52 protein-coding genes and 1 pseudogene (1 of these 53 running past the window's edge) are annotated in these 55,863 nt (G+C 62.3%); 20 read left to right on the forward strand and 33 right to left on the reverse strand.

Features of this window, described 5'->3' with window-relative positions; all coding sequences use genetic code 11:
* The first annotated feature begins 496 nt into the window (after nucleotides 1–496).
* The 5 genes from CGZ66_RS32415 to CGZ66_RS32435 all read left to right on the forward strand — a co-directional run bounded on the left by CGZ66_RS32415 (nucleotide 497) and on the right by CGZ66_RS32435 (nucleotide 7,526).
* Nucleotides 497–2,059 carry an ABC transporter substrate-binding protein gene (locus CGZ66_RS32415; protein ID WP_143748927.1) on the forward strand — a complete coding sequence of 521 codons (1,563 nt, stop codon included), beginning with the start codon at nucleotides 497–499 and terminating at the stop codon, nucleotides 2,057–2,059.
* A 20-nt stretch (nucleotides 2,060–2,079) separates the two neighbouring features.
* Nucleotides 2,080–3,090: an ABC transporter permease gene (locus CGZ66_RS32420; RefSeq protein ID WP_095090775.1), complete on the forward strand. Its 1,011-nt coding sequence runs from the start codon at nucleotides 2,080–2,082 to the stop codon at nucleotides 3,088–3,090.
* 64 nt (nucleotides 3,091–3,154) lie between these two features.
* Nucleotides 3,155–3,910: an ABC transporter permease gene (locus CGZ66_RS32425; protein ID WP_245331336.1), complete on the forward strand. Its 756-nt coding sequence runs from the start codon at nucleotides 3,155–3,157 to the stop codon at nucleotides 3,908–3,910.
* The gene (locus tag CGZ66_RS32430) at nucleotides 3,910–5,775 is read left to right on the forward strand and encodes a dipeptide ABC transporter ATP-binding protein (protein ID WP_095090777.1); all 1,866 of its coding nucleotides are present in this window, start codon (nucleotides 3,910–3,912) and stop codon (nucleotides 5,773–5,775) included. The genes CGZ66_RS32425 and CGZ66_RS32430 overlap by 1 nt, the downstream gene beginning before the upstream one ends.
* 368 nt (nucleotides 5,776–6,143) lie before the next feature.
* Nucleotides 6,144–7,526: a serine hydrolase domain-containing protein gene (locus CGZ66_RS32435; RefSeq protein ID WP_167392340.1), complete on the forward strand. Its 1,383-nt coding sequence runs from the start codon at nucleotides 6,144–6,146 to the stop codon at nucleotides 7,524–7,526.
* A gap of 180 nt (nucleotides 7,527–7,706) precedes the next feature.
* Here the strand turns inward: CGZ66_RS32435 and CGZ66_RS32440 are convergent, their stop codons facing one another.
* The 4 genes and pseudogenes from CGZ66_RS32440 to CGZ66_RS41915 form a co-directional block, all read right to left on the reverse strand.
* Nucleotides 7,707–8,549: an aspartyl/asparaginyl beta-hydroxylase domain-containing protein gene (locus CGZ66_RS32440; protein WP_095090779.1), complete on the reverse strand. Its 843-nt coding sequence runs from the start codon at nucleotides 8,547–8,549 to the stop codon at nucleotides 7,707–7,709.
* Between the two features lie 53 nt (nucleotides 8,550–8,602).
* Nucleotides 8,603–11,242, reverse strand: a complete 2,640-nt coding sequence (locus CGZ66_RS32445; protein ID WP_245331337.1) for an AMP-binding protein — start codon at nucleotides 11,240–11,242, stop codon at nucleotides 8,603–8,605.
* A gap of 546 nt (nucleotides 11,243–11,788) precedes the next feature.
* The gene (locus CGZ66_RS41175) at nucleotides 11,789–12,007 is read right to left on the reverse strand and encodes a hypothetical protein (RefSeq protein WP_245331338.1); all 219 of its coding nucleotides are present in this window, start codon (nucleotides 12,005–12,007) and stop codon (nucleotides 11,789–11,791) included.
* Between the two features lie 115 nt (nucleotides 12,008–12,122).
* Nucleotides 12,123–12,656, reverse strand: a pseudogene (locus CGZ66_RS41915) (acyl-CoA dehydrogenase family protein); the annotation flags it as partial.
* Nucleotides 12,657–13,372: 716 nt separating this feature from the next.
* On the opposite strand from CGZ66_RS41915, the gene istA reads away from it, so the two are divergent.
* Genes istA through CGZ66_RS32465 form a run of 3 tightly spaced genes read left to right on the forward strand, consistent with a single transcriptional unit; the run spans nucleotide 13,373 to nucleotide 15,856 of the window.
* Complete coding sequence (gene istA, locus CGZ66_RS32455) at nucleotides 13,373–14,872, forward strand: IS21 family transposase (RefSeq protein ID WP_095090781.1); 1,500 nt, start codon at nucleotides 13,373–13,375, stop codon at nucleotides 14,870–14,872.
* A complete protein-coding gene (istB, locus tag CGZ66_RS32460; protein WP_206073656.1) occupies nucleotides 14,862–15,638 on the forward strand; it encodes an IS21-like element helper ATPase IstB in 777 nt (258 codons plus the stop codon). The genes istA and istB overlap by 11 nt, the downstream gene beginning before the upstream one ends.
* Entirely contained in the window at nucleotides 15,635–15,856 is a 222-nt protein-coding gene (locus CGZ66_RS32465) for a hypothetical protein (protein ID WP_095081500.1), read from the forward strand. The genes istB and CGZ66_RS32465 overlap by 4 nt, the downstream gene beginning before the upstream one ends.
* On the opposite strand, the gene CGZ66_RS32470 is transcribed toward CGZ66_RS32465, so the two are convergent.
* The 3 genes from CGZ66_RS32470 to CGZ66_RS32480 form a co-directional block, all read right to left on the reverse strand.
* Nucleotides 15,853–16,197, reverse strand: a complete 345-nt coding sequence (locus CGZ66_RS32470) for a hypothetical protein (protein WP_095081501.1) — start codon at nucleotides 16,195–16,197, stop codon at nucleotides 15,853–15,855. The genes CGZ66_RS32465 and CGZ66_RS32470 overlap by 4 nt on opposite strands.
* Entirely contained in the window at nucleotides 16,194–17,285 is a 1,092-nt protein-coding gene (locus tag CGZ66_RS32475) for an IS5 family transposase (RefSeq protein WP_095081504.1), read from the reverse strand. Before CGZ66_RS32475 ends, CGZ66_RS32470 begins: the two co-directional genes overlap by 4 nt.
* Nucleotides 17,286–17,468: 183 nt before the next feature.
* The gene (locus CGZ66_RS32480; protein WP_245331339.1) at nucleotides 17,469–17,786 is read right to left on the reverse strand and encodes a quinone oxidoreductase family protein; all 318 of its coding nucleotides are present in this window, start codon (nucleotides 17,784–17,786) and stop codon (nucleotides 17,469–17,471) included.
* Nucleotides 17,787–17,876: 90 nt separating this feature from the next.
* Between CGZ66_RS32480 and CGZ66_RS32485 the strand changes: the two genes are divergently transcribed.
* Nucleotides 17,877–18,275 carry a winged helix-turn-helix transcriptional regulator gene (locus tag CGZ66_RS32485; protein WP_095090782.1) on the forward strand — a complete coding sequence of 133 codons (399 nt, stop codon included), beginning with the start codon at nucleotides 17,877–17,879 and terminating at the stop codon, nucleotides 18,273–18,275.
* A 93-nt stretch (nucleotides 18,276–18,368) separates the two neighbouring features.
* On the opposite strand, the gene CGZ66_RS32490 is transcribed toward CGZ66_RS32485, so the two are convergent.
* Nucleotides 18,369–18,746 (reverse strand): flagellar export protein FliJ, encoded by a 378-nt coding sequence (locus CGZ66_RS32490; RefSeq protein ID WP_095090783.1) that lies wholly within the window; start codon nucleotides 18,744–18,746, stop codon nucleotides 18,369–18,371.
* A gap of 452 nt (nucleotides 18,747–19,198) precedes the next feature.
* On the opposite strand from CGZ66_RS32490, the gene ctrA reads away from it, so the two are divergent.
* Both ctrA and CGZ66_RS32500 read left to right on the forward strand, forming a co-directional pair.
* Nucleotides 19,199–19,894 carry a response regulator transcription factor CtrA gene (gene ctrA, locus CGZ66_RS32495; protein WP_006203583.1) on the forward strand — a complete coding sequence of 232 codons (696 nt, stop codon included), beginning with the start codon at nucleotides 19,199–19,201 and terminating at the stop codon, nucleotides 19,892–19,894.
* Nucleotides 19,895–20,112: 218 nt separating this feature from the next.
* Entirely contained in the window at nucleotides 20,113–21,624 is a 1,512-nt protein-coding gene (locus CGZ66_RS32500) for an IS66 family transposase (protein ID WP_206073779.1), read from the forward strand.
* 142 nt (nucleotides 21,625–21,766) lie between these two features.
* Here the strand turns inward: CGZ66_RS32500 and CGZ66_RS32505 are convergent, their stop codons facing one another.
* Nucleotides 21,767–22,135 (reverse strand): response regulator, encoded by a 369-nt coding sequence (locus CGZ66_RS32505; protein WP_095090784.1) that lies wholly within the window; start codon nucleotides 22,133–22,135, stop codon nucleotides 21,767–21,769.
* 244 nt (nucleotides 22,136–22,379) lie between these two features.
* On the reverse strand, nucleotides 22,380–23,009 hold the full coding sequence (gene chpT / locus CGZ66_RS32510) for a histidine phosphotransferase ChpT (RefSeq protein ID WP_095091686.1): 630 nt from the start codon (nucleotides 23,007–23,009) through the stop codon (nucleotides 22,380–22,382).
* A 341-nt stretch (nucleotides 23,010–23,350) separates the two neighbouring features.
* On the opposite strand from chpT, the gene CGZ66_RS32515 reads away from it, so the two are divergent.
* Nucleotides 23,351–23,986, forward strand: a complete 636-nt coding sequence (locus tag CGZ66_RS32515) for a DUF1134 domain-containing protein (protein ID WP_425352333.1) — start codon at nucleotides 23,351–23,353, stop codon at nucleotides 23,984–23,986.
* 107 nt (nucleotides 23,987–24,093) lie between these two features.
* Nucleotides 24,094–25,230, forward strand: coding sequence for a coiled-coil domain-containing protein (locus tag CGZ66_RS32520; protein ID WP_095090786.1), 1,137 nt, complete (start codon nucleotides 24,094–24,096; stop codon nucleotides 25,228–25,230).
* Nucleotides 25,231–25,232: 2 nt separating this feature from the next.
* On the opposite strand, the gene CGZ66_RS32525 is transcribed toward CGZ66_RS32520, so the two are convergent.
* The 6 genes from CGZ66_RS32525 to CGZ66_RS32550 all read right to left on the reverse strand — a co-directional run bounded on the left by CGZ66_RS32525 (nucleotide 25,233) and on the right by CGZ66_RS32550 (nucleotide 30,058).
* Complete coding sequence (locus tag CGZ66_RS32525; RefSeq protein ID WP_095090787.1) at nucleotides 25,233–26,036, reverse strand: TrmH family RNA methyltransferase; 804 nt, start codon at nucleotides 26,034–26,036, stop codon at nucleotides 25,233–25,235.
* A 168-nt stretch (nucleotides 26,037–26,204) separates the two neighbouring features.
* On the reverse strand, nucleotides 26,205–26,549 hold the full coding sequence (locus tag CGZ66_RS32530) for an ArsR/SmtB family transcription factor (RefSeq protein ID WP_095091687.1): 345 nt from the start codon (nucleotides 26,547–26,549) through the stop codon (nucleotides 26,205–26,207).
* A gap of 141 nt (nucleotides 26,550–26,690) precedes the next feature.
* A complete protein-coding gene (locus CGZ66_RS32535; RefSeq protein ID WP_167392342.1) occupies nucleotides 26,691–27,488 on the reverse strand; it encodes a HugZ family pyridoxamine 5'-phosphate oxidase in 798 nt (265 codons plus the stop codon).
* Between the two features lie 30 nt (nucleotides 27,489–27,518).
* Complete coding sequence (locus CGZ66_RS32540) at nucleotides 27,519–28,691, reverse strand: CaiB/BaiF CoA transferase family protein (protein ID WP_095090788.1); 1,173 nt, start codon at nucleotides 28,689–28,691, stop codon at nucleotides 27,519–27,521.
* A gap of 6 nt (nucleotides 28,692–28,697) precedes the next feature.
* A complete protein-coding gene (locus CGZ66_RS32545) occupies nucleotides 28,698–29,459 on the reverse strand; it encodes a 3-hydroxyacyl-CoA dehydrogenase (RefSeq protein ID WP_095090789.1) in 762 nt (253 codons plus the stop codon).
* 62 nt (nucleotides 29,460–29,521) lie between these two features.
* Entirely contained in the window at nucleotides 29,522–30,058 is a 537-nt protein-coding gene (locus CGZ66_RS32550; RefSeq protein ID WP_095091689.1) for a GNAT family N-acetyltransferase, read from the reverse strand.
* A 270-nt stretch (nucleotides 30,059–30,328) separates the two neighbouring features.
* Between CGZ66_RS32550 and CGZ66_RS32555 the strand changes: the two genes are divergently transcribed.
* Entirely contained in the window at nucleotides 30,329–31,318 is a 990-nt protein-coding gene (locus tag CGZ66_RS32555) for a glutathione S-transferase family protein (protein WP_095090790.1), read from the forward strand.
* Nucleotide 31,319: 1 nt separating this feature from the next.
* Here the strand turns inward: CGZ66_RS32555 and CGZ66_RS32560 are convergent, their stop codons facing one another.
* The gene (locus CGZ66_RS32560) at nucleotides 31,320–31,817 is read right to left on the reverse strand and encodes an NUDIX domain-containing protein (RefSeq protein ID WP_095090791.1); all 498 of its coding nucleotides are present in this window, start codon (nucleotides 31,815–31,817) and stop codon (nucleotides 31,320–31,322) included.
* A 52-nt stretch (nucleotides 31,818–31,869) separates the two neighbouring features.
* On the opposite strand from CGZ66_RS32560, the gene CGZ66_RS32565 reads away from it, so the two are divergent.
* Nucleotides 31,870–32,799 (forward strand): metallophosphoesterase family protein, encoded by a 930-nt coding sequence (locus tag CGZ66_RS32565; protein ID WP_095091690.1) that lies wholly within the window; start codon nucleotides 31,870–31,872, stop codon nucleotides 32,797–32,799.
* Here the strand turns inward: CGZ66_RS32565 and CGZ66_RS32570 are convergent.
* From CGZ66_RS32570 to leuA, 4 genes are all read right to left on the reverse strand, one after another.
* Nucleotides 32,783–33,400 carry a hypothetical protein gene (locus CGZ66_RS32570; protein WP_095090792.1) on the reverse strand — a complete coding sequence of 206 codons (618 nt, stop codon included), beginning with the start codon at nucleotides 33,398–33,400 and terminating at the stop codon, nucleotides 32,783–32,785. The two genes, CGZ66_RS32565 and CGZ66_RS32570, sit on opposite strands and share 17 nt — an antisense overlap.
* A 115-nt stretch (nucleotides 33,401–33,515) precedes the next feature.
* A complete protein-coding gene (locus tag CGZ66_RS32575; RefSeq protein ID WP_095090793.1) occupies nucleotides 33,516–34,319 on the reverse strand; it encodes an alpha/beta fold hydrolase in 804 nt (267 codons plus the stop codon).
* 146 nt (nucleotides 34,320–34,465) lie between these two features.
* Complete coding sequence (locus CGZ66_RS32580; protein ID WP_095090794.1) at nucleotides 34,466–36,232, reverse strand: tetratricopeptide repeat protein; 1,767 nt, start codon at nucleotides 36,230–36,232, stop codon at nucleotides 34,466–34,468.
* A gap of 184 nt (nucleotides 36,233–36,416) precedes the next feature.
* On the reverse strand, nucleotides 36,417–38,177 hold the full coding sequence (gene leuA, locus CGZ66_RS32585) for a 2-isopropylmalate synthase (RefSeq protein WP_095090795.1): 1,761 nt from the start codon (nucleotides 38,175–38,177) through the stop codon (nucleotides 36,417–36,419).
* A gap of 432 nt (nucleotides 38,178–38,609) precedes the next feature.
* Here leuA and CGZ66_RS32595 point away from each other — a divergent pair, with 432 nt between their 5' ends.
* Both CGZ66_RS32595 and CGZ66_RS32600 read left to right on the forward strand, forming a co-directional pair.
* On the forward strand, nucleotides 38,610–39,776 hold the full coding sequence (locus tag CGZ66_RS32595) for an ATP-grasp domain-containing protein (protein WP_095090796.1): 1,167 nt from the start codon (nucleotides 38,610–38,612) through the stop codon (nucleotides 39,774–39,776).
* Nucleotides 39,777–39,780: 4 nt separating this feature from the next.
* Nucleotides 39,781–40,557 carry an esterase family protein gene (locus CGZ66_RS32600; protein WP_095090797.1) on the forward strand — a complete coding sequence of 259 codons (777 nt, stop codon included), beginning with the start codon at nucleotides 39,781–39,783 and terminating at the stop codon, nucleotides 40,555–40,557.
* A gap of 113 nt (nucleotides 40,558–40,670) precedes the next feature.
* Here the strand turns inward: CGZ66_RS32600 and CGZ66_RS32605 are convergent, their stop codons facing one another.
* The 4 genes from CGZ66_RS32605 to CGZ66_RS32620 all read right to left on the reverse strand — a co-directional run bounded on the left by CGZ66_RS32605 (nucleotide 40,671) and on the right by CGZ66_RS32620 (nucleotide 43,485).
* Complete coding sequence (locus tag CGZ66_RS32605; protein WP_095090798.1) at nucleotides 40,671–41,756, reverse strand: AbrB family transcriptional regulator; 1,086 nt, start codon at nucleotides 41,754–41,756, stop codon at nucleotides 40,671–40,673.
* Nucleotides 41,757–41,826: 70 nt separating this feature from the next.
* Entirely contained in the window at nucleotides 41,827–42,141 is a 315-nt protein-coding gene (locus CGZ66_RS32610) for a putative quinol monooxygenase (protein ID WP_095091691.1), read from the reverse strand.
* Between the two features lie 62 nt (nucleotides 42,142–42,203).
* Complete coding sequence (locus CGZ66_RS32615) at nucleotides 42,204–42,986, reverse strand: SDR family NAD(P)-dependent oxidoreductase (protein ID WP_095090799.1); 783 nt, start codon at nucleotides 42,984–42,986, stop codon at nucleotides 42,204–42,206.
* A 61-nt stretch (nucleotides 42,987–43,047) separates the two neighbouring features.
* Nucleotides 43,048–43,485: a DsrE family protein gene (locus CGZ66_RS32620; RefSeq protein ID WP_095090800.1), complete on the reverse strand. Its 438-nt coding sequence runs from the start codon at nucleotides 43,483–43,485 to the stop codon at nucleotides 43,048–43,050.
* 102 nt (nucleotides 43,486–43,587) lie between these two features.
* Here CGZ66_RS32620 and CGZ66_RS32625 point away from each other — a divergent pair, with 102 nt between their 5' ends.
* Entirely contained in the window at nucleotides 43,588–44,679 is a 1,092-nt protein-coding gene (locus CGZ66_RS32625; protein WP_095090801.1) for a hypothetical protein, read from the forward strand.
* A gap of 7 nt (nucleotides 44,680–44,686) precedes the next feature.
* On the opposite strand, the gene CGZ66_RS32630 is transcribed toward CGZ66_RS32625, so the two are convergent.
* Nucleotides 44,687–45,634 (reverse strand): cation diffusion facilitator family transporter, encoded by a 948-nt coding sequence (locus CGZ66_RS32630; protein ID WP_095090802.1) that lies wholly within the window; start codon nucleotides 45,632–45,634, stop codon nucleotides 44,687–44,689.
* 5 nt (nucleotides 45,635–45,639) lie between these two features.
* Nucleotides 45,640–47,829 (reverse strand): anthranilate synthase, encoded by a 2,190-nt coding sequence (locus tag CGZ66_RS32635; RefSeq protein WP_095091692.1) that lies wholly within the window; start codon nucleotides 47,827–47,829, stop codon nucleotides 45,640–45,642.
* A gap of 318 nt (nucleotides 47,830–48,147) precedes the next feature.
* Between CGZ66_RS32635 and CGZ66_RS32640 the strand changes: the two genes are divergently transcribed.
* Nucleotides 48,148–48,918, forward strand: a complete 771-nt coding sequence (locus CGZ66_RS32640) for an isocitrate lyase/PEP mutase family protein (RefSeq protein WP_095090803.1) — start codon at nucleotides 48,148–48,150, stop codon at nucleotides 48,916–48,918.
* A gap of 1 nt (nucleotide 48,919) precedes the next feature.
* Here the strand turns inward: CGZ66_RS32640 and CGZ66_RS32645 are convergent, their stop codons facing one another.
* The 4 genes from CGZ66_RS32645 to CGZ66_RS32660 all read right to left on the reverse strand — a co-directional run bounded on the left by CGZ66_RS32645 (nucleotide 48,920) and on the right by CGZ66_RS32660 (nucleotide 53,197).
* Nucleotides 48,920–49,975: a succinylglutamate desuccinylase/aspartoacylase family protein gene (locus CGZ66_RS32645; protein WP_095090804.1), complete on the reverse strand. Its 1,056-nt coding sequence runs from the start codon at nucleotides 49,973–49,975 to the stop codon at nucleotides 48,920–48,922.
* Nucleotides 49,976–50,063: 88 nt separating this feature from the next.
* Nucleotides 50,064–51,242, reverse strand: coding sequence for an MFS transporter (locus tag CGZ66_RS32650; protein ID WP_095090805.1), 1,179 nt, complete (start codon nucleotides 51,240–51,242; stop codon nucleotides 50,064–50,066).
* 120 nt (nucleotides 51,243–51,362) lie between these two features.
* Entirely contained in the window at nucleotides 51,363–52,739 is a 1,377-nt protein-coding gene (locus CGZ66_RS32655; protein ID WP_095090806.1) for an FAD-containing oxidoreductase, read from the reverse strand.
* Nucleotides 52,736–53,197, reverse strand: a complete 462-nt coding sequence (locus CGZ66_RS32660) for a DUF4126 domain-containing protein (protein WP_095090807.1) — start codon at nucleotides 53,195–53,197, stop codon at nucleotides 52,736–52,738. Before CGZ66_RS32660 ends, CGZ66_RS32655 begins: the two co-directional genes overlap by 4 nt.
* Before the next feature lie 183 nt (nucleotides 53,198–53,380).
* Here CGZ66_RS32660 and CGZ66_RS32665 point away from each other — a divergent pair, with 183 nt between their 5' ends.
* A complete protein-coding gene (locus CGZ66_RS32665; protein ID WP_095090808.1) occupies nucleotides 53,381–53,938 on the forward strand; it encodes a sugar O-acetyltransferase in 558 nt (185 codons plus the stop codon).
* A 200-nt stretch (nucleotides 53,939–54,138) separates the two neighbouring features.
* Here CGZ66_RS32665 and CGZ66_RS32670 read toward each other — a convergent pair whose 3' ends face one another.
* On the reverse strand, nucleotides 54,139–55,473 hold the full coding sequence (locus CGZ66_RS32670) for an ATP-binding protein (RefSeq protein ID WP_095090809.1): 1,335 nt from the start codon (nucleotides 55,471–55,473) through the stop codon (nucleotides 54,139–54,141).
* On the reverse strand, nucleotides 55,470–55,863 hold the 3' portion of the coding sequence (locus CGZ66_RS32675) for a response regulator (RefSeq protein ID WP_095090810.1). Its footprint extends 266 nt past the window's final position; 394 of the gene's 660 nt are visible here — the last part of the coding sequence; its start codon lies beyond the right edge, outside the window; its stop codon occupies nucleotides 55,470–55,472. Before CGZ66_RS32675 ends, CGZ66_RS32670 begins: the two co-directional genes overlap by 4 nt.

Here is a 55,863-nt window from a genome sequence, read left to right on the forward strand (position 1 = left end):
GATGCTGCATAGCAGGGCATGACCGAGGAGCCTGTCCGCCATGCCGGCTCGCCCGCCGCCGTCTTTTGGCAATCCGCGGCACCGCGGCCAGGCACAGTGTCCATTCTCCCGCATCAGCCGGCCGACGCGACGGGGACCGTAGTGCGGTCCCTGCCCTTAAATCTGCGGTCGATCACGCCGAGCAGCATCGTCTTGTTGGGTGCGGGTGAGCCAGGCCGGAAGCGAAAGCGGGACACATTCAGCGTCGCACAGGCATACCACCGCCCAGATGTTCCGTTGCCTTGCAATGAAAGCAAAGCCAGACCGAACCGGCCTTCGTGAGCCAAAAGCTGCCGCGCAGCACCTTGCGGTGATCTTGCGGCCGGCGGTCGACGCTCGACCGGCTCCTCGCCAATATCCTGTATCCAATCTACAATAGCTTGACATTGTAGCTGCCGGGTGGTTCATCAACGAAGTATTGAGATTCACAGAAATCTTCCAAACAGGAGCTGGAACCGTGACGATTTCTCGCACACTGATCTGTCTCGGCGTGGTTTGCGCGTTTGCTCTCGCCGGCACTGGTACACAAAGCCAGACCATGCCGCCGCTGCGCGTGGGTTCGGCTTCGGTCTCGACGTTGAACTACGCCAGGAGCAACGCTGGATACTGGGGGTTGGGGAACCTCATTCTTGAACCACTGCTCGTCCTGACAAAGGACGGGAAGATGGGGTCTTGGCTGGCTGAATCCTGGACGCAGCCGAACCCGACGACATATGTCTACCAACTGCGAAAGGGCGTCCGATTTTCCAGCGGCAACGAGCTGACGGCCGCCGACGTGGCTTTCTCGTTGAACTTTTATCGGGAGCCCGGGTCCACCAATGCGTACAACTTCCCGGCAACGCTGAAGAGTATCACCGCTGTCGACCGCTACACGGTGCAGGTCTCCCTCAGCGAGCCGGACGCAGCTTGGGCAGTAGCGCCCGCGGGGCCGCAACTCGGCATTTTCGAGAAGGCGTTCTACGAGCAGCACGAGTCCTCTTTCGGCCAGCCCGAGACCGGTGTTGTCGGCACCGGACCGTGGCAGCTCAGCAGTTTCAACCCAACCAGCGGGGCAGAGTTGACAGTCAACCCGCACTACTGGGGCGGCCCCGTCCCGATCCAGAGCATTTCTTGGAAGTTCTTCTCCACTGAGAGTAGCGAGGCCCTCGCATTCCGCGCCGGTGAGCTGGATGTTGCCTTCCCTTTGGAAAGGCGTTCGTTCGCCGCGACGTCCGGCGTCGATCTCAAAACGGCACCAGGAGTGACAAACCAAGCGCAGTTCACGATGAACACGCTTGTCGCGCCGTGGGATGATGTGCACCTGCGCCGTGCGGTCGCCTACGCATTGGACAAGCCGGCGCTTATCAGCGCGTACGGCGGTTATGCGCAGCCGGTGAGCACCTTGATTCCGCCGACGATGCTGCTCCAGCTCGGGAGTCAGGAGGAGGTCGACGCGGCACTGGCCTCGGTACCTGACTACCCGCACGACTTTGGTAAGGCGAAGGAGGAGATGGCCAAGTCCGCGTATCCCAGCGGCGTGGATGTGACACTCACCGTGTACAACACCCCATCGTACATCAACGTGAGCCAGGCCATTGTTCCTCAGCTCGCCGCCATCGGCATCCGAGCTGAGCTCCAGGTCGTGCAGGACGCCGCCTGGGTGGCAGAGGCGACCGGCGACGACCGCAAGGCGATCCACGCCCAGTTCTGGACCAATGGTGCAGTCTCTCCCGACCCCGGTGGAGCCAACGATGCCATCATCGGCAGCAGAAACGCGACCGCTGGGAACTGGAACGTGAGCAACTGGAGCAGTCCTGAGGTCGATGATCTGATTGCTCAGGGGCGCTCCACCACGGATCCGGCAAAACGGCTGCGGATCTACCAACTGCTGCTGACTAAGTTCGCCGACAATGTGCCGTTCGTGCCACTCTTCCTTGCCGACGAGGCCGTCGCACTATCAAGCCATTACAGCTGGTCATCATTCGATAGCTACTGGAGCCAGCATGGTCCCTGGGCGCTCGGGCTTGAGATCAAACAGTGACGCAAGCGATCGATCCCTCAATGGGCGCCGGCGACGGAAGTGCGGTCGTCTGGGCTCGGCCCCGATGGGCAATCGGCGGTGCCAGTATTAGGGCCTACGTTGCAAGGCGCCTTGTCGTGCTGGCGGTGCTGCTCGTGGCAGTCTCCTTTGCCGTGTTCTGCCTGCTATACCTCGCGCCAGGCAATCCGATAGACATGCTGCTCGGCCAGCGGCCAAGGACGCCGGCCACGGTGAGCGCGCTGACTCGGCAGTATAATCTCGACAAGCCGTTTTTCGAGCAGTACTGGCTTTGGGCGTGGCGAGCACTGCACTTGGATTTCGGTACCTCAATCCAGACATCGTTGCCGGTCGCGACTGAAATCAAAGCGCGACTTCCGACTTCACTGTTCCTCGGTTGCTACGCCTTCGGTCTGGCCACGATGACAGGGATAGGCCTAGGCGTGCAGGCGGCGGTGCGACGGGGCACTTTGGTCGACCGCTTCGTTGTCAGTGCTGTCGTGATCGGGCTGTCAACGCCGGTCTTTGTGTCCGGCGTTGGGCTTCTTTACGTGTTTGCGATCCAACTGCACTGGTTGCCAGCCTTCGGTAAGGGCAACGGGTTCTTCGACGAGCTTTGGCACCTGACCTTGCCGGCGATCGCCCTAGCGGTGCCCAGCACAGCTTACATTCTAAAACATGCCCGCGCGGCTATGCTCGGCGTCCTTGAGCAGGACTACATCGTCTTTGCCAGAGCCCGTGGGCTATCGCCTTGGCGAATCCTTTTCAGCTACGCGCTGCGCAACGCGCTCATCCCCGTCGTCACGATGTGTGGACTCGTCCTTTCCTCGTTGATTGTCGGCGCCGTCCTCACCGAGATGACGTTCTCGGTCCAGGGCATCGGCCACCTGCTGGTCCAGTCAGCGCTCGCCAAGGACATTGCAGTAATTCAGTGTGTGTCGCTGCTGGTGGCGGTCTCCGTCATGGCCACCAACCTGCTGGCTGACGTGCTCTATCTACTTGTCGATCCACGGATCCGGCTCGGGAGGCGTTGACATGCATTCTGGCAGGACGGGACCGGTGATCGCGGCATGTTTGGCAGTGGTCCTCGGAGTGATAGTGCTCGCAACCTTCGGCCCGTTGCTCGCGCCTCTGGATCCGGCCGTGCAGAACCTCGCGAGCGTCAATGCGCCGCCGTCAGGCGCACACTGGCTTGGAACCGATGCACTGGGCCGTGACATTCTTTCCCGGATTATTGTCGGGGCCCGAACCGCATTCGTCGGCGCCTTTGTAATCGCGGCCACATCGTTCCTGTTTGGCAACCTGCTCGGGCTGCTGGCCGGCTACCGCGGCGGATGGATAGACGCCATCCTGATGCGGTGGGTCGATATGATGTGGTCGATCCCGACGCTACTGGTGCTCATCGTCTTCGCAGGCATAATCGGCGCCCAGTACTGGCCCTCTGTCGCGGTCCTTGTTGTGCTGACCGTGCCATTCGATCTTCGAGTGGTGCGCGGTGCGACGCTTGAGCAGGTACCTCGGCCTTATGTTGAGGCGGCCAAAACATTGGGCGTACCCGGGTGGCGGATAATGCTGCTCCACATTTGGCCGAATGTATCGGCGTCAGCGATCGCGAACGCATTCCTCGTCTTCGCCGACGCCCTGGTGGTCCTGTCCGGACTGTCGTTCCTCGGCCTGGGTGTGCCTCCAGGTACGCCCGACTGGGGACTCATGCTAGCCGAGAATGTACCGCTCCTGTTCGTGCATCCGGTGGCGTCCCTGGCGCCCGGTGCATTGATAGTACTCACTGCGACCTCGATGAATCTCATCGGAGACTGGCTCCAGGAGCAACTCGCTACCCGAGGTGAAAGATAATGAGTGCATCGGCCGCCGTAACCGCAAACCCACAAACCATGACCAGCCCGCTGTTAAGCGTCAAACGTTTGCGCATCGAACGCCGCACCGCCGAGGGCCTGCAGACACTCGTCTCTGGCGTTGAATTGACCGTGCAACCGGGTGAGACGATCGGCATTGTCGGAGAGTCTGGCAGCGGCAAATCGATTACCACGCGAGCGATCACCGGGTTGCTGCCGCCGGGCCTCACGGCGACCGGCGAGATCCGCTACGCGGGGCGTAGCCTGCTCGGACTGCGCGAGCGGGACTGGCGCACGGTGCGCGGTACTGAGCTCGGTTTGATTCTGCAGGACCCTTTCACGATGTTGAACCCGATCATGCGGTGCGAGCGCATCCTCGGCGAATCTCTGCGGAACGGCGGCACGTCGTGGTTTGCACGCCGTGAAGAAGCGATCCGGCGGCTGGCCGAAGTTGGGATCCACGATGCGTCGGTCATAGATCGCTACCCCTTCCAGCTCTCCGGGGGCATGCGGCAACGCGTAGCGATTGCGGCGGCGTTGGCTCGGGATCCGAGCCTGTTGATCGCCGACGAGCCGTCCACCGCTCTGGATGTCACTACCCAGCGCGAGATCCTGGCGTTGCTCAGGCGTATCCAGGTAGCGCGGGGCATGAGCCTTATCCTGATCACCCACGATCTGCGCGTGGCCTTCGCCATGTGCGACCGTATCTACGTGATGTATGCCGGGTCGCTGGTCGAAGTGGCCCCAGCCGATAAGCTTGATGCCGAGCCGTTGCATCCTTATAGCAACGCCCTGCTGCTCTCCGAGCCTCCGGTTGATCGGCGTGTAGCGGAATTGGTTGCCATCCCCGGCTCTGTCCCGTCCCCTGGCGAGGTCGCCAACAAGTGCGTCTTCGTTCCGCGTTGCCAATGGGCGCAGTCGGCGTGCCACCAGGGATCGCCGTTGCTGCGCGAAGTGATGCCGGGTCGTTTGTCTGCATGTATTCGCGTTGATGAGATTCGTGGGCAGATGACGGCGCTTCGCCGGCAGAGCGCCGAGGCCGTATTTCGTCCTGCTGACACCACCCCACGAAACCAGATCCTTCAAGCCCACGGGATTCAAAAGGTGTTTGGAGGTCAGCGACACCCCGTGGTCGCACTCGACAATGTGTTCTTGGAGGTTCGGGAGGGGGAGAGTGTCGGACTGGTGGGTGAATCCGGGTCGGGAAAGACCACACTATCAAGAGTGCTTGTGGGGCTGGAGCACGCCACGGCCGGCAACGTCACTGTCGGCGGCGTGAATGTTGCCGATTGGCGCAAGCTCAACCGTAAGGACCTCGCCACCATCCGCAGAACAGTGCAGGTCGTCTTCCAAGACCCGTACTCGACTCTCAATCCAATGCGGAGCATCGGCTGGACACTCGCCGAGGCAATCACCACCCACAAGCCAGACACAAGACAAGTCGACCGTGAGGTCGAAGGTCTGCTCGAAGCCGTCGGGCTGCCCACCTCATACGCGCAGCGGCGTCCGGCTGCGTTGTCGGGCGGCATGCGACAGCGGGTGGCAATCGCGCGCGCGTTGGCAGCGCGTCCCCGCGTCCTCATCTGCGACGAGCCCGTTTCCGCACTCGATGTCTCTGTACAGGCGCAGATTCTCAACCTGCTCAACCGGCTGCGTGCCGAGCGCGAGATCGCCTATCTGTTCATTACCCACGACCTTTCGATCGTCCGGCAGGTAACCGAACGGATTTATGTAATGCACCGTGGCCGGGTCGTTGAATCCGGCACCACTGACGATGTGCTCAATCATCCACAGGACCCATACACAGTCCGGCTACTTGCGTCCGCACCAACAGCGGAACGAGACTGGCTTGACGGCACAAGGTAACCGGACGGAGAGGCGGCGGTTCCATGAGGCTGACATGGGTCGAAGTGACCGAACGACTGGTATGAACGATGTTCAGTTGAGCTGTGAGACCCCATTTGCGGACGTCGCCTTGCACCTCCGCCCAGTTTAAACCCTCAGAAGGGATCTACTGATGACCGCAAAGTTGGATGAGACGAGTCGCATCGTGCTCCCTCAGATCACGGCGAAGGAGATCAACGACATCGCTCCCGTCGCTTGCTCCTAATGAGAGGCCGCCACCTGCCGCCGACTGGATTGAGCGACGGCTGTCGTTTGGCGGGACAACGAAAACGGAAAATGCGCCACGAAATCCAACATGCCTCGCACATACGAATTCAAGGAGAGTTAGTGTGCCGACCCAGACGACCAACGATCGAATGACAAATGTGAAAGCCCCTTTGTTGCCATCTCATCGCGTCGACCCCGCACTGCTCGACCAAGCACGGGTGGAAATGCACCGCGATGGAGTTCCGGGAATCGCACTCGGCGTCTACCATAACGGCTGCGCCGCGACCGCCGGCCTGGGTGTAACCAACGTGGTGCACCCGCAGCCGGTCAGCGGCGATACGTTGTTCCAGATCGCGTCAATCACCAAGACGTTCACCGCCACCGCCATCTTGCAGTTGGTAGAGGACGGGCGACTCAGCTTGGAAGACCCGGTCAGCGCCCACTTGCCGCAGTTCGCGGTCGCAGACGCAGATGTCTCAGCTGCCGTGACCATTCGCGATTGCTTGACGCACAGCTGCGGTTGGGAGGGAGACTTCTACGAGGACCCCGGCTGGGGAGATGACGCGCTAGCCGCCATGGTCGCCCGGATGAGAAAACTGGTCCAGGTGACGCCACTGGGTCGCATGTGGTCGTACAACAATGCTGCCTTTTACGTTCTCGGACGGATCCTGGAGGTGCTGCACGGTCGTTCCTTCGAAGACGTGCTCAAAGAAGCCCTGCTCACACCTCTCGGTATCGACGGCACCTGCTTCTTCGCGCATGATCTGATCCATCGCAACTTCGCCGTTGGACATGCCGAGTTCGAGGGGCGGACAGTGATCGCACAGCCATGGGCGATGCCTCGCTGCGGCAATCCGATCGGGGGCCTGATCGCCAGCGCCGACCACCTTATGCGCTACGCGCAGTTCCAGTTGGAGGGGGCGGCGGTGCTTAGCGACGCCATGCGGTTGGCCGCCTTTGAGCCAGCCGGCCCTTCGAGCGACACCCCTGCGATCGGGTTGGGCTGGTGGTTGGACGACACTACCGGAGAACGCGTCGTCAGCCACAGCGGTGGCGCCAACGGCCAACCCTGCTTTTTCGCGATGATCCCGTCACGGCGCTTTGCGTTGACCGTGCTGACCAACGGGAGCAACGGCCGGATCACAGCCCGGCGGCTCTTGAAGTGGGCGATGCGGACCTACTTCGGCCTCGCCTCGCCCGAGCCTCAAGCTCAGGCGGACCCCGATACGGACTCCTGGCTGGGGACCTACGAGGCCCGCCTAGAACGCCGCGTGCTGCGCCGCGACGGAGAGCGGCTTGTGCTCGATCTAACGGACGAGGAGTGGCTCGATGGTATGAATCCGCCTGCCATTTCGCAGCGCGGTCTGGAGGTCCAGCCGACTGGTCGCGACACGATGCTTATCCAGCCAGGCAAGCGCGCGGAGCAGGCCGGAAACTTCTTGCGCGATGCATATGGCGAGATCCGCTGGATGCGCATCGCCCGCCGGGCCGCACTACGCAAGTGAACCCTAGGCACGCCTCGGCGCTCCCTCTACTGCGAGCCCGACATCATATCGCGACCGTTCAGGGTCAAAGAGGCCTATGCTTTTGAGAAGCGCACAACATCGACGAGTAGAAGTGCATCTTCGCAAGTCGCGGGAAAAACGAACTATTGGTCCCATGATGGACTACCCAATCATACCCGATCAATAAGTCATGACCTCGCCAGCAGCACGATCAATGAGATAAAATCGCTCGAGCGAGTTGGCTTTTTCTATGAGCGCTGGGTCGCCACGACGACGGCAGATTTCCTTCAGCCAGCCATACATATCCCCGCAGTGGACCTTGTGGAAGAAGTGAAGCTTCGCCAAAATCGCGACGATCTCTCGATAATTGGCCTCGCTGATAATCTCCGAAAATCCCAGAATGGATTCGAGTGCTTTATTGGTCCACTCCTTGCGGGTATCCACCTGGGGATTTATTGCCGATGACAGTTTGACATTCTGCGCAACCTCATCCAGGGAACGAGTCCCCTCGATGTCGACCACAAGATGTGAGCGTGGCGTTGCTGAGAAACATCCCGCGCTGTGCGTCAAGCTTGCATCGAGAAACCAGATCTCACCTCGTCCCATGTGGAATATATTATTCTCTTCGGTATTGGCACACTTTTCATTCGTGTCTAGAACTAAGTGCACTCTGACAAATTTCCCGCCTAGTTCCAAGTAATCACGGTGGGGTATTATACACGCGTTTTCTGATATACGGATGATCCGCGCGTAGCGTATAGAGTCCCTATCAAAGTGATTTTCCAACAATTCATTGAGATAGGGCAAGGATTGGCCCAGAGGTGTTGCCACTGCTGGGGTCTTGTGAACGACCACTCTCTGTTCCTCCTGCTTCCCCGACTGATTGCGGAGCATGCAGAATTCCCACCGCCCACACGCGAAATCCGAATATTCGCTCGAGAACGTGGACTTTGCCAAGACGGCCAAGTCGCCTGCCAGTCGCCCTTGGTCAAGCTGGACCACACCCAATATCCGCGTTGTCATTGTCTAGCCTCCGTATTAGTTCACTTCGAAAATCAGGCGGCTCTCTGCGCGACTTATCCCGTGGGATATGCGCGTTGTGCCTCATTCCTGCCCTCTTCCCTAAGGAAGCCATATGGCTCATTCCGCATGGCGCGAACCAAAATGGACTCCATGTCTTTCACGTTGACTAGCCTTGCGTAGGTTCCACCCAGCGCGAAGTCACGCATGACGTCCTTCAATTCATAGTCGTCGCGAGCGACATCACGCGCAAGAAACCTATACTCGGGCCTTCCCACGACATCGCGAACATAGATTGGTGATGAGGCGTCTAGCGGCCCGGTCCCGAAATCAACGATACCCTCGATATCGGTCGTCTTCATGTACGGCACCTGCGCCAACAATTCGCAGCGGTGCACATGAGTAACAACCGGTGTACCCAGGCGCATGACAAAACCTCCGAGCTGGCTGATCGATCCAAAAATCGAGTCGTCACCGAACGGACTGCATTTCCACCAATCGATTTCGCATAATTCCTGCGCTCTCGGGCCAGTCACGACCATCGAATAAGCGGGATGTTTGGTGCGCCCAGCAGGGAGCTCTCGCATCACAAGATCTGCCAAAACCCCTGCTTCGGATCTGGTTTCCGTCCAATGAAAGCGCTGCGTAGTGCAGTAGCTCAACGTGAACGCTGGGAGAATAACGGTAGACGACGCGGAGACGCGCTCTATCCCTTCAAGAAGAATGGTTGTTACCTCCTGGGCGGTCACATTCCTTAAAGCTACAAGCGATGAGTGCAGTACAACCGTGCTGGGGGCCCTATTTTCAATGTATTCGATAATTTGCGCCAACTCGCCCCTAAATTCGGCACCCTGCCCGCTCTTGCCTGTGGTGCTCGCATAAGATTGGCTGCGACCCACCGGTTGAATTCTCTTTGCCCACTCCTCGAGCGACAGGTCTTGCTCTTGATAGACGTCCTCGCCAAACATGAGCCCGGCTTCGGCCAACTTGAGTTGGATATCGAGGAAGTTCAGTGAATCTATGTCGCACTCCCGAGCTGTTAAGCTGGGAAATACCCATCTCCCCTTTGCTGCGTGTACCGCTTCCAGCAAGTGATCTAACGGTGACCCCGCCGAATGTTCCTTCTGAGATGTGGCATGGTTCATGTTCGCCCTGATCGCCTCCTTGGCAATTCTCTGGAGGGCGTGCTGGTCGAGTTTTCCATTGGCTGTGAAAGGAAGCCCGACAAGAGGCACAACGAGCCTCGGAACGCGATCATTCGGCAGGACATCCGTCAGTCGCCGATGAACTTTTTCCACGTCAGCGTCCGCGGGCGTCACCATGCAGACCAGATCCTGGCCCTTGTCGTCGTCTCTATCCATCACGACCACCGCTGAATCCGTGCATAGGCCCGTCTTATCGATGGCGCTGGTAATCTCCCCTTTCTCCAGTCGGGTTCCTCGGTACTTGATCTGATCATCGTTTCTTCCAAGAAACCGCAATCCGTTTTCTTCTGACGCCACGACATAGTCACCAGTGCGGTACAGCACTTGTTCACCGTTAGCCGTCAAGAATGGGACGAAGCAACGTTTCGACTGTGCTTCGTCCGCCACGTAGCGCTGAGACGTTTGCACCCCTCCCACCCAGAGCTCGCCCTCGACTTCAAAACCAACGTTGGAGTTGCTTTCGTCAAGAACATAGAAATCAACGTTGCATGCTGGTTTGCCTATGAACATCGGGAGTTCTGCATCGTCACGGCGGCAAGAGTGAAAGCTAACGGCAACACAGCACTCGGTCGGACCGTAGCTGTTTACTAGCGTAGCGTTAGGAAGAACCGAGTAAAATCGCCGCCTAACCGAGTCCGGCAAGGATTCACCATTGCACACCACATATTTGAGATCCGTGAACCGCTCCGCTACATAGGGAAGACGCTCAAGTGCTCCAAGGAAGCGCCGCAGCAGTGTTGGAACCATCTGAAGGACGTTCGTGCGGCTTTGAACTAGGAACTCAATCGTTTGAATGACCTGTGCTTGCAGCTGCGTAGTGGGCAAGACAATTGTCCCACCGGTCGCAAATGGTACGAAGAGCTCCGGGATCGAGACATCAAATGACGGTCGGGTGAGTTGCGAGATGCTCATCCCCTCCGAGAAGTCGATCATGTCGACATACCAGTCGACTAGATTCAAAAGAGCTGCCTGGGAGACCGGTACCCCTTTGGGGACTCCCGTGCTTCCGGAGGTATACATGATGTATGCTATGTCTGAGAACGCCGAGTTGATACCTTCGCGCGTCGGAAGACGCTCGACGCGCATCGAGCCACTTGGATCCGGACTAGCGATCGCTTCGGCGTTCGTGTTGCGGATTATATGGTCCAACCGCTCGTCGGAATCCGATGGATCAACAGGCACGAAGGCAACGCCCAGCATTTGGGTGGCGAGAATAGCTGTGACCAAATCCACAGATCGGGGAAGTCTAAGGATAATCGCATCGCCGGGGCGGATGCCGATAGCCACGAAGCGCCCCATAAGACTGGACGCGGACAGCCCCAACTCCCGATAGCTTACGTCGCCGCTCTCAGTCGTACGCACAGCCGTGTTGGACGCAAATTTATCCAAAGTTTTGGCAATAACATCGGCTATGTTGTCGTCGCCAAAACGTAACGACCGGCGCGGACCGGACAGGGTCGGCATTAGAATCTGCATCGTAGGCATGTCCATTGCAGTTTTCGGTCTTCCGCCTGAGGTTTGCATGGGGCGTTTCGCGGTGAAGAGTCGCAGTCGGCAGGTCCCGTGAGCGCGGCCAATCTCATTTCGTCTAGCGTCGCGACTTGGGAGCTTCAACAATCGTGCCAAATGCGCCGAGGGAGCATCAGAACAAGTTACCCGCAAAGCATTCAATGGTTTAAGTAGTGTCCAGCAGGACATCGGGTCTAGCGCGACCTGTCGCGACTTCGATAAACCCGACAGCAGTTGTCGGGTTGCCGACGTTTCCAACGCTGTCGGCTTGTCGGTTGGGATTCCGTCGCGATGTACCTGCAGATGCGATCGAAGGCAGAGAGGTCGAGGAGGGCATCCATCCGCTCAGCGATGCCGTGCATAACCTGTCGCACTTCAACAGACAATAAGCGTGATACGGACGTTCTCAACCCAGCATCAGCCGCATCACAGCGCCTGGCACTCAGCGTCGCGTATGTCCAATTGTCGGGCACTCATGCCGCTATTCGAACTGGTACGGCGTACTCCGCGTGCAAATTCACATCAGCTTCACAAATCCGTTGCGACCATTTCGTACGTGAAGGAGGCGGCTTTGCTGTTGCCCTGGAGCCCGGCCACATGCCAGTCGTCGATTTGCTCGGCGTCGCCTGTCGGCACCGCGAGATCGCCCTCGTCCAGCTTGTTGCCGGCCTCGTCGAACACTTCTGCGCCGAGCAGCAGCCAACGCGCCGCAGCATTGCCGGAGGCGAACGGCCAGAATCCATTCAACACTAGGAGCCATCGGCTTGTCGGACCGCCTGCCTTGTGGCCCAATGACGGCGGCCACGGCGTTGATATCGCTGGTCGAGTAGATTTCTTCCTGTACCCTCTCGTTCATATGCCCGATGATGTAGTCGTGGGCATGATAGACGCCGAGTACCCAGGCCGTAGCGCCACATCCGCTGGCAATTGTAGACACCGCATCGACATGGGCGCGCATGGACAACTCGGACCCGCCCCATTTCTTGGCACGGAATACGCCAAGCAGCCCGCTCTCATGCAACAGCTTGATGTTCTCCGCCGGCACTTTGCGGTCTTTCTCGGTCTCGAAGGCTCGTGACGAGAGCAACGGGATCAAGCTCTCGGCAATGGCCTTGACGTTCGATTCCTCGACGCGTGCGAGCGCATGAGCGTTCATGGCTACCCTCCCGGAGTTTCTATTTTGTCGGCATCGTACGGCATGCACACCCGCAGGAATGGGAGCAAATCCATTGCAGGTTTCGAAAGCGTCGACCAAGAGCAGAGTGTCGAAGACGGTCGAAACCCGCTGATAAACGACGACAAGATCTGAAGCGCGGGAAGAGCAAAGGCGGCCGCCCGCGCGCTCTTCAACTAGCGCTGTAGCGGGCGGCCGCCTTTGCGGCGCGGTGCTGATCATGGGAGGTTGAAGGGATAGACGCGGGGCACGTCTCCAGCCGCCCTGAGGCGGCTTTCGACGTACCCCGCCATGCGCGTGCCTTGTGGTAGATCTGCGGGTAATCAGCGCCGCAGAAACAATCCGGCGTAACACCGATCTCAACTGGCAAGTCCGGGCTCGGTGTCACGCTCCACTGACGGTGCGCGACTGCATTATCGCATTGTCAGCGCATTCCGTCGACCTTTTCCCCGAACTCCCAGCGGTGCTCCGAAAGGATCGTCGCGGATGCTCACGGGCCGCTTCTTTCTGTGCGGCCGCTGCCGTTCGCAGGTAACGATCTGCCGCAGCTGCGACCGGGGACAGCGCTACTGCGGCCAGGACTGCGCCCGTGCTGCCCGCCGCGAGAGTGTGCGCGAGGCGGGGCGACGTTATCAGCGCAGCCGCCGGGGACGCCTGGCTCATGCGGTCCGGGCCCGACGATATCGGGCTCGGCACAATAAAGTGACGCATCATTCTCCACCTGCATCTCCTGCCGGTTCACTACTGGTCAGTCCCTCGAACGATGTTGTCGCTGCTTTTGCTGACGTCGCCGGGCGGGCGACGACATCGGTCATGCCCACGCCGTGCTGTCGGCGCTGCGACTGTCGACTGTCGCCGTTCGTTCGCACCGGCTTCGTGCGTCGCCGGGGGCCTCGTTATGCCCGTGAAGCTGACTACGCAGACGGAGAGCCCGTATCATGACCATCAGCCCCGAACTGGAAGCGCAGATCCTGCGCCTGTATCACGCCGAGAAGTGGCGCTGCGGCACCATCGCCAGGCAATTGCATGTCCATCACACGACGGTGCATCGCGTTCTGGCCCAGGCGGGATTGCCCCGGCACAAGCCGCTGCAGAGAGCCTCAATCATTGACCCGTATCTTCCATTCATTGAGCAGACGCTGGAAAAGTTCCCCTCGCTGACCGCCAGCCGCCTTTATGCGATGGTGCGCGAGCGCGGCTACCGGGGCTTGCCGACGCACTTTCGGCACCTGGTCGCCCTGCACCGTCCCCGCAAGCCGGCCGAGGCGTTCCTGCGGCTGCGCACATTGCCGGGCGAGCAGGGACAGGTCGACTGGGCCCACTTCGGTCACATCGAGATCGGCAACGCCCGCCGGCCGCTCATGGCGTTCGTGATGGTGCTTTCTTACTCACGCGACATCTACCTGCGCTTCTTCCTCGACGCGCGCATGGAAAACTTCCTGCGCGGTCACGTCGGCGCGTTCAACACATGGTGCGGGCTGCCCAGGGTCCTGCTCTACGACAATCTCAAGAGTGCGGTGCTCGAGCGCCAGGGCGATGCGATCCGCTTCCATCCGACGCTGCTTGCCTTCGCCGGCTTCTATCGGTTCGAGCCACGTCCTGTCGCGGTTGCCCGGGGCAACGAAAAAGGCCGCGTCGAGCGCGCCATACGGCATATAAGGGAAGCATTCTTCATCGCCCGCAAGTTCACCGATCTCGACGATCTGAACGCCCAGGCCGAACAGTGGTGCCGCAACCAGGCAGCCGACCGGCCATGCCCCGAGGACCGGACGATGACGGTCCGCCAGGCGTTTGCGCAAGAGCAGCCACTGCTTCTGCCGCTGCCCGCCAACCCATACCCCGTCGAGGAGCAGGTCGCCGCCAAGGTTGGCAAAACGCCCTATGTGCGCTTCGACCTCAACGATTACTCGGTACCGCATGCTCATGTCCGGCGCACGCTCAGCGTGCGCGCCGATCTCGGCCTGGTCCGCGTCTTCGACGGCGCAAAGATGATCGCCAGTCACCGTCGCAGCTATGATCGCGACCAGCAGATCGAGGACCCTCAGCACCTCAAGGCACTCGTCGCAATCAAGCGCGAGGCGCGCCAGCATCGCGGCCTCAACAGCCTGACCCGCGCCGTGCCGGCCTGCCAGACCCTGATGATCCGGGCCGCCGAGCGTGGCTCCAATATCGGTGCGATCACAAACGCGTTGCTGAAACTGCTTGACCTGTACGGCGCGCAGGAACTGCAGGCCGCCGTCGAGGAAGCTTTGCATGCCGGCGCCTCCCATTCGAGGTCGGTTCGCGACGCACTGGAACGCCGCCGGGTCGCCCGCGGTGCTCCGCCGCCGGTCGAAACGAGCCTGCCCGAACACGTGCGGCGCAAGGATACGACGGTACGGCCGCATCGCCTCGACAGCTACGACCAACTGACCCTTGGAGGCAAAGATGATGAATAATCCCGACATCCTGCTCAACCGGGCCAAGGCGTTGCGCCTCAATGGCCTGATCACCCATTGGGACGAAATCGCTGACGCGGACTGGCTGGCCGCCGTCCTTCAATGGGAAGAAGAGGAGCGCTCCGACCGTTCGATGCGGCGACGCACGCGTGCCGCCAGGCTCGGCCACTTCAAGCAACTGTCCGATTATGACTGGCACTGGCCTCGCCGCATCGACCGCGCCGCCGTCGAGGATCTGATGACCCTGTCCTTCATGAACGATGCCGCCAACATCGTCTTTATCGGCCCCAACGGCGTCGGGAAATCGACACTTGCTCGCAATGTCGCTCACCAGGCGCTCATCTGCGGTCACACCGTCGTCTTCCGAACCGCCAGCGAGATGCTCGGCGAACTCGCCGCCCTCGACAGCGACGCAGCCTTGCGCCGACGCCTTCACCACTACGCCGCCGCCGACGTTCTTGCGATCGACGAGGTCGGGTATCTGTCCTACTCGAACCGTCATGCGGACCTGCTGTTCGAACTCATCAGCCGGCGCTACGAAAAACGCTCAACCATCATCACCACCAACAGACCCTTCGCTGATTGGTCGGAGGTCTTTCCCAATGCCGCCTGCGTCGTCAGCCTCGTCGACCGCCTCATGCACCGATCCGAGGTGATCTCCATCGAAGGCGATTCCTACCGCTTCAAGGAAGCGGCCGAGCGATCAAAGGCACAGCGCGAAAAACGCACCAGCCGCTCCTCCGGCGAAAAGGTGCCCGCAGCATGAAACCAGATCCTCAACCGTCCGGCCTCAGTCGTGGTATCCACTTCCTCATCAATCCCGAATGGACACCCGAACAGGCGCTCGCTGTCTTCGAGCTCCTCAACGATCTCGCCGATAGCATCTGGTCTCACTACGGCGTCAAACTCCAGGAACTTATCCAGGAGCAGCAACGAACACCGACCGATCACAGCGATATCGAAAAAGCCCCGTCCTCGCTCTAACAGGCTGTTGAAGAAGTGTCGCGCTTGGCTTTGAGGATGGCCTCATCGCCATTGTGATAGGCGAATGCGATCTCGATGGAGCCGTCGTCGAGCAGTTCGGCGGAGCCATCACCTGTGGCTTCGTCCATTTCGTCGAAGCCGGCCCACGTGAAGCAGACCGTCGAGGGGCTGTAGCTCAGATCGAGGCCGGCTTGCAGAGCGCCAAAGGCGATCTCACCACTATTGTCGGCCCTGATGGTGATCGTGGCGGGTCCGCCGAGGTTGAGATAGCCGCGATCCCACAGATCGGCCTCGACGATGCGCCAGCGGCCGATCAATTGGCAGCCAGCAGGCGCGGTCATGTCGGCGCCGCCAGCAGCTTTGGCAACCGCACCAGATTGTAGGCGGCTGCAGCGAAGATGAAGGCCCATCCGACGCGATCTCGGCCACGGTACTTCGTCTTCTGCTGACCTGCGACGACCTTTATCCAGCCGAACGCCTCTTCGATCCGTTTGCGGATGCGCTGGCTGACGGCGTAGCCGCCGTGCCGGGTCGTGCGGCGATCGATAGAGGAACGGCGCCCGTTCGTGTTTTGCGCCACGTGCGGGGTCACCTTCATCGAGCGCAGTTCGTTGATGAAGTCCTGCGCATCATAGCCCTTGTCGCCACCGAGCGTGATTGCTCGCGGCCGGTCGGCATGCGGCTCGATCATGTGCAGCGCCGCCACCCGTTCGGCATGCCCGTCAGCCGGCGTCAGGCAGGCATCGACCAGCAAACCATGGCGGTTCTCCATCAACCCATGCCCCATGAAGCTGAGCTTGGCTTCCTTGCCTTTGCCCTTGCGGTAGAGCCTCGCATCGGGATCGGTCGTCGAGGCATGCGTCTCGTTCGACCGCTTCTGGCCGTGGAAGTCCGCCTCCTCATTGCGCCCGCCGCCACCCGACGGCGGCTCATCCGGGCAGTCTTTCGGCTTGAAGCTCTTGATCGAGGCCCAAGCCTCGATCAGCGTGCCATCGACTGAGAAGTGATCCGTGGAGAGAAGCTTCTTCACCTTGGGCCGTGCCAAGACCGCGTTCAGAAACTTCGCCGCGATATCGCCTTCGAGCAGCCGGTCGCGGTTCTTCGAGAACACCGAATGGTCCCACGCCGCGTCGTCAACACCGATGCCGACGAACCAGCGGAATAGAAGATCGTATTCCAGCCGCTCCATCAGCAGACGCTCCGAACGGATCGAATAGAACGCCTGTAGCAGCATAGCCCGAAGCAACTTCTCCGGCGGGATCGATGGTCGCCCGATCGGCGAATACAGCGCCGCGAATTCTCGCTCCAGCGCCGACAGTGCCTCGTTCACGATCGCACGGATCGTCCGAAGCGGATGATCCCGCCGAACCCGCGCCTCGAGGTCCACATAGCTGAACAGTTCGCCAGTTCGATTGTCGCCACCGCGCACGATTCAGTCTCCGAGTTCCTTCGGTGACAGTGAATCACGATCCCAATCCGGCCGCGAGAGGCTTTTTCAACAGCCTGCTAAAGCACACATCCTCCACACTCGGCGGCCTGCAAAGGCCGCCTTTTTGTTCCGTCCACAAGCACCAAACGCTTGTCGTCGTTTAGACGCGCTTTTGAAAAGCCATCAACACACAGCCGCCAGTTCGGCGTAAGCGGCGGCCTGCTTGGGGAAGCGCGGCATGCCGAACACCTCGTCGCCGACCTTGAAGCCGGTGACGCCGGCGCCCAGCGCCTCGATGGTTCCCGAGATATCCCAGCCCAGGATGAAGGGTGGCTCGCCGAGCAGGGGGTAATAGCCGGCGCGGACGGAGCCATCGACCGGATTGATGCCGGCTGCCTTGACACGGACCAGCACCTCGCCGGCCTTTGGCGTAGGGTCGGGCTGATTGGCAGTGACCAGGACGTCGGGTCCGCCGACAGATTTCTGGATAACGGCACGCATGGGATGTTCTCCTGCTTGGTTGGTGCCACTATCATTTGGATAGTAATAGTCCCTTGTCCAGTATGTACCTGAATGATATATAGGTACCTCATGGATAGTGAAGATGTGTCTCCTTTCGGCTATGATGCGTACCGGCGCACGTGTGCTTCGCACACCGTGCTCGAGATGCTGGCCAGCAAATGGGTCTATCTGGTGGTTTGTGCGCTGCGCAAAGGCCGGTTGCGCAATGGCGAGCTTGCCCGCAAGCTCGAAGGCATCACGCCGAAGATGCTGACGCAGACATTGCGCGTGCTTGAGCGCGACGGTCTGGTGCGGCGCGAGATCTTCCCGGTCATTCCGCCGCGCGTCGAATATGAATTGACTGAGCTTGGCCAGAACCTGGCGGGACTGCTCAACCAGATCAGGTCGTGGTCGGAACAGCATGCGCCGGACATCAAGGAGGCCAGGGCGCGGGCGACTGCTGAAAATGAAGGCGACTGGGCCGCCTAGCTTCGATCCGAGTCTTTCGTAGCCGTCCGGCAAAGGCCGGAAGCGGGATTTTGCGCTCGCCGGCAAGCGCCGACGTCGCGGACAGGCCGGACTTCAGCCGATCATGGCGCTGCGGCCGCCGACCTCGGCCTCGCGAATCTTGGTGTCGCGTGATTCGAGCATCTCAGCCTTGGAAAGCTCCGCTTCAGCTTCGCCGAGTAATGATTCGGCAGTGCTTCGCTGGTGGGCGAGGTCGCTTTGCGAATTTCTAAGGTTGTCGCGACGTAAACGCGCCGCCTTGGCAAAGGTCGGATAGGCAAAATGGTTGATGTCGGTGATGCCGGCTTTCTTTTCTTCGGCGGTGATCTGAAGCTCCAGTTCGACGGCCATGCGTTCGAACTCGGCGATCATCATGTCGAGCTGCAGCAGCTGCCGCCGCTTCTCATTCACCTGAAACTGCTTCAGCCGAACGAGGTTTTCACGTGACTTCATGATTCGGTACTCCCGGAAACGCACACCCGCACATATCGTCCAAACCGCCTGGAAAGGCCCAGGCCTTGCCCGTGTCCACCGGCTTTCCCCGAACTATAGGAAACAAAACCCTAAAGTTTTTTGCCGGCGGTAACCATTCGTTTACGGGCATTGTTAATCATACGGCTCAGGACTTAAGGCCGGGTAAAAATTCCGGCCGCCGATGCGGGAGCCGCGTCAATGAGTCTCTGGAGTCGCTTAGTCCAGGTTGTTAATGTGTTGCATTAGGAATTTGGTTCTGGGATTCGTTATTAGATTCAAGAGGGTGTAGAAAGAGGTTAAAAAATCTGGTACCGTAGTGGACGGGAAATTAGGTTTTGTTAACCATTTGATGGCAGCCTCTGCACAAGGCAACCACTGCTCCGGGTCCGGACGGGTCGTGAAATGGTCCGGCAGCAGAAAAGGGGAATGAAATGCGTGTTCTGCTGATAGAAGATGACAGTGCAACCGCACAAAGCATCGAACTGATGCTGAAATCGGAAAGTTTCAATGTCTACACGACCGATCTCGGTGAAGAGGGTGTCGATCTAGGCAAGCTCTACGACTACGATATCATCCTTCTCGATCTCAACCTGCCTGACATGTCGGGCTATGAAGTCTTGAGAACGCTTCGCCTGTCCAAGGTGAAAACGCCGATCCTCATCCTCTCCGGCATGGCCGGCATCGAGGACAAGGTACGCGGCCTCGGCTTCGGCGCCGACGACTACATGACCAAGCCGTTCCACAAGGATGAGCTGGTCGCCCGCATTCATGCCATCGTGCGGCGCTCAAAGGGCCATGCCCAGTCGGTCATCACTACCGGCGACCTGGTGGTCAACCTCGACGCCAAGACCGTTGAAGTCGGCGGCCAGCGCGTGCACCTCACCGGCAAGGAATATCAGATGCTGGAGCTGCTCTCGCTGCGCAAGGGCACCACACTGACCAAGGAAATGTTCCTCAACCATCTCTATGGCGGCATGGACGAGCCCGAGCTGAAGATCATCGACGTCTTCATCTGCAAGCTGCGCAAGAAGCTCGACGCGGCATCCGGCGGCCAGAACTACATCGAAACGGTCTGGGGTCGTGGCTATGTGCTGCGCGAACCGGAAGACATCCGCGTCAGCGCCTGAGCAGCGAGCAGCGTCCGAACTTTTCTTCGACAAAAAACCCGGCTCCGGCCGGGTTTTTTCGTGATGGGGTAACCGGGGCAAAACCGGTGGCGGACGCGGCGTTATGACTCGGGTGTATCGGGTTGGGGTGGGTGGCGGTTTGGCGGGCGGCGTGATTCCATCGGGCCATGGCGGAGCCACCAGATTCTCGAACGCTGACCCCTGCGGACCTGCTCGACATGATCCTGCAGTTGCGGGCAGAGGTCGCCGGGCTTCGCGCCGAGAATGCGGCTCTGAAGGATGAGATCCGGCGTCTGAAAGGTCTACCGCCGCGCCCGACGCTGAAGCCGAGCGGGATGGAGCAGTCGTCCAAGCGGAATTCACCTGCGGCAACGGGTCCGAAGCGACGTGGCTCGAGCCGGGCGGTCGTCACCGAAGAGCGCCGTCTTTGTTATGAGCCGCCACCGGGCTCGCAGTTTGTGGGGCGGACAAGCTTCGTGGTGCAGGATCTGACGATTGGGGTGCGGGTGGTCCGCTATCATCGGGACCGCTGGCGTTTGCCGGATGGCCGGATCGTCGTCGCTCCGCTGCCGGACGGGGTCGACGGGCACTTCGGTTTGGAGCTTCGGCGTCTGGTGCTGTCGCTTTATCACCAGGGTCAATCGACCGTGGAGCGGATCGTCGCGTTGCTGCGCGACTTCGGCGTGTCGATCTCCAAGCGCCAGGTCGTGCGGATCCTGACCAGCAAGATCGACGCCTTTGTCGCCGAAGCGAAGCAGGTTCTGACGGCCGGGCTCGCTTCGGCCGGTTGGGTCAGCGTCGACGACACCGGGGCCCGCCATGGCGCGGTCAATGGCGTGTGCACGCAAATCGGCAATGACCGGTTCGCCGTGTTCACGACCACCCAGTCGAAGAGCCGGCTGAACTTCCTGCGGCTCCTGCACGGCGGGTCGGCCCGGTGGGTCCTGAACGCCGCCTCACGCGCCTACATGCTGGAGCGCGGGCTGCCGGTGATCACGACGGATCTTCTGCATGCCGGGCGCGAGCCGTCCGGGTTCGAGGACGCGGCGTCATGGGACGCCCATCTGCTCGCCCATGGCCTGGAGCCCAAGGATGGCCCTCTGGACCCGTTCCGCATCGCCAGTGAAGGCGCGTTGTGGGGCGGTCTGACCGAGGCAAAGGCCCTCGACGGCACCGTCATCCTCAGTGATGGGGCGGGCCAGTTCGCAATCGGCGAGCACGCGCGGTGCTGGGTCCACATGGAGCGGCAGATCCATGCCCTCGATAGCTTCACCGACCCGCAGCGCCGCGCCAAGGCCCTGATCCAGAGCCGGATCTGGTGGCTCTACAACGACATCAAGGCGTGGTGTCTGGATCCCACGCCCCGAAGAGCCAGGGAACTGGCCCGGCGGTTCGACCGGATCGTCGGCATGAAGACCAGGTTCGTGACCCTCGACCGTCTGCTCGCGCGCATCCGGACCGACCGCCAAAGCTTCCTGAGGATCCTCCGACGCCCGGACATTCCGCTCCACACCAACGGCTCGGAGAACGATATCCGCAGCGTGGTGACCCGCCGCAAGATCAGCGGCGGAACCCACAGTGACCAGGGCCGTGCTGCCCGCGACACCATGCTCAGCATGATGAAGACCTGCAACAAGCTCGGTGTCAGCTTCTGGGATTATCTCGGCGATCGCCTCGGCATCCCTGGCAGCAAGATCCTACCGCTTCCCGTTCTCGTCGCCGCTCAGTGAACCCCAACAGCAGATCGACCCGCTCAAACGCCACCGGTTTTGCCCCGGTTACGTGATGGGCTGATAACTATTTGTTTTGACGCAATTTTGGACGGAAAACCGTCACACATTCTTCCTGGAAGATTGCCCCCCGCGGTCCGAATCAGGCGGCGATCTTCAAGGTGCGAAAGCGCTCGAGCAGTTGCGGACGGTTGAACGGCTTCAGGAGATAGCCCTGGGCGCCGGCGCGCTTGGCCCGCATGATCGAAGCGATATCGAGCTCGACCAGTGAAATCAGGATCTGCGGCCTTATCGGGCTCTCCATGGCGCGCACGCGGCGGATGAGATCGACCGCCGCCACGTCCGGCAAGGCGCCGTCGACGACGATGATGTCGGGCATGTCGGCCGCGCACATCTCCAGCGCGTCAAGTCCGCTGGCAGCCTCGATGACAACCATGTCGGAGCCGCCCAGGATGCGTTTTGCAACCTTCCTGATGACGCTTGAATCGTCGACGAACATGCAGCGTTTCATTTCCGGGTCCTCTTGCCTGTTGGCAATCCGGTGGCGTCGGGGCATCTGAAAGGCACCATAGGCCGATCTGGTAAAGAAGCCGAAAAGCGTTTAGGTAAAATTTTTGCAAAGATGCCGTTTGTGGGCTGTTCTTCGCAATGCTTCGGCTCGACCAGACCGGTAAAGCTCATCTCACCTCGATCGAAGCGCCGTCGCAGGTATTGCGGATCGAAATACTTGGCTTCTTTAGGGATTGGCGTGGGCTTCAGGCGGCTGAAAGCACGATTTCTTCCGGCGTCGCGTGGATCGAGATCGTCATGTTGGCTTCGCGCGCCAGGAGCAGCGTGTAATAGGGCTGCACGGAATGCGCGTCGATCGGTTCCTCCGGCTTGTGGCCGGAATGCAGTTCGAGGAATTTCGGCGGCACGCGCAGCATCGGGCCGCTCGCCGCAAGCGCGAAACGCGGCTCGGTTTCGAGGTTTTCCAGCGTCACGGAAAGCTTGCCGCCGCGCGGAATGGCGGCGTTGGCGACGAGGAGCAGGTTGAGCAGCAGCTTGACCTTGTTCTTGGGCAGCAGCGCGCGGGTCCCGTTCCAGCTCAGTTCCGGCTTCTCGTTCTTGAGGAAGGCGATGGCGACGGCTTCGGCATCGCCGGTATCGATCAACATGCCGGCCGACCCGGCGGCGCCGAAAGCGATGCGGGCGAACTGCAGGCGGGCAGAAGCGTTGCGGGCGCTCTGGCGGATCAGCTTCATGGCGTCCTCGTCGGCGCCGCCTTCGTCGAGCAGTTCGAGCCCGTTGTTGATCGCGCCGACCGGCGAGATGATGTCGTGGCACACCCGGCTGCACAAAAGTGCCGCCAGATCGGGTGCGGAAAGGGCAAACAGATCGGCCATCGGCGAAAATCCCTGCAAAATTTCATAACTCATGGCCGAGCGATCGATTCGTCGCCTGCCCACACGAATCACGCACTCTCCTCGGGCATCCTGAATACACAGCGCCCGTGCGTGCGGCAACAAATCCGAAATTGTGGTGGCAAATGGCGTGTTCACACAGGCTGCCGACCCACCTGAGCGTCCCAAACAGCCTTTGAACCGCCATGTTCATGTGGGAGCTTAATGGTTGAAAAAGGATTACGGCATAGTTTGCCCGTAACAGTTACCCTTAACGGCCGGCTAAAAGAGCCGTACGGGGTGTGAGGCGTCGGCGAAAGTGCTCCCTGACGGAGATTGGAAGCATGTTTTCCCGATTCTGCGACCGGACTTTTTTCCGTGTCATCCCGGACCGGACTTTTGTCCGTGTCGTCCAAGGCCGGAGCTTTCTCCGTGTCATCTCAATGGCGATGGCGCTCATGGGCGTTCTCGTCTTCTCGACTTCGGCCCTGCGGGCCCAGGAATACACCGCTCAGGAGATTGTCGATTCCGGGCACAAGTTCTTCGGCGCGACGTCGGGCGGGCTGGCCACGGTTATCGAGAAGATTTTTGCTTCCTACGGACTGCCCAACGGCTATCTGCTGGGCGAAGAGGGCTCGGGCGCGCTGATCGGCGGCCTGACCTATGGCGAAGGCACGCTCTACACCAAGAATGCCGGCGATCACAAAGTGTTCTGGCAAGGCCCGTCGCTCGGCTGGGATTTCGGCGGCGAGGGGTCGCGGGTGATGATGCTGGTCTACAATCTCGACGATGTGAGCAACCTCTACAACCGTTATGGCGGCGTCGCCGGTTCGGCCTATGTGGTGGCCGGCGTTGGCTTCAACGTGCTGAAGAACAACAATGTGCTTTTGGTGCCGATCCGCACCGGCGTCGGTGCCCGGCTCGGCGTCAATCTCGGCTATCTGAAGCTCACCGAACGCGCCACGTGGAATCCGTTCTGAGCTAATCCCGTTTCGTTGCGGCAAAGCCTTGCCGCAACGCTGGATTTCCGCCATGTCAACGTGGCACAGTCCAGCATTAGCGGTTGCCGTCCACAACGGGTAGTCACTTGGTCCAATCGGTCCTGTTCTTCGTCCTCGGCTTTCTCTGCGCCGGCTTCCTGGCGCTTATGATTGCTCCGGCCATATGGCGCCGCGCCGTCGCCCTGACGCGCAAGCGCATCGAAGCCTCGATACCTCTGACGCAAACCGAGATCCTGGCCGACAAGGATCGCGTTCGCGCCGAGTACGCCATGTCGACGCGCCGCCTCGAAATCAGCGTCAAGGCGTTGCGCGAGAAGGTGGCCGAACAGCTCGTCGAGATCAGTCGCGGCCACGAGGCGATGAAGGGCCTGGCGATCGAGCGCATGGAGAAGAACCAGGTACTGAGCGAACTGGGGGCCACGAGCGAAATGCTGCGGCAGCGCGAGGACGAGTTGCACCGTCTGTCGGACCGGCTCAAGGAAACTGAACGCAAGCTGGAGAAGCGCGGGCTCGAGCTTGAAAAGCTGGAGAGCATGTATGACGACGCCAGCTTCTCCTCCAGCAGCCGACAGATCGAACTCGTGGCGCGCGAATCCGAGATGCAGAAACTTGCGAGCGACATTGCGTTGCTGCGCGGCCAGCGCAAGGAGGCGGACAGGCGCGGCCAGGAGATCGCGGCCGAAAGCAAGGCTGCACGCGATGCCGTGAAAGCCGAGAAGAAAAAAACCGCCGACCTCGACAAGAAGGTCGAACGGCTGCTGGCCACTCTTGCTGATCGCGAGGACAAGCTCGACCGCCGCGAAAAGGAACTGGCGCGGCTGCGAGAAAAGTCGAAAGCCGAGGATAGCACGCCGGCTCTGCGCCTGGTCGGCAGGGGCTGCGATGTCGCCAAGAGCGATGACGTCGACAAGGCTATCGCCAAGCTCGACAGCGACCGTGAGCGGCTCGAGGCGAGGCTGACGGTGCTGGCGCGCGAGAACAAGCAGCTGAAGGCGGATCTCACCGCGTTGGTCGTGTCCAATCCCGCGGATGGCAGCTCCGCCTTGCGCGAGCAGATGAACGAACTGGCAGCGGAGGTCGTCCATCTGACGGCCAAGCTCGAGGGACCTGATTCGCCGATCGCCAAGGCATTGACAGTACCGTCGGATGCACGCTCCGGCAACGGTGAGCGCAGTCTTGCAGATCGCGTGCGGGCGCTGCAGGAAGCGGACGCAGCAAGCTGAAATCAGTTCCTGTTTGCCGAGAAATGATGCAGCGCGATGGCTGACGCCGCTGCGACGTTCAGGCTGTCGAAACCCTTCGACATGGTGATCCGCACCGTTTGCAAGCGCGCGAGCAGGCTTTCGGGCAGCCCTTCGCCCTCGGTGCCGAGATAGAGCGCAAGGCGCTCGCTCCGCCGCGCATCGCGAATGTCGGTGTGCCCGCCCGGCGACAGCGCAAACTGGCCATAACCGCGGCGGTCAAGCGTTGCCGTGAAGCCGGCGGCGTCGGTGAACGACGCGAAGGGAATTTTGAGCGCGGCACCGACGGAAACCCGGATCGCCTTGCGGTAGAGCGGATCGCAGCATGTCGCGTCCATGAGCACCGCATCGGCGCCAAAGGCGGCGGCGTTGCGAAGGATCGAACCCATATTGTCGTGGTTGGCGATGCCGACAAGCACCACGATCAGCGCCTGGGCCGGCAAGGCATCGAGCAAGGCCTCGGCGGATTGCGGTGTCCCCTTGCGACCGATGGCCAGGATGCCGCGATGCATATGAAACCCGGCGATTGCATCCATCACCGCACTGGTGGCAACATAGACCGGCAGGTCCGCCGGCGCCTTGTTCAGGATGCCTTCGAGGCCGGCCAGCCGGTTTTCCAGGACCAGCACCGATTCGGTGCCAAAACGCCCAGACGAGAGCAGCAGGTCGAGCACCACCTTGCCTTCGGCGACGAAGCGGCCTTGCCGGCCGGCGAGGTCTCGCTCGCGGATATCGAGATAGGCGGCAACGCGCGGGTCTTGCGGGTCGACGATGCGAATGGGATCCATGCATTCCTCGCGGTCACCGCAGCGGCCCGAAAATCCGCACGGGATTGCCGGCGCCCATCGTTGGCCAGGAAGCACGATGCGATAATTCAGGACGATCAGCTACCTCTGTGCGCCGGATGAACGCACATCGCCCTGAAAGCGTCGCGAGGTAAGTGGCTACAGGACAGGTCAGGTTCCGGCACGGCGCAAACGGTGCGCCATCTGGGAGAGGTCCTCCTTGCCGCTGCCGAAAATGCCGTCCAGCATGCCGAGCAGTTCGCGCACGGCATCCGATTTGCAGGAATAGTAGATCATCTGCCGGTCGCGACGGGTGTCGACGAGGTCGAGCGCCCGCAACTTGGCCAGATGCTGCGATAGGGCGGATTGACTGAGCATCACCTTCTCGGCGATGGAGCCGACCGACATTTCACCGTCGATCAGATGGCTCATGATCAACAGCCGTTTCTCATTGCCCATCAGCATGAGAAATTCGGCTGCCGATCCGGCATTGGCGATTAGCTTAGACGAGACCATCGATCCCCCATGCTTTTTGATCATCCTGACGCCATGGGGGCAATGGCATCTGATTCCATAAACTCAGTTGCGTATGGCCGCTGCGATTCAGCGTCACTGACAAAAGGTAGAGCATTTCCTTCAAATCTCAAGTGTTGCTTTTTATCTAATGTCATTAAGTCCAGTCTCGGCGTCGGCAGCGGCCCGCCCGGTTCTGGCCATTTCGACCAGAACCGGGCGCAATTCGCGTGCCGCCGGCAAAGGTTGCGGGAAGAAAACCCGGCAAACATCGTCACCCGACACCAGATCCATGCCATCGGCGTCGAATCCGGCAATAATCCAGCCGTTGGCGGACACTTTCGCGAAATGCTGTGCATAAACGGCAATCGCGTCGACATGATCGGCGTTCATATGGTCGATGGCGGATTGTTCGCTCGCCGCCAGTTCCTCGACGATCGCTCCGCTGCTGAGCAGATCCGGTCGATCGAGCTGATAGGCCTTGCCGAAGCCGCCGTTGAGGCTGGCGCGTTGCGGCTCGAGGCGGAAGATCGAAAAGTCGCCGAGACCGGCATAGAGTTTCGCCTTGGGATTGCGGTTGAGATAACGGCGCTCGCTGCCGGCGTGCTCACTCGATCCGCGCTCAAGCCGTTTCGCCTGGCACACCAGTGACAGGCGCGGGTGCGCCAGCGGGTCGCCCTTGCCGGGTTCGCCAAGCAACAGGGAACAGCGCGCATCGGCAAGCAGCGCGCCGGTGTGCGCCGAGAGCAACGACACCAGGATCAGCGGCGCGCCGTCGATGTCGGTGGCCACGCCGACCCTGCTGGCCAGCGGCGAACCTGTCTGTGGTTCGATCACCGCCAGCGCACCAAAGCGGGCGCTGCGCAGAAGTGTCTTGGCCAGTCGGATCGCCTCGGCATCCGTCTCGCGGATCACGTCCTTCTTCGGTTCGTCCAAAGGCATCACCACAATAAGTTGATCTTACTTCTCCGCTTATCTGTCAAACAAACCGCATTTGACAAGGTCGTCAATCTCGTTTTTCGAAAACCCGATACGTTCAAGCACTGTCGACGGGACGAGATCGTTGTCGGCGGGCTTGGTCGCAACTGTCGGCCGCGAGCCGGAGAAACGCGGCGCCGGGGCCGGGCGCTCAAATCCACCCGCCGCTACAAAGGCATTGCGCGCCCGATTGTGTGGGTGATGCTTCGCCTCCTGCAGCGACAGGACGGGGGCAACGCAGGCATCGGTTTCGGCAAACAGCCGATCCCAGTCGTCACGCGATTTCTGCCGGACCCGGACGGCAATCGCCGCGCGCATCGGTGGCCACAGTGCCTTGTCGTACTGGCCGCGTACAAAGCGCTCGTCGAGCGGCAGCAGACTGGCGAAATCGGCGAAGAATTGCGGCTCGAGGCAGCCGATGGCGACATGGCGTCCGTCTGATGTCTCATAGGTGTCGTAGAAGGGGGCGCCGGAATCGAGCAGGTTCGCACCACGCCTGTCGCTCCACAAGCCGGCCGCCATGAGCGCATGCAGGGGTGCCGCCAGCATCGAGGCGCCTTCGACCATCGCGGCGTCGATGACCTCGCCCTTGCCCGTGCGCGAACGTTGGAAAAGGGCGGCCAGCACGCCGGCGACCAGCATCATGGCGCCGCCAGCATAGTCGGCGACGAGGTTGAGCGGCGGGACGGGACGGCCGCCGGCGTGGCCAACTGCGTGCAGCAGGCCCGAGTAGGCAAGGTAGGTGATGTCGTGGCCGGCGCGGCCTGCGAGCGGCCCGTCCTGGCCGAAGCCGCTCATGCGGCCGTAGATCAGCGCCGGATTGCGCGCCAGCACCGCTTCCGGGCCGAGCGCCAGCCGCTCCATGACACCGGGGCGAAACCCTTCGAGCAACATGTCCACCTTTTCGGCAAGGCGCAGCATCAGATCGGCGCCTTCCCGGCGTTTCAGGTCGATGCGCAGGATGGCGCGGCCGTGACGGTCGATGTTGTATTCATCCGACATCGACGGGAGAGGCCGGCTCGCCCCCGCCCGTTCGACGCGCAGAACTTCGGCGCCCATCTCCGACAGCATCAGGCCGGCCAGCGGCACGGGACCAAGCCCGGCCATCTCGATCACCTTCAGTCCGGCGAGCGGACCGGTCTTCCCGGCTGACAGACCGGCGCCCATGACCGGCTATTTCGGCGCCATGCGAATGGCGCCGTCGAGACGAATGGTCTCGCCATTCAACATCTGGTTCTCGATGATGTGCAGGGCAAGCGCCGCATATTCGGATGGCTCGCCCAAACGGGACGGGAAGGGCACGGCGGCGCCCAGCGAATCCTGCACGTCCTGCGGCATGCCGGCCATCATCGGCGTCTTGAAGATGCCGGGCGCGATGGTGCAGACGCGGATGCCGGAACGGGCGAGATCGCGCGCCACCGGCAGTGTCATGCCGACGACGCCGCCCTTGGAGGCTGCATAGGCGGCCTGGCCGATCTGGCCGTCATAGGCGGCGACCGAGGCGGTGTTGACGATGACGCCACGCTCGCCGCCTTGCAGCGGATCGAGCTTCGCGGCACGGTCGGCGACGAGGCGGATCATGTTGAACGTGCCGATCAGATTGACCTCGATCACCTTGCGGTATTGATCGAGCGGATGCGGGCCATCCTTGCCGATCGTCTTCACGCCGATGGCGATGCCGGCGCAATTGACCAGGATACGCGGCTCGCCAAGCTTGGCCGCGACCTCGGCAAGAGCGGCAGTCCCACTATCGGCGTTGCTGACGTCGCACTGGACGGCAATACCGCCGATCTCGGCCGCGACCTTCGCCGCGCGATCGATACCGACATCGAAGATGGCGACGCGGGCGCCCTTGGCGGCCAACGCGCGCGCCGTTGCCTCGCCAAGACCGGAGCCGCCGCCGGTAATGATCGCGATCTGGCCATTCGGGTTCATGCCGACATCCTTTTAATCTCAGGGACAGTGGGACGGATCAGGCGCCAGATCGGCGGGGAAGGTCAAGCCATCGCTGCTATATGGTCGCCAACCCTGGCCTGATCGGCGTGGCAGACCTCGCCCGAAAGCCTGGCGACCGCGCCCGGCGCGATCTCATGCGACAGCAGCCGGTCGAGATCGACGGGCCGCGGCATCGAGATCTGGCCGCGCGGAATGCGCTTGAAACCGAGCGGTCCGTAGTAGGGCTCGTCACCAACCAGCATCACGGCGGGCGCGCCGGCCTTGGCGGCCGCCTCAAGCGCGATCGCCACCAGCCGGCGGCCGATGCCGAGGTTCTTGAAGGCTGGCCGCACCGCAAGCGGTCCGAGCATCAATGCGCGGCCGGCACCGGCGGCGATGCGGGTCATGCGCACCGAGGCGACGACGAGGTCTCCGTCGACGGCGACGAACGACAGCGAGCGTTCGTGCCCGCCGGCCTCGCGGATCTTGTAGGCGGCCAGCACGAAACGGCCGGGCCCGAAGGCTTCGTCGTTGATCGCTTCGATCTGGAGGTCATGCGCCGGTGTTTCCGGCAGGTATTTCACGTCGGCAAGGCTCATGGTCTTTGCGTTCCGATAGGGAGGAAAGGTTTGCTGCAAACGGCAGCATTCGCCAGTCAGCGCTTCATCAAGCGCGGGCGCCCTTTCGTCGTCGGTCAAACCGGATCAAAGCAAAGTCGAACATGCGGATTGTCCGCTAGCATCAATTTCCGGCCGCTGCAATCGGCGGCTTGATGGTCCACCCGACCGCTTGACGGTCTGTTCAGCACCAGGTGATTCCACGGCGTGGCTTCGTGCCCTACATGGGAAGCAAGCAGGAAAGGACATGCGATGGGATTGCTGGTCGAAGGCAAATGGCAGGACCGCTGGTATGACACCAAGGACAGCGGAGGCAAGTTCGTGCGGACGCATTCGCAGTGGCGCGACTGGATCAGCCGCGACGGGACGCCGCCCGCGGGCCGCAGCCGCAGCTTCAAAGCGGAGCCCGGCCGCTATCATCTCTATGTCTCGCTCGCTTGCCCGTGGGCGCACCGGACGCTGATCTTTCGCGCGCTTAAGAAGCTGGAAGGCATCATTTCGGTGTCGGTGGTGCATCATTTCATGGGCGCCGATGGCTGGACGTTCGTGGCGCAGGATGGTGCGACCGGCGACACGCTCTACGGCCTCGACTTCCTGCACCAGATCTACACCAAGGCCGATCCTGCCTATTCCGGCCGCGTGACGGTGCCGGTGCTATGGGACAAGAAGGAGCAGACCATCGTCTCCAACGAATCCTCCGAGATCATCCGGATGCTGAATTCGGCCTTCGACGAATGGGGCGATGCCAGCCTCGATTTCTACCCCAAGGCACTGCGCGGCGAGATCGATGCGATCAACGCGCTGGTCTATCCGGCCGTCAACAACGGCGTCTATCGCGCCGGCTTCGCCACCACGCAAGGCGCCTATGAGGAAGCGTTCGGCGAGCTGTTCGCGGCGCTCGACACGTTGGAAGACCGCCTCTCAAGGCAGCGTTATCTGGTGGGCGATCACATCACCGAAGCTGACTGGCGGCTGTTCACCACGCTGGTGCGCTTCGACCCGGTCTATGTCGGCCATTTCAAATGCAATCTGCGCCGCATCGCCGACTACCCGAACCTGTCCAACTATCTGCGCGACCTCTATCAGGTGCCGGGCGTCGCCGGGACCGTGAACCTCAATCACATCAAGGCGCATTATTACGGCAGCCACGAGACGATCAACCCGACACGGATCGTGCCGGTAGGGCCGGAACTGGACTATGACGCGCGGCATGACCGGGGACGGTTCAAGAAGGCGGCGTGATCTACCAGTAGGGCGATGGCTGCTCGCCGCCAAAAACCTCGGCGATCCGCCGTAGCGTGGCTGGTGTCGTGCCTTCCGGCAAACGGTCCAGGGGAAAGAAGCCGGACTCGGCGATCTCGTGGTCCGGCAGCTTCGGCGCCGTTTGGCTGAAATGGTCGATCAGATAGAAACCGACATGATCGCGCCGACTGGCGCGACGGTTGAAATGCATCGACCTCAGCGCCGGCGATGAAGTCAGTGTGATGTTGCCTTCCTCGGCCAGTTCGCGCGCCAGTGCCTCACCAAGCGTCTCGCCAATTTCGACGCCGCCGCCGGGAAGCTGCCAGCCCGGCACATAGGTGTGGCGAATGAGGAAGATGGAATTGGATGCCGTGTCGTGGACCAGACCGCGCACGCCGAGCGTCATCGGCCGCCGCAGCACGAAATAGAGATGGAACAACCGGGCCCGGAGGCCCGCCCAACCGGTCTGACGGAAGGTCTTCTCCGGCTCAGTCTCCATCAGGTGCGAAACCGTGGTGGAAAGCGGCGGGCGCGTCGCATATGAAGGATGGATGTTCAGGCTCGCGCATATTTCCGATGTCCATCTGGGGCCGCTCCCCGATGTATCCTATCGCGATCTCGCCTCCAAGCGCGTGCTCGGCTACGTCAACTGGCAGCGCAACCGCCGCCGCCACATGCATGATGCGGTCATCGACGCGATCGTCGCCGACATCAAGGCGAACACGCCTGACCACCTCGCCGTCACCGGTGACCTGGTCAATCTGGCGCTCGACGGCGAGATCGAGATGGCCAGGCACTGGCTGGAGACGCTGGGATCGCCGCAGGATGTCTCGGTCGTTCCTGGAAACCACGATGCCTATGTGCCCGGCGCCTTCGACAAGGTCTGCCGGTCCTGGGCGGCCTGGATGAGTGGCGACGGTGTCAACACGCCGGTCGACCGCAACGCATTCCCCTATCTGCGCGTGCGCGGCGATGTCGCGCTGATCGGCATCTCGACAGCGCGTGCCACGGCGCCGTTCATGGCCAATGGCTTCTTCATGGAGGGTCAGGCGAAACGGCTTGGGAAGCTGCTCGACGCCACGGCCGGGCAAGGGCTGTTCCGCGCGATCATGATCCATCATCCGCCGGTGCGCGGCGCCGTCTCGCAGCACAAGCGGCTGTTCGGCATTGCCCGCTTCCACAAGATCATTCGCCGCCATGGCGCCGAACTTGTCCTGCACGGCCATTCGCATCTGCCGTCGCTGTTCTTCATCGGCAACCGGGGCGCCAAGGTTCCGGTGGTCGGCGTCGCCGCCGCCGGCCAGGCGCCGGGCGGCAAGCACCCGGCGGCGCAGTACAACCTGTTCGACATTGATGGCGAAAAGGGCAATTGGCGGATCCGGCTGACACGGCGCGGCCTGACCGGGCCGTCCACACCGCCATCCGATCTGCAGACGCTGGAGCTTGGCGCGGAGGCCGGTGCGGCTATGGCCGCACGTTGAGAACCATGGCCACGATGCGGTCCCACAACAGGATGACCGACACCACAAGTCCGACCAGAGCGCCGGCGGCGACCAGGCCAAGGCCGGACAGAAACGCCGACCAGGCCTTGCTGCGCGTCTTCGAGCGCAGTGGCGGTTCGGCTTCCGACACATCGGCGCGTGTCAAGCCGGCGAAGGCCGGCTCGACCCCGCCTTCCATCATCTTCTGGCGCTCGACGATCCGCTCGGCAACATAGCGCGTCACCTGATCAGCAACGGGCTTCATGTCGGTCGATTCGGCAAGCACCACCCGGCCGATGCGGGTGTCCCTGAGAAAGCGATAGGTGCGGCGATCGCGCCCCATGGCGACATGGCTGACGGCATCGATCCACAGGCGTGGCTGCAAGCCGGACGAGACGACAAAGTCGAAATTATCCATGTCGACGGGAACATCGGCAAAAACCGGCGCCAGTTCGGCAGCAAGCAGATCGAGGCGCATGCGATGGGCTTCGCGCATGTCGACGACGACGTCGTCGCGGTCGGCGAAGGCATTCTTCACATCACGGACGGCATCCGACAGTTTCCTCGACTGATCGGTGGTCTTCTCGCCTGCTTCCTTCATCGGCGCTCGCCTCGCGGGTTTGGTTAACACGGGGTTAACACAGCCGCCGGTAAAATGCACTGGCGAGAGCAACCGGATCGAGGCGCGTTCAGCAGGCGGTTGTGCGCGAAAAAGGTCAACTGGCAGCAGCGGCGAATTTCTGGCGCTGCGGCCTGGCGCGCCGGTTGGTGTTGCGGCGAATGATCTCGGCGACGAGGTCGGGTGCTTCTTCGGCCAGCATATGGCCGACCTCCAGCACATGGTGGACATGAAAATGCGCAGGCAGATCATCCGCCTGGGTAAAGGGCAACACTGCGTCGTCGGTTCCCCACGCCACCATCACCGGCATGTTCAATCCGTCGAGACGATCGTGCGGGATGACGCCCTGCCGATCGTCCATGGTCATGGCGGTGGCGATCTCGACCAGCTTCGGCACTTGGCCTGGACGTCCGCGCATTCGGCAAAGCAAGTCCATGATACGCTTCTGGGGCGGGCTGTGGGGGCCGGACATGGCGGCAAGGCAGGCGCGGATCTCGGACCGGTCCGCAGCGCCGCCATAGCGGCGCAACAACGGTCCATTGATCTCGGGGCCAAGGCCGCCCGGCGCCAGAAGCGTCAGCGAGGCGACTTTTCCAGGCTCGGCCAGCGCCATCAGCATTGCCACCGCACCGCCCATCGAGTGGCCCACGAGATGAACACGCTTCAGCCTGCGTTCCGAGAGATCGGCGAGCACGGCCCTAGCCGCCACCTTGGCCGGACCGGCTCCGGGAAAATCGAGCGACAGCCCATGCCCCGGCAGATCATAGGCCAGCGTGCGCGTGGCAGGCGCCAGGGAAGAAATCACATCGCGCCAGACATCGTGGCAGCCGCCGAAACCATGCAGCAGGACGATGGCCTTCGAGCCAACACCCTGTTGGGCGACAAAAAGCGATGCGGTCATGAAAGCTGATTTTTTTGTTACTGCAGGATGCGCGACACCAACTGTGGCTGAATTGCTCCCAGTCTAGCGTGATGACCAGTAAAATCTTCGCGATTTGCCCGGTTGCGGACAGTCCCGGCGTGCCTAATCTGTGGATGTCGATTGTGTCAGCTTGCGTTACCGAGCCCTGCGGCGCGCAGAGCCTGGACCAGGCGGTCGGTCAGGTCGGCCGGATATTTCCGCTCGACGAAGGTCGCGCGCGGATCGGCGGCAAATTTAGGGAACTGGGTGTTCAGTTGCCCCAGCAGCGTGCTGACCAGATGGTCCTGTCCGGCAGCCTTCGCACCGATCAACCGCGCCGCAAGATAGTGCGATTTCGTTGCCGTCGTTCTCAGTGCCATGCTGGCCGCGACCGCCTTGTTCGTGTTGCCGAGCATGAATTCGCCGACGAACAGCCCGTAGTCCCACCATGTCGAGTGGCCGCTGAAGGTCTCCGCCGCATGCGCCAGGATCGGCGTTCCCTCCGCGTATCGACCGGCGAAGATCAGCCCGTAGCCGTAGGCGGCAGCCATGCCGAGATCGTAGGGATTGAGTTCATAGGCCTTGCGCATCCAGCGGATCGCTTCGTCCGTATTGCCGAGACGCGAACTGACATAGCCGTAGGAGCGATGCGCATAAGGGCTGGTCGGCCCCATCTGCACGCCGCGATGGGCAAACTCCACGGCCTTTTCAATCGTCGCATTGGGCGGATAGGCGTAGTGATCGGAGACCGCCTCGAGTTGCAGAGACGCCAGTTCCGAATAGACCAGCGAGGACTTTGTTCCGCCATTGGCCAATTTTTCGAGGCAGCGATAGGCAGCTTCATGGGTTCTGGCGTTCTGGTCGAGATAATATTTGTCGTTGAGCAGCAGGCATTGTGTCAGGCCGTTTGGTGCGCCGGTCTGCTCGATATAGTTGTAGATCGTGCCCGAGGCGGGAAGCGCCGAACTCAGCATGTCGGCGATACGGTCTTCGACCACGGTCGGTGCGCTGTCGGCAGGGGTCAGATTGCGCGACAGAAGCACCCGTCCGGACGCCATACTTTGCAGTTCGATCGTGATATCGCCCGCGTTCGGTCCGGGCAGCATGTCGAATATGAAACTGGTGGCGTCGTCGGCCCGATCGGTGGGCGTGTCGCGACCGATGAAGTCGATCGTATCGAAGCCGCTCAGGCCGGCGCGCAGCGAGGCGGCGACGCGGCTGGCATCGGCGCCTTCGGCCTTGAGGTCGATATAGACGAGCGGCAGGGCGTCGGCCGTTGCCGACGGCGCGATGCTGCTGGTTGCGCCGGCGGTCTCGAGGGTCGCCGACATGTCGCCGCCACCGGTCAGCAAGGCGCTGCTGCCCTGACGAAGGATCAGCAGGCCCAGCATGGCGATGACCAGGGCGATCGCCATCCAGAAGAAGCGGAGTTGGCGCACCACCGAGGGGGTGGGCTTCGCGAGAGCCGGCGACACCGCATCCGGCATGCCCGTGCTGGCGTCGTTGGCCCGATCGGCGGACGTGGCGCCATCCAGCCTGAGTTCGGGAACAGCCTCAGCCGGCAGCCGGATCGCGTTCAATTCATAGGCGGGAACATAGCCGCCACGCGGAATGGCTATGCGGACCGGCTCGGCAACGCCTTCATTGGCAAAATAATGCTGCAGAAGCTCGCGCAGCCTGCCCGCCTGAACCCGCACCACGGCGTCGGTGGCCGGATCGAAATCGCCGTCCTTGCCGAAAACATCCATGGCGATGGAGAAGCCCTTGAGCCTGTCGGCTTCGCCGGCTTGTTCGCGTTCGACAAGGTAGCGGAGCAACTTGCGCGCGCGTTCGGATCGCCCGAACGTCTGGCTGGCAAGAAGTCGCTCCAGTGTCTCGCGCACTGCGGGGGCGGCAGGCGTGGCATGCTGCAAGTGTCGATCCTCTCGAAGTCGGCACAGGTTGAGGCGCGATCATATAGTTCCCGCACCGCCACACAAGTATTCACCCATTATGCGATCACGTACCCCACCGGATAATTCTTCGGTGGTTAATGATACGAAGGATCGGAACCGATCACCGAATGGGGAGGGTTCCGATCTTCGTTCTGGTCGTGCGTCAACCGGCCTTTTTGACGACGATGCGGTTCGCCGCCGACATCACCGCTTCCAGCGAGGCGGCGACGATGTTGGTGTTGATGCCGGCGCCGAACAGCTTGCCATCAGGATGTTCCATCTCGACATAGGAAATGGCCGAGGCGTTCGAGCCGCGCTGCATCGAGTGCTCGGAATAATCGAGCACCGACATCTCGATGCCGAGGTGACGCGAGAGTGCATCGACGAAGCCGTCGATCGGACCGGTGCCGGTGCCGGTAATCGTCACCTCCTTGCCGTTGTCGACGATGACCGCCTCGACGACGCGCCGGCCCTTGGTCTCGGTGCTGGGATAGGTGTGGTGGTCGAGGAATTTCAGCCGCGCGCGCGGCTGGTCGACATAGGTCTCCAGAAAGCGCTCGTAGATGCGCCTGACCGGCACTTCCTTGCCCTCGGCATCGGTGATCGCCTGGATTTCCTGGCTGAACTCGATCTGCAAATTGCGTGGCAGGTTGAGGCCGTGGTCGGCCTGCAGCACATAGGCGATGCCGCCTTTGCCAGACTGCGAGTTGATACGGATGATCGCTTCGTAGCTGCGGCCGACATCGGCCGGATCGATCGGCAGATAGGGCACTTCCCACAGGCTCGTGTTGGCCTTCTTCAGCGCCTTCATGCCCTTGTTGATGGCATCCTGGTGCGAGCCGGAAAAGGCAGTGTAGACGAGCTCGCCGACATAGGGATGGCGCTCGGGGATCTTCAACTGGTTCGAATATTCGTAGACATCCTTCATCCGGTTGATGTCGGAGCAGTCGATCCCCGGATCGACACCTTGCGTGTACATGTTGAGCGCCAGCGTGACGATGTCGACATTGCCGGTGCGCTCGCCATTGCCGAACAGCGTGCCTTCGACGCGGTCGGCGCCGGCCATCAGGCCGAGCTCGGTGGTGGCGATGCCGGTGCCGCGGTCATTGTGGGGATGCAGCGAGACCAGCAGGTTCTCGCGGTTGTCGAGGTTGCGGCACATCCATTCGATGCGGTCAGCGTAGATGTTGGGAGTCGACATCTCGACCGTCGACGGCAGGTTGATGATCAGCTTGTTGTCGGGTGTCGGCCTGACGATCTCGGTGACGGCGTTGCAGATCTCCAGCGCCACTTCGAGTTCGGTGCCGGTAAAGCTCTCCGGCGAATATTCGAAGCGGTAGCCGCCGCCGGCCTTGGCCGCCATGTCGGTGATCATCTTGGCGGCGTCGGTGGCGATGCGCTTGATGCCGCCGACGTCCTTTTCGAAGACGACGCGACGCTGCAACTCGCTTGTCGAGTTGTAGAAATGGACGATCGGGTTGGTGGCGCCCTTGAGCGCCTCGAAGGTGCGGGTGATCAGTTCCGGCCGGCACTGCACCAGCACCTGCAGCGAGACATCGGCGGGTACGTTGCCTTCCTCGATGCACCAGCGGGCGAAGTCGAAGTCGGTCTGCGAAGCCGACGGGAAGCCGATCTCGATCTCCTTGAAGCCCATGTCGAGCAGCAGGCCGAACATGCGCGCCTTGCGCTCATGGCCCATCGGATCGATCAGCGCCTGGTTGCCGTCGCGCAGGTCGACCGAGCACCAGATCGGCGCCTTGTCGATGACTTTCGAGGGCCAGGTGCGGTCGGTGAGGCCTACCGTGGGGTAGGGTTGATATTTGCGCGCCGCGTCCGGCATGCCCCGGGCTGCCTCGGGCGTGCCCTTTGCCGCATCCTTGCCGGCTACCGCGGCATCGGGGCGGATTTCTTCTCGTGCGTTCATCGTCGTTTCTCCCGGCGGCTCACGGATCCACCCTCAGATGGATTGATGGCGAGCGGCGCCTTTACCAGAATTTCGTTCGCTTGATGTGACGTGCCAATTTTGTGACTGGCCAAGGAGCATGCGCTTGCGCGGCGGTTCGACCGCCGGGCGCTCCTTCAGCGAACCCGGCGATCGCCGATAAGGCCGAGAAGAAGCAGGGTCGAAGCCAGTGCACGCACGGTCTCGCCGGAAAAACCGGTCGGACGGGAAGCGTTGGTGGCGCGCGTGTTCATGGCGGTTCTCATACAGGAGCGGCTTGTGGGAGGCAAGTGGGGCCGCATGGCGGGCCGAGCTTCTGTTGGAAATCATCCCTAACATGTGCGCTCTTCCCCACGCGCTGCAAATGCGCCAGACTTGGCCTTGTCGGGGTCACTATCGGCAGGGGGGTCATCCATGAATTTCGTGTTCTTCTCGCCGCACTTTCCCGTCAATGGCGCGGATTTCTGCGACCGGTTGAAGAAGGCCGGGGCCAGGGTGCTGGGTATCGGCGACGCACCCTATGAGGCGCTCGACGGCAAGCTGAAGGCGGCGCTCAGCGAATATTACCGCGTTGCCGACATGGAGGACTACGATCCGGTGTTCCGGGCTATGGGGCATTTCATCCACAAGTGGGGCCGTATCGACCGTTTTGAATCGCTCAACGAACACTGGTTGGAGTTGGAAGCCAACATCCGCACCGACTTCAACATCTACGGCACCAAGCTCGATTTCGTGAAGAATTTGAAGCGCAAGAGCCGCATGCGCGCCTTCTTCCGCAAGAGCGGCGTCGACACCATCGCGCAACGCAAATGCTCCGACAGGACCGGCGCCATGACCTTTATTCGCCGCGTCGGCTATCCGGTGGTGGTCAAGCCCGACAGCGGCTCTGGCGCCTCGAACACCTTCAAGATTTCCAACACTGGCGAGCTCGACCAGTTCTTCAGGGACAAGCCCGAGGATGTGACCTTCGTCATGGAGCAGTTCATCGAGGGGCTGGTGGTGACCTTCGACGGGCTGGTCAACCGCGATAGCGAGGTGGTGCTGGCCGCCAGCCACCGCTACGACCAGAGCGTCATGGAAGTGGTCAACAAGGACCGCCACATGAGCTACACCTGTTTTCCGCGGATCAGCCCTGCGGTCGAGGAGGCCGGCCGCAAGATCCTGAAGGCGTTCGACGTGCGCGAGCGCTTCTTCCACATCGAGCTGTTCGAGACCAAGGACGACCGCGTCATCGCGCTGGAGGTCAATATGCGTCCGCCTGGCGCCTGGATGACCGATGCGATCAACTACACCTTCGACATCGACGTCTACGCGGCGTGGGCCGACATGGTGGTGAAAGATGCCGCCGGCGGCCCCTATGAGGGCAAGTATTTCACCGCCTATGCCAGCCGCAAGCGGCGCCTCAGCTATTTGCACAGCCATGAGGACGTGCTAGCCGCCCATCGCGACAAGATCGTCCACCATCAGGCCATCGAAGAGGTTTTCAGCCGCGCCATGGGAAATTACGCCTACCAGATGCGCTCGAAGGACGAAGCGGCGCTGCGCGAAGCGGTCGCCTACATCCACGCGGAAAAGGCGTGAGGCGATGGACGTTTCCTATCACAAGACTTTCGCCCGCAATCTCGGCCGCGACATGGAATACAAGCGCTACGGCCATGCCGGCCGGCCGGTGGTGGTGTTCCCGACCTCGCAAGGGCGGTTCTACCAGTTCGAGGATTCCGGCGGGGTAGGGGCACTGGCCGAGTTTATCGACACCGGCCGCATCCAGCTGTTCACGGTCGACGGCATCGATTCGGAATCCTTCTTCGACAAGCATGCCGACGCCGCACACCGCATCGGCCGGCACGAGGCCTATTTCCGCTATGTGCGCGAGGAGGCGCTGCCGGAATTCCTGTCCACGGCCGCGCAGGCCAATGGCGGGCGCAAGTTGAAGCCGCTGTTCACAGGCTGTTCGATGGGCGGCTATCATTCGTCGAACTTCGTCTTCCGCTTTCCCGAACTCGCCAGCGGCGTCATCTCGCTGTCGGGCGTCTATTCGGCCCGCGACTTCTTCGGCAAGGCGCTTGAAGGCGACATCTTCTACAACTCGCCGCTCGACTATCTGCCCGGCATCGTCGACCCTAAACTGCTTGCCCGCCTGAAGGCGCTCAGGCTGATCTTCTGCTGCGGACAGGGCGCCTGGGAGGAACGGATGCTGGTCGAGACGCGCAAGCTGGAACAGATCCTGCGCGACAGGTCCATTCCCGCCTGGGTCGACTATTGGGGCGGCGATGTCAGCCATGACTGGCCGTGGTGGCACAAGCAACTGGTCTATTTCTTCGGCCGCTGGCTGGATGAGGACCTGATGCACAGGCTGGATTAGGGCGCATTCGGGTGATGCCGGCCGGGAAACGTCGGTGGGCCGTTGCGCGGCAGCACCGCTGACGGGCTTCCTGGCTGTGAAATCGCAACCTGGTTGTGATTTCAGAACGTTGGCTACCCCCTGACGCTTCTCGCCACCAGCCGCGCCACGCTCGGGCCGACCAGCAGCACGATCAGGAAGCGCGCCGATTGCAGCGCCATGACGAAGGAGATGTCGACGTTCTGCGCGGCGGCGGCAATGATGGCGATGCTGTCCATGCCGCCTGGGCTGGTCGCCAGGTAGGCGGTCAAAGGGTCGATGCCCAGGAGATGGCTGATCATGAAGGCAAGGCCGCCGCAAAATGCGATCAACGCCACGATCGAGGCGATGATCTGCGGCAAGGCACGCGTCGCATGGCGCAGGATCGGCCGGGTGAAGTTCAGGCCGATCGACCAGCCGACCATCGCATAGCTGACCGCCAGCAGCCATTGCGGCAATTGCATCTCCACGCCAAGGCCAAGATGGATGACGGTGCCAACGATGAAGGTGCCGAGAAAGAAGGGCGAAGGCAGCCGGCAAAGCTTTCCCGCCAGGCCGCCGACAAGCGCGATGCCGATGGTGGCAGCGAAGGCTTGCGGATCGATCGGCGGAAACCAGATGATGGGTGGGATTTCGACCCCCGACGTGTCGACCCACATCTTTGCAACGAGAGCCGCCGTCATCGAGACGAAGATGACGCGCAGATATTGCATGAAGGCGACGAGCCGCTGGTCCGCGCCGAAGGCACCGGCCATCAGCACCATGGCGGTGGCGGCACCTGGCGAGGAGCCCCAGACGGCGGTGGTACCGGGCAGGATGCGCCAGCGGCTGATCAGCCAACCGAGCAGGCTGGAGGCCGTGACGGTGGCCACCACGACGCCGAGAAACAGCGGCCATTCCCGATAGAAGACCGGAAAGATGTCGGCCGAGATCGAACCGGCGACGAGGCAGCCGACAATCGCCTGGGCGGCGCCGAACATAAGACGCGGCACGCGCACCGTTGCGCCATTGGTGCCGGCGACAATGGCCGCCAGCATTGGTCCGATCAGCAGGGCGGCTGGTAGGGCAGCGAGCTCCAGCGCGCCGGCAAACAGGGCGGAGACGGTCAGGATCGCCAGCCATTGCCAGGCCTTAGGCATCCGCGCCATGCGCTCGACAACGGGCCGGTCCGGGGAATCCATGTCTTGGTCTTAGACTTGAAGCGGGGCGATGCGAACCCCGCTGCGCCGAAAAAGGATGCCTCGCGTGAGCTTAGGCTTTTTTGCCGTCGACCAGGCCAAAGCCGCCGACAGGGTGCGTTTCGACCTGGAATTCAAAGCCGGCGATGAACGGCCGCGCCTTGGCGATCGCCGCCTGGACTTCCGGAAGCTGCAGCGAGGCCTTGTGACTTTCGGCGTCGGTCCACACTTCGGTGACCCAGATCGCATCGGCATCCGCGGGGTCGCGGGCAATGATGTAGCTCAGGCAACCCGGCAGGGCACCGGTGCTGGTACTGGCGCGCAGGACCTCCATGACCGCGTCGCGCTGGCCGCGCGATGCCCGCATCTTGCCGATCAGTCCATACATTCCTTTGTCTCCCTTCGAGGTTTTCGACAAGATATGCAGATCGTCAGTATGCAGATAGCCGGTCAAGGCATCAACTGGCCGCCATTCACCTCGATCACCTGGCCGGTGATGTAGCCGCTCATAAGGTCGGAAGAGAGGAACAGGTAGGCGCCGACGCAGTCTTGCGCGGTGCCGGCGCGCCCCTGTGGAATGGTGGCGACCATTCCCTTTATCTGCTCGTCGGTCGAATAGCGCTCGTGGAATGGCGTGAGAATGGTGCCGGGCGCCACTGCGTTGACGCGGACGCCGAAGCCGATCAGTTCCTTGGCCATGCCGCGCGTCACGTTGGAGACGAAGGCCTTGGCCGAACCGTAGAGGCCGGCGCCGCCGCCGGCGCCGTTGCGCGCGGCGATCGACGAGGTGTTGACGATGAAGCCGCCCTGTTTCTTCAGCCACGGGATCGCCTTGCGCGAGGCGGTCAGCACGGAACGTGCATTGAGGTCCATCACCGCGTCGTAATGCGCCTCGGTCTGCTCGGCATAGGGCACGCGGCCGAGCATGCCGCCGGCATTGTTGACCAGCCCGTCGAGGCGGCCGAAATGCTGCGCGCTGTCCTCGACGACGCGTTCGACATCGGCGGGAACCGAGAAATCGCCCTGGACGAGGAACACCCCGCCGCCCTTGTCGGCAATGGTCTTGGCCAGAGCCTCGGCGGCGTCGCGGCTCGAATTGTAGTGCAGTGCTACGCGGCATTTCTGTGCGGCGTAGGCCGACGCCAGGGCCGCGCCTATACCGGTCGATGCACCGGTGACCAGTACCGCCTTGCCGGCGAGATCGGGAATGCTGAGTGTGGTGGTGGCTGGCACGCGTGTCCTCCGGGATTTCTGCCGGTCCTTCGTAGGCCTTTGGTGCCCAGATGTTCAAGCCTCATGGGCGCAGATAGACGTAGCCCTGGCCCTGCAATTCCGCGAGTTTGACGACGCCACCCTTGTCGGCGGCGTGGAACCCGTCGAGCAGGTCGGTCAATGAAATATCCATGCCTTGCATGGTGTTGGCGCAGGCATGCGGATCGAGCCCCTGCTGCACCAGACCGGCGAAGCGGCCGGAAATCGCGGCCGATATGCCTTTGGACTTGAAGGCGGCAAGGGCTGGGCCATGCACGACCAGCACGATGTCGACATTGCCGCCGGTGCCGTCATAGTGGTTCTTGATGTTGCCGAGAACGAAATTGACCTTGTCGAGATCGCTGAGATGATAGACGACCTTCTGCCTGGCAGGCTCCGTGGCGGCTGCCTGCACCACCCGCAGGCCAAGAAACGTTCCGGTTCCGGCAAGAACCGCGCGGAACATATCGCGCCGGCGCATAGCATTTTCCTCCGCTTGACGGCGCACCGCAAAATGCGTGGCTGCGGCCGCAATACTAGCATAAATTGACGCTACGTCCTGTCGATGCGGAGGAGGGGTCACATGACGCTTTGTAAGGTATTGGCGCGCAGCGCTTGGGGTGTCGCGCTGCTTGCCGCGCTTGCTGGCTCCGCATTGGCCGATGACGCACTCAAGCTCACCGAACTCAGCCCCAATGGTGCCGACGCCTGTTTCGGCCGCGTCTATGACGCAGCACATCTCAAGGCGCATCCGAAGCAGAAGGTGGCGCGAATCTTCTTCTACTATGGCCATGATCCGGTCAGCCGGCCGAATGAAGAGCCGGCCGCGAATTCTGACTCATCGTACAATGCCTTCGTTGCCACCACCGTGCGCGGCGCCAAGGCGCCTGAATGGGCCGGCGGCTGGTGCAATCACGAGTCCGAGGACGGCAAATCAGGCCCAATCCATTGCGGCATGGATTGCGACCGCACCCTGGCCTCGCTGAAAGTCGATGACAAAGGAAGCCTGATCCTCACTGACGTGCAGCCCGATCTTTATCTGGATGCCGGGTCGGAAGAGGAACTGGGTGCAGCGGAATACGACAGGCAGGCGCTGGGCAAGGAAGATGACAATTTCCGCCTCGACCCGATGCCGGCCGCGACCTGCAAGGCGGAGTTCGCGCGCATCGATCCGATCGACCCGGCGCTCGGGGCCCCGCTGCGCGAACGGCTGAAGCCGGACCAGGCCTTCTGCTATGGGCGCGACTATGACGCGTCGCACCTGGCCTCGCACCCCGATCAGCTGACGCAGTCGATCCGGGTTTTCCGTGGCTCGGTGGAGCTGGCATCTTTTGCTTCAGGGGGCGACGCAGCCAACTGGCCCGATGGCGCCGACATTGCCGTCACCGTCACCACGCGGCAGAAATCGGCCAAGGTCACGCAGACCTATTCCTGCCAGGGCGAGGCCGACCAGTGGCGCTGCGCGGCAAGTTCGAAGATGAGCGATTTTTCCTGCGACATCGCGCAGAAGGAGATTTTCCTCAAGCGCGGCGTCAACGGCACCATGATGCTGGCCAATCCCAACAGCAGCCTGGCGATCGTCGATCTGTGTTCGAAGGCCGCCGACGGCAAGACGAAATCCGACGACAAGGTCTACCGGCTGCAGCCGATGCCGCAATCGGCCTGCGCGCCGTGAGCTGACCTCAGGCGAACGGCACGGCAGTCGTGCCTTTCGGCAGCTTGGCTTCGTCGTCGGGCTCGACATGGATGGTGACGCGCACCGAGGGGATTTCGGCTTTCAGCGCGTCCTCGATACGGTCGCAGATGACATGGCTTGCGCCGACCGACATGTCGGCGTCGACGACCAGATGGAACTCGATGAAGGTGGCGCGGCCGGCGATGCGCGTCTTCAGGTCATGCACCTCCAGCGCGCCCTTGCAGTTGGCCGAGATGACGTCGCGGATGCGCATGTGCGCCTGCGTGTCGACGGCACGGTCCATCAGGCCGTTCATCGACGAGCCGATGACGTGCCAGCCCTGCCACAGGATGTTCAGCGCCACGATGACGGCGAGTGCCGGGTCGAGGATGTGCCAGCCGGTGAGGATTGCCCCGACCAGGCCGCCGAAGACGCCGATCGAGGTCACCACATCAGTCATGATGTGATTGCCGTCGGCAACCAGCGCCGGCGATTTCTCGGCCCTGCCGGCGCGGATCAGCGTCCAGGCCCAGAAGGCATTGATCACCGTCGCGATGCCGTTGACCGCCAGGCCGTTCCAGGGCTTTTCGATGGGCGCTGGCACCTGCCAGGCTCGCCAGACCTCGTTCAGGATCAAAAGCGCGGCGAGAACGATCAGCACGCCTTCGAGAACAGCCGAGAAATACTCGGCCTTGTGGTGGCCGAAGGGATGGTCCTGGTCGGCTGGCTTGTAGCTGACCTGGATCGCCCAGAAGGCGGCCATCGAGGCGATAACGTTGACGATCGATTCCAGCGCGTCCGAGTAGAGCGCCACCGAGCCGGTGATGTACCAGGCGACGAGCTTCAGACCGAGCACGACTGCGGCAATGATGATCGACCAGAACGCAAGGTTGGCGACCTTGCGCTTCGCCGCGGCCTTGGCCGCGATCGCCATCGTGTTCTCGGTTTCGGCCATGGTCGTCAGGCGGCCTTTTCCTTGGCCTTGCGCGGCAGGTGGGCAACGATGTTCTCGATGATCCGCATGCCGGCATTGTGGCCGAGTGTCATGATCGATTCAGGGTGGAACTGCACCGCGGCGATGGGTTCCTTGCGGTGTTCGAAGGCCATGATGACGCCGTCCTCGGTCTCGGCCGTGACGATGAAATCATCGGGCAGGCGCACCGGATCGGCGAAGATCGAGTGATAGCGGCCGACGGTGACTTCCTTGGGCAGGCCGGAGAAGATGATGCCCGGCTTCGAGACGCGGATGCGCGACGGCTTGCCATGCATCGGGACATGCAGTTGCCTGAGCTCGCCGCCATAGGCTTCGGCCAGTGCCTGCAGGCCGAGGCAGACGCCGAAAATCGGCAACTCGCGGGCGCGCGCCTTCTTGATGGTGGCGGCGCAGTCGAAATCCTTCGGCGTGCCGGGGCCGGGCGACAGCACGACGAGGTCGGGCTTCAGCCGGTCGAAGACTTCCTCCGGCACCGGCGTGCGTACGGTCGAGACGTTGGCGCCGGTCTGGCGGAAGTAATTGGCCAGCGTGTGGACGAAGCTGTCCTCGTGGTCGACGAGCAGGATGTTGACGCCGTCGCCGACGCGGGCGGTGGTGCGCTCGGTGCTGGCGGAGTTGCCTGTCTTGGCGTCGCGGATGGCGGAGAGCATGGCGGATGCCTTCAGTTCGGTTTCGGCTTCTTCTTCCTCGGGAATGCTGTCGAAGAGCAAAGTGGCGCCGGCACGGACCTCGGCAATGCCGTCCTTGATGCGGATGGTGCGAAGGGTGAGGCCGGTGTTCATGTCGCCGTTGAAATTGACCATGCCGATCGCGCCGCCATACCAGGCGCGCGGGCTCTTCTCGTTCTGCTCGATGAAGCGCATGGCCCACAGTTTCGGCGCGCCGGTGACGGTGACCGCCCAGGCATGCGACAGGAAGGCGTCGAAGGCATCCATGCCTTCGCGCAGCCGCCCCTCGATGTGGTCCACGGTGTGGATCAGGCGCGAATACATCTCGATCTGGCGGCGGCCGATGACGCGCACCGAACCGGGCTCGCAGACCCGCGACTTGTCGTTGCGGTCGACGTCCGAGCACATGGTGAGTTCGGATTCGTCCTTCTTGGAGTTGAGCAGCTTCAGGATCTGCTCTGAGTCGGAAATGGCGTCGTCGCCGCGCTTGATGGTGCCCGAGATCGGGCAGGTCTCGACACGGCGGCCGTTGACACGCACGAACATTTCCGGGGAGGCGCCGATCAGATATTCGCCTTCGCCCAGATTGATGAAGAAGGAATAGGGCGAGGGGTTGATCGACTTCAGCTTGCGCGAAATCTCGGACGGCTGCGTCTCGCAGCGCTCGTAGAACATCTGGCCGGGCACGACCTCGAACAGATCGCCGCGCTTGAACGAATCCATGGCCTTGCGAACCAGGTTGGCGTATTCGCCCGGCTCATGGTCACCGCGCGGCGGGATGCGGTCGGCGGTCTTGAATGGCTCGGCGATTTCATCACGCGGCAGGCCTTCCGTCGAAAACCCATCGCCCGAATAGTCGTAGCGGTCGGTCCAGGCCTTGGCCGAGTAATGGTCGACGACCAGGATCTCGTCGGGCAGGAACAGGACGAGGTCGCGCTGGCTCTGCTTGCGCTCGAGCTTGTAGTCGACCGGGTCGAACTGGAAGGCGAGGTCGTAGCCGAAGGCGCCGTAGAGGCCGAGATTGGCGTCTTCCTCGGTCTTGAATAGAGCGGTGATGGCGCGCAGCACGGTGAACACTGAGGGGACCCGGCTGCGCTCCTCCTCGGTGAAGATACGGCCGGGTTTGGCGACGTCGAGGCTGATCAGTTTCTTCGAGTTCTCGGCGATGGTGACATCGACCAGGCTGCCGAGCGTCCTGCCGATGACCGGCAACAGCACCTCGCCACGACCGTTCAGCGCCTCGATGCGGACAGTGCGGCCGCGCGCCGAAATGACAAGCGGGGGATCGATGATGGCGGTGTCCCAGCGCGTGTAGCGGCCGGGATATTCGTAATTCGAGGAAAACACCGCGCCGCGGCGCGCATTCAGCCCATCGACGTAAGCGTCGATGGCGCCCGCATAGGGCTGGTCGTGGCGCTCGCGGATGATGGTGATGCCACCCCCGGTCACGAAACTTTCCGCCCCGTTTTCCAGAACCTTCATCGTCATTGCCGTCTCCATCAGCTTCTTGGGGCAACGGACCCGGGAATGGCTTGAAAAAACAAATGGCCGCCCGGACATTCCGTTGCGGCCACCCTCTATTTCCACGCGCACGCGTTCGAACAGGCCGCTGTCAGCAGGCCCACCACCAAATGGTCTTGGTCGAACGCATGTTCATGGCGAAATCCATAGCTGCGAAAAACCGGATGTGCAACAGGTTTGAAAATCTGTTCGTTGGCCGCCGCTTCTGCGGTTCATGGCACATCGCCAGAGCCGGCGGTCCTGCTTAGGCTGGATGTCCAACGGCAGAAATATGGGAAAACACCAATGACCGAGCAGATCGACCGCGCACGGACGTTCCATTCCCTCCACATCAAGGGAAACCCGATCGTTCTCTACAATGCCTGGGACTCGGGCTCGGCCAAGATTGTCGAGAAAGCAGGGGCCAAGGCGATCGCCACGGGAAGCTGGCCGGTGGCGGCCGCCTTCGGGTATGCCGATGGCGAGAAGATCCCGCTGGAGCTGGCGCTCGACAACATCAGGCGCATCGTAGGGGCGGTCGACCTGCCGGTGACCATGGATCTCGAGGGCGGCTACGGCGTTGAACCGGAAACCGTCGCCCGCACCGTGATGCGTGCCGTGCAGGCCGGCGCCATCGGCTTCAATTTCGAGGACCAGATCGTTGGCGGCACCGGCCTGCATGACATCGCGCTACAGGTGAAGCGGATCGAAGCCGCAGCGGCGGCGGTCAAGGCCTCGGGTATCCCGGCATTCCTCAACGCCCGAACCGACATCTTCCTCAAGGCCAAACCGGATACGCACGACAAGGCGCTGCTCGACCAGGCGATCGAACGAGCACACGCCTATGAAAGGGCCGGAGCGAACGGCTTCTTTGCGCCGGGCCTTGGCGATGAGAGCCTGATCGAGGCGCTCTGCAAGGCAATCGCGTTGCCGGTCAACATCATTGCGCTGGCGCATGTGCCGCCGCGCCAGCGGCTGGCGGAACTCGGCGTCGCCCGCATCAGCCACGGGCCGGTGCCTTACCGGCAGATGGCCGAATGGTTGGAGGCGAAGGCGCGGCTGGCTATTTCGGGCTAATTCAGTCCTCCAGTGTCCCCGACCTGGCGTCGGCGCTCTTGCTGTCGCCGACCAGCTTCAACAAGTCTTCGCCGGCGCGGATGATGCGGCGCGAGCGGCGGGTGAGGATGATGCCATCCTGCGGTGCCAAAACTTCGGTGCGGCCATTGGTTTCACCCGGTGCATGGACGATGGTGGCGAGGCGAGCGCCCTTGGCGACGCGGTCGCCGGGCTTCACGTCATAAAGCACGGCGCCCGCCCGGGGCGCGGGCATCATCTCGATATTTTCCAGCGGTGCGACGACACCGGTGAAAGGACCGGGTGCGGGCAGGGCGGTGTCGGAGATCACGCCGCGCGTCACCAGCAGACGGTAGAGACCTTCGGCGTCGGCGGCGGCCAAGGTGCCGTCGACATCGAGGATGCCGCGATATTCGACCGTCGTGGCGACGCGACGGTCGAGTTTGGCCACGTCATCGGGAACGTTCTGGTAGGGCATGATCGAGGCGCCCTCGAACGTACCGTCTGTGTCTTCGCTCCACAGCATCACCGCATCGACGCCCATGGCGGCGGCACAGTCGGCCATCGCCGGCCACAGGCTGGTATGGACATAGAGATAGGCGAGGCCCTCGTCGTCGCAATGCAGGTCGAGCACGATGTCGTGGCCAAGCGAAAGCTGCACCAGCCGGGTCTTCAATCGCTGATCGACGGAGCCAAGCGTGGTGTTGGGCAAGAGTGCTGCGTCGGGCGCGGCAAGCAGCGGAAAGCCGCGATTGAAGTTGGTGCGGGTGCCGAGATGGAAGCGGCCCTGATGCTCGCCGAAATGATATTGGGCGCGGCCGATCGGGTTGGCCCAGGGCACGACGGTGATGTTGCCCTTGATGCGGCCTTCGGCCTCGGCCTTGGCCAGCATCGGCATCAGCGCGTCGATGGCGACGACGCCCGGCAACTCGCCGGCATGGAGTGCCGCCTGCAGATAGGCTGACGGAGCGGCCTTGCCGGTTCCGGCAAACCGGAACAGCGGAAATTCGTAGGAAACTCCTTCGCTTTCGCCGGCGATGCGCTCGATCGATTTCTGCATGACTTTCCTCCATCAAGAGCGACAAGACATGCAATCTGACGGTGCCGATGTCGATTGGTCCAGCCTGCCGCGCTATGGGCGCAAGCGGTTATTCCGCGGCAGCCTGAAGCGGGACGGCAGGCGCGCGCCTATCCAGTGTCTGCGACAGCACCGCGACGATGACCGCCAGCAGCGCCAATGCCGCGCCGACCAGCGGCAGGTTGGCATAGGAAACACCTGCGGAAAGGGCCACGCCGCCGATCCAGGCGCCGCTGGCATTGCCGACATTGAAGGCGCCCTGGTTCAGCGTGGCGGCAAGATTCGGCCCTTCGGAGGCCGCCTCGACGACGCGGATCTGCAGCGGCGGCACGACCACGAAGATGAGCAGGCCCCACAGGAAAACGATGCCGATGGCAACGCCGGCTTTGGCGCCGAACTGCATGAAGCCGACAAACAGCAGCGCCAGCAACAGCAGCGTGCCGATCACCGTCGGCATCAATTTCCAGTCGGCGAGCCGGCCGCCGATGATGTTGCCGATGGTCATGCCGGCGCCGAACAGCAGCAGCACCCAGGTGACGGCGGAGGTGGACAGGCCGGACACGTCGGTCAGATAGGGTTTTATGTAGGTGAAGACGGCAAACAGGCTGGCCGAGGCCAGGGCGGCGATCAGCATCGCCAGCCAGACCTGTAGCTTGCCCAGCACGCGCAATTCGCCGCGCAGGCCGCCACCGCTCGGTTCAGCGACGTCGGATGGCACCAGCCAGGCGATGCAAGCGACAGAGATCAGGCCGATGCCGACCACGGCGAGGAAGGTGGCGCGCCAGCCGAAGGCTTCGCCCAGGGCGGTGCCGGCGGGAACGCCAAGGATGTTGGCCAGCGTCAGCCCGGCGAACATCAGCGCGATGGCGCTGGCGCGCTTGTTGCGCGGCACCAGGCTGGCGGCAACGACCGAGCCGATGCCGAAGAAGGTGCCGTGGCCGAAGGCGGTGAAGACGCGCGCAGCCATCAGCATCCAGTAGTTGGGCGCGATGGCGCAGAACAGATTGCCGACGACGAACAGCGCAGTGAGCCCAACCAGCACCGGCTTGCGCGGCAAATGCGCGGTGCCCATCGCCACGATTGGGGCGCCGAAGACCACGCCCAACGCATAGCCGGTGACCAGCAGGCCGGCCGAAGGGATGGACACGCCGAGGTCGGCGGCGACCTCCGGCAACAGGCCCATGATGACGAATTCGGTGGTGCCGATGCAGAAGGACGCAATGGCAAGCGCAAGGATCGGCAAAGGCATGGGGCGTCCAGACTGAATCGGTTCAAATTCAGATTGAACGCGTAGCCCCGCTACGCGCAATATGCATTGCTGCAACGCAGCAATGCATAAAGTCCAGAGCTGAGCGCGAGCGTGAGTGTCTCACACCAGCGGCTTCAGCTCCTGGGCGATGGTGGGCAGCAGTTCCGAGACATTCGGGTGGATGTGCACCGCGCGCGCCAGCGTGTCGACGGGCGCCTTGGCGTACATCAGGTCGAGCACGCAATGCACCGCCTCGTCGCCGCCGGGACCAAGCACCGAACAGCCTAGGATCTCCCTGGTGTCGGCATCGACGAGAATCTTCATGAAGCCCTGCGTCTCGCCCTTTTCGACGGCGCGTCCGACGCGGGTCATCGGCCGCTGGCCGACAAGCGCCCGGCGACCGGATTTCTTCACCGCGGCCTCAGTCATGCCGCAGCGGCCGAGCGGCGGGTCGATGTAGAGCGCATAGGCCTCGATGCGGTCGCTGACTTTGCGCGGATCATTGTCGAGCAGGTTGGCGGCGACGATCTCGTAGTCGTTGTAGGACGTGTGAGTGAAGGCGCCCTTGCCGTTGCAATCGCCCATCGCCCAGATGCCGGGCACGCTGGTGCGCAGCTGGTCGTCGACGGTGACGAAGCCGCGCTTGTCGACCTCGACGCCGGCCCTGTCGAGGCCGAGATCGTCGGTGTTGGGCACGCGTCCCAGAGCCAGCAGCACATGCGAGCCAACCGCCGGCGGTTTGCCGGCGGAGAAGGTCACGGCAGTGTCGTTGCCTTGGTTGGCGAAGGCGATGTCGTCGGCACCGAGATGGACCGTAATGCCCTCGTTTTGGAGGATGGAAAGGATGGCGTCGGAAACATCCTCGTCCTCGCGGCCGGTCAGCCTGGGAGACTTCTCGATCACCGTGACGTCGCTGCCGAAGCGGCGGAACATCTGTGCGAACTCGAGCGAGATGTAGCTGCCGCCGACGACGACGAGATGGCGCGGCAGCACGTCGAGATCCATCATCGAGGAGTTGGTCAGATAGTCGGTATCGTGGATGCCGGGCAGGTCGGGCACCGAGGCGCGGCCGCCGGTGTTGAGGAAGATTTTTTCGGCGGTCAAAAGGTCGTCGCCGACGCGCACGGTGTTGGCGGATTCGAAACGCGCATGGCCGCGATAGAGCGTGCATTTGTCCATGCCGGCGATCCAGGTTTCGAGCCCGATGCGGGCGTCGTTCGACACCTTGTCCTTGCGCGCCTTGATCGCCTTGTAATCGACGCCGACGGGGCCGCTGAGCGTGACACCATAGTCGGCGGCCCGCCGCGCCAGATGCGCGGCATAGGCGCTGGCGACCATGGTCTTGGTCGGCATGCAACCGGTGTTGACGCAGGTGCCGCCGACCAGCTTGCGCTCGATCAGCGCCACGCTCATGCCGGCGGCATTCAGCCGGCTGGCCAGCGACGGGCCGGCCTGTCCGGCGCCAATGATGATGGCGTCGAAGGTCTTTGCCGTCATGCCACCGCCGCCACGATCAGCAAGCCGCCGATGATCGCCACTGCGTCCTCGATGAAGGCGGCGGGCGGGTCCTTGCCGAAGGCGGCTGCCAGCCGGCCGCGCGCTTCGGCACCGCCTAGCGTGCCGATGACAGCGCCGATGGCGCCGGCGATCAGGCCGCCGATGGTGGAACCGCCGGTGGCGCCGATGACAGCGCCGGTAAAGGCGCCCATGATGATGCGGGCGCCGAATTGCTGCGGCACTTTACGGCTCGGCGTCGAAGGCAACTGGTCGGTGACCAGTTCGACGATGGCCAGGATGGTGAAGATGCCGACAGCCGCCCAGTGGCTCATGAAGCTGGCCCAGGTGGCGGCGACCGGCAGCCAGCCGAGATAAGCCCCCCAGGCGACGGCGGCCGGCGCGGTCATCGCGCGAAGGCCGGCAATGACGCCGATCAGAAGTGCGAGAATATACAGCATGATTGATCCCCTCATCGCCGGGCCAGGACAGCCCAGCAAGAGCAGGCTAGCATAGGCTTGGCCTTTGACCAGACATGACTTCGAAAAATCGGAATGGATTTGCGCCCGGAATTGGCAGAAGCTGGCACTTCTCCGTCCGCGTCATTTGTGCTTTGGCGGGGATGCCGAAGGGAGGACACCGTCATGGCTGGAAGCGAGCGCGCCAAGATGGCGGCCGGCGAATGGTACACCTGCCTCGATGACGAACTGGAGGCCTTGCGCGTCATGGCGCGAGACGCGGTGTTCGAGCACAATTGCCTGCCACCCCGGCAGCGCGGAAACCTCGGGCCGGGCTTGAAGGCATTGCTCGGCGGCGTGGGCGAGGGCGCCCGCATCGAGGCGCCGTTCCACTGCGCCTACGGCTTCAACATCTTTCTCGGCGATGCCGCCTTTCTCAACGCTGGCTGCACCATTCTCGACACGGCAAGCGTGCGCATCGGCAATGGAACGCTGCTCGGCCCCAATGTGCAGATCTATTGCGCCGAGCACCACAAGGAGGCCGCCGGGCGGCAAGCGGGGCTGGAGATCGCGAGGCCTGTCGAGATCGGCGCCAATGCATGGATCGGCGGCAGCGCGATCATCCTTGGCGGAGTCAGCATCGGCGAGGGCGCCATCGTCGGCGCCGGCGCGGTGGTGACCCGCGACGTCGCCGCGAACACCACGGTGGTCGGCAATCCGGCGCGGGCGGTCAAGCGCGGCTGACGCTAGAGCGGTTCACCGTTTCACGGAAACGCCGAACCGCTCTATCTCTTTGTTTTGACGCAATTCCCTGAGGGAAAGCGCTACGCGCTTTTCCCGGGAAAACCGTTTCACACTTTTCCTGGAATTGCTCTAGGGCATGATGCCGAAAAGTGTGAAGCGGTTTTCGGACGACATCATGCTCTATCTCTTCGAGTTCGGCTCTAGGCGGCGGGAAACCGGATCGTCGCTTCGAACCCGTCTTGCCGTCCGGATGCCGGTGAGTTCAGAACCAGCGTCGCATCGATCTGTTGCAGGATCCGGCTGACGATCGCCAACCCGAGGCCCGATCCCTCGGCGCGCGTTGCGCCGCGTTCGAACCGCTTGATCAGGCTGCCTGGGTCTGGAACCACCGGACCTTGGTTGATCACGTCAAGTCGGGCGTCTTCGTCGATGCGCACGACAACCTCTCCGCCTTCGGCGCCATGCCGCAAGGCATTCTCGATAAGGTTGCGCAGGACGATGGCCAGTGCATCCGTGTCGATCGCGGCCAGCGCCTTGCCTTTCACCGGCGTTTCGAGGCGAAGGCGGTCCTTGTTTTCGCTGTGCTGTTCGAAGTCTTCGACCACCAGTGCCGCCACCGCGGCAAGGTCGGCAGGCTTTCCGGCGGCGGCCACTCCGGCGTCGGCGCGCGCCAGCTGCATCAACTTTTCGGACAGACCGGCGAGATTGGACAGTGCTGCCTTGATCTGGCGCGGACGTCTTCTTGCCGCGTCGTCCGGAGCTTCCGCGATCAGGCGCTCCGTCTGTGCCAGTGCGCCGGCAATCGGCGTGCGCAATTCATGCGCGGCATTCGCGGTGAATTCTTTTTCCGCCTCAAGCGCCATGTGCAGGCGCCGCATCAGGCTGTTGACCGACTTGGCAATGGCGGCGAGTTCGGAAGGCAGTTCGGTGGTGCGGATCGCAGCGAGGTTGTCGCCGTGACGGGCGCTGATCTCGCCGCGCAATGTCGCAATCGGCCTCAGGAAACGCGCCAGGGTCAACCACGCGACAAGTGCGCTCAACGGGATCAGGATGACCATCGGTATCAGGAAGCCGGTGGCGGCTTCGAAGGTTTCCTCGTTGCGCCGTGCATCGAGTTCGGCGACCTGGATGAAGATCGTGCCGCCAACCGCGGGCTCAGTGTAGATGCGCCATCCGGCGGCCTCCGAAAAGCCCTGCGCGAGTTCAGCCGTGAGCGGCTCCGCGGGAGCATTGTAGGAGTGCAGGAGAACACGGCCACTGCCGTCCCGCACCTGGAAGATGAGGCGACCGCCTATATCGTCTGAGACGGCCTCTGCCAGCCTGCGGGGCGATTGCGAAACCTCGCGCCCGAAAAGATCGTCGATGACCAGTGGCAGCAGCCGGCGGGCCGCTTCCTGCATCGAATTGTCCATGGCTTCGTTGATTTCACGATGCAGGGTGATGCTTCCGGTGCCCGCGGCGACCAGGCCGAAGGCGACCGTGACCAGGATCAGCGAGGCAACGAGGCGACCGGCAAGGCTGTCGAAGACCCTCATGGGAATGCCAGGCGGTAGCCTAGCCCCCTTACGGTCGTGAGGGCCTCGCGCCCGATCTTCTTGCGCAGGCGGCTGACATAGACTTCGACGGTGTTGCTTTCGATCTCCGCCCCGAAGGCATAGAGCGCATCCTCGATCTGGTTCTTGCCGACGGTCATGCCGGGCCGGCGCAAGAACTGCTCGAGCACCGCCCACTCGCGGGACGTCAGCATGGCCTCCCTGCCGTCCACGACAACGCGGCGGGCGGCCTGGTCGATTTCGACCGGCCCGAGCCGAACCAGGGGATTTGGGTTTCCAGCATAGCGGCGCGCGACCGCGGCGAGGCGCGCGGACAACTCGCCGAGATCGAACGGCTTGACCAGATAGTCGTCTGCTCCGGAATTCAGCCCC

It is taken from the genome of Mesorhizobium sophorae (genome assembly GCF_002270415.1).
GTDB lineage: Bacteria > Pseudomonadota > Alphaproteobacteria > Rhizobiales > Rhizobiaceae > Mesorhizobium > Mesorhizobium sophorae.

Bases quoted from the DNA above. Each gene is read 5' to 3' on its own strand.
- CGZ66_RS32640 (WP_095090803.1), top strand. From the start codon at position 48,148: ATGACCGAGCAGATCGACCGCGCACGGACGTTCCATTCCCTCCACATC.
- ctrA (WP_006203583.1), top strand. From the start codon at position 19,199: ATGCGTGTTCTGCTGATAGAAGATGACAGTGCAACCGCACAAAGCATC.
- CGZ66_RS32500 (WP_206073779.1), top strand. From the start codon at position 20,113: ATGATCCTGCAGTTGCGGGCAGAGGTCGCCGGGCTTCGCGCCGAGAAT.
- CGZ66_RS32540 (WP_095090788.1), bottom strand. From the start codon at position 28,691: ATGGGCGCCGGTCTGTCAGCCGGGAAGACCGGTCCGCTCGCCGGACTG.
- CGZ66_RS32650 (WP_095090805.1), bottom strand. From the start codon at position 51,242: ATGCCTTTGCCGATCCTTGCGCTTGCCATTGCGTCCTTCTGCATCGGC.
- CGZ66_RS32445 (WP_245331337.1), bottom strand. From the start codon at position 11,242: ATGGACATGCCTACGATGCAGATTCTAATGCCGACCCTGTCCGGTCCG.
- CGZ66_RS32420 (WP_095090775.1), top strand. From the start codon at position 2,080: ATGGGCGCCGGCGACGGAAGTGCGGTCGTCTGGGCTCGGCCCCGATGG.
- CGZ66_RS32665 (WP_095090808.1), top strand. From the start codon at position 53,381: ATGGCTGGAAGCGAGCGCGCCAAGATGGCGGCCGGCGAATGGTACACC.
- CGZ66_RS32645 (WP_095090804.1), bottom strand. From the start codon at position 49,975: ATGCAGAAATCGATCGAGCGCATCGCCGGCGAAAGCGAAGGAGTTTCC.
- CGZ66_RS32490 (WP_095090783.1), bottom strand. From the start codon at position 18,746: ATGAAGTCACGTGAAAACCTCGTTCGGCTGAAGCAGTTTCAGGTGAAT.
- CGZ66_RS32575 (WP_095090793.1), bottom strand. From the start codon at position 34,319: ATGACCGCATCGCTTTTTGTCGCCCAACAGGGTGTTGGCTCGAAGGCC.
- CGZ66_RS32430 (WP_095090777.1), top strand. From the start codon at position 3,910: ATGAGTGCATCGGCCGCCGTAACCGCAAACCCACAAACCATGACCAGC.
- CGZ66_RS32560 (WP_095090791.1), bottom strand. From the start codon at position 31,817: ATGGAGACTGAGCCGGAGAAGACCTTCCGTCAGACCGGTTGGGCGGGC.
- leuA (WP_095090795.1), bottom strand. From the start codon at position 38,177: ATGAACGCACGAGAAGAAATCCGCCCCGATGCCGCGGTAGCCGGCAAG.
- CGZ66_RS32660 (WP_095090807.1), bottom strand. From the start codon at position 53,197: ATGCTGTATATTCTCGCACTTCTGATCGGCGTCATTGCCGGCCTTCGC.
- CGZ66_RS32465 (WP_095081500.1), top strand. From the start codon at position 15,635: ATGAAACCAGATCCTCAACCGTCCGGCCTCAGTCGTGGTATCCACTTC.
- CGZ66_RS32525 (WP_095090787.1), bottom strand. From the start codon at position 26,036: ATGGATCCCATTCGCATCGTCGACCCGCAAGACCCGCGCGTTGCCGCC.
- CGZ66_RS32515 (WP_425352333.1), top strand. From the start codon at position 23,351: ATGTTTTCCCGATTCTGCGACCGGACTTTTTTCCGTGTCATCCCGGAC.
- CGZ66_RS32610 (WP_095091691.1), bottom strand. From the start codon at position 42,141: ATGTATGGACTGATCGGCAAGATGCGGGCATCGCGCGGCCAGCGCGAC.
- CGZ66_RS32570 (WP_095090792.1), bottom strand. From the start codon at position 33,400: ATGAAGGAAGCAGGCGAGAAGACCACCGATCAGTCGAGGAAACTGTCG.
- istB (WP_206073656.1), top strand. From the start codon at position 14,862: ATGATGAATAATCCCGACATCCTGCTCAACCGGGCCAAGGCGTTGCGC.
- CGZ66_RS32635 (WP_095091692.1), bottom strand. From the start codon at position 47,829: ATGACGATGAAGGTTCTGGAAAACGGGGCGGAAAGTTTCGTGACCGGG.
- CGZ66_RS32555 (WP_095090790.1), top strand. From the start codon at position 30,329: ATGGGATTGCTGGTCGAAGGCAAATGGCAGGACCGCTGGTATGACACC.
- CGZ66_RS32535 (WP_167392342.1), bottom strand. From the start codon at position 27,488: ATGCCTTTGGACGAACCGAAGAAGGACGTGATCCGCGAGACGGATGCC.
- CGZ66_RS32470 (WP_095081501.1), bottom strand. From the start codon at position 16,197: ATGACCGCGCCTGCTGGCTGCCAATTGATCGGCCGCTGGCGCATCGTC.
- CGZ66_RS32530 (WP_095091687.1), bottom strand. From the start codon at position 26,549: ATGGTCTCGTCTAAGCTAATCGCCAATGCCGGATCGGCAGCCGAATTT.
- CGZ66_RS32625 (WP_095090801.1), top strand. From the start codon at position 43,588: ATGACGCTTTGTAAGGTATTGGCGCGCAGCGCTTGGGGTGTCGCGCTG.
- CGZ66_RS32565 (WP_095091690.1), top strand. From the start codon at position 31,870: ATGTTCAGGCTCGCGCATATTTCCGATGTCCATCTGGGGCCGCTCCCC.
- CGZ66_RS32550 (WP_095091689.1), bottom strand. From the start codon at position 30,058: ATGAGCCTTGCCGACGTGAAATACCTGCCGGAAACACCGGCGCATGAC.
- CGZ66_RS32600 (WP_095090797.1), top strand. From the start codon at position 39,781: ATGGACGTTTCCTATCACAAGACTTTCGCCCGCAATCTCGGCCGCGAC.
- CGZ66_RS32620 (WP_095090800.1), bottom strand. From the start codon at position 43,485: ATGCGCCGGCGCGATATGTTCCGCGCGGTTCTTGCCGGAACCGGAACG.
- CGZ66_RS32505 (WP_095090784.1), bottom strand. From the start codon at position 22,135: ATGAAACGCTGCATGTTCGTCGACGATTCAAGCGTCATCAGGAAGGTT.
- CGZ66_RS32670 (WP_095090809.1), bottom strand. From the start codon at position 55,473: ATGAGGGTCTTCGACAGCCTTGCCGGTCGCCTCGTTGCCTCGCTGATC.
- chpT (WP_095091686.1), bottom strand. From the start codon at position 23,009: ATGGCCGATCTGTTTGCCCTTTCCGCACCCGATCTGGCGGCACTTTTG.
- istA (WP_095090781.1), top strand. From the start codon at position 13,373: ATGACCATCAGCCCCGAACTGGAAGCGCAGATCCTGCGCCTGTATCAC.
- CGZ66_RS32605 (WP_095090798.1), bottom strand. From the start codon at position 41,756: ATGGATTCCCCGGACCGGCCCGTTGTCGAGCGCATGGCGCGGATGCCT.
- CGZ66_RS32485 (WP_095090782.1), top strand. From the start codon at position 17,877: ATGGATAGTGAAGATGTGTCTCCTTTCGGCTATGATGCGTACCGGCGC.
- CGZ66_RS32630 (WP_095090802.1), bottom strand. From the start codon at position 45,634: ATGGCCGAAACCGAGAACACGATGGCGATCGCGGCCAAGGCCGCGGCG.
- CGZ66_RS32655 (WP_095090806.1), bottom strand. From the start codon at position 52,739: ATGACGGCAAAGACCTTCGACGCCATCATCATTGGCGCCGGACAGGCC.
- CGZ66_RS32595 (WP_095090796.1), top strand. From the start codon at position 38,610: ATGAATTTCGTGTTCTTCTCGCCGCACTTTCCCGTCAATGGCGCGGAT.
- CGZ66_RS32440 (WP_095090779.1), bottom strand. From the start codon at position 8,549: ATGACAACGCGGATATTGGGTGTGGTCCAGCTTGACCAAGGGCGACTG.
- CGZ66_RS32545 (WP_095090789.1), bottom strand. From the start codon at position 29,459: ATGAACCCGAATGGCCAGATCGCGATCATTACCGGCGGCGGCTCCGGT.
- CGZ66_RS32480 (WP_245331339.1), bottom strand. From the start codon at position 17,786: ATGCGTGCCGTTATCCAGAAATCTGTCGGCGGACCCGACGTCCTGGTC.